The sequence below is a fragment of the Sulfurimonas lacustris genome (assembly GCF_059705355.1).
Map to the genome: position 1 here is coordinate 803,474 of NZ_AP046125.1, position 53,300 is coordinate 856,773.

Below are 53,300 nucleotides of genomic sequence, written 5' to 3' on the forward strand. Positions count from 1 at the left end.
ATAATCGCTCACTTGCGTTATAGCTTTAAGAAGTGCGTTGAGCATATCAGCACCGACCCTATCTCTTTGCTGTCTACCAAAGAGGCGTATATCTATTTGTCGCTCTTTTTTAAATCCGAGTATGGCGTTATTATGCTTTGCAATGTTGTTTTCATACTGCTCAGGCTGTCCACGGTTTGCTAGTATTTGTTTAATAGTTCCATCGAGTTGGTCACCATTGTAATACTCTCGCACTTTTTTACTAAAGAGTTTTGTCTTTTTAAAATGGCGTGAGGACTCTTTGAGCCATTCGGTAAAGAGATAAGTATCGTTATACATTATAAGGCTCAGGCAACTGCTGCTGTTTCTACAACATCCGTGCCATCAGGGTTTTTCTTTTTCTTTGTATTTAAAACGCTATCGCTAAACGCATCATCAAGGTTAGCCTGTGCTGTATCTATTTTTTTATTGTAAGCATCATCTTTTTGCTTCTCATAAGCAAGTTGATCTCTCTTTATCTTGTTTGCCTCTCTGCCTGTTTCGTACTGACCCCATGCACCAGCTAATGCGCCAAGTCCTTGTATTCCTAAACCGTAATCAAAATTTTGTGACATAGCTAAATCCTTTGATAATTTGATGTTATATTTTTTGCTCGTACTTTTTGTTCTACTTTTAGCTTTGCGACTTCTTGCTCATAAAGCTTAATGTAGTGAACGCTTAACACTCTCTCTTTTGTGTTGCGAGTAGGTTTCTCGTGTATCTCACTCATAAACAAAAGGCGTAATGCTTTGTGATAAATAAGAGGAATTTCTATCTCACAATTTTCATTCACCAACTCTTTGGAATACTTGTAAACAATAGTTGCAGCACCTTGCGTTTTTGGTACAAATCCAAGTATTAAAAGGTTCTCTTCAAAGGTGTAGCTGTTTTCATTTGGAGTTATATAAAAACTCTCAGTAGCACTAAACTCACGATTACGCCCATCGACTATAAGCCCGACATTTTTGAGTGGTGTGTACGTCAGATAATAATCTTGTTTACCCTCTACTATATCTATGTTCTCTCTAGCTATAAAACAAGGTAAGTCAAACTGCAAAGAGACATACGCTCTTTGGAGTTTTATAAGCAACTCTTCATCCTTCCAGTGTTCAGACTTCTCTTGTAAATCTGCACGAGTTTGGAGTATAAAGTCGCTTGCTTTCATCTATTTTGTCTCATCTTCATTTACGAGTAAAGTCTCAGGTGCAACTTCAGGAACAGTTCCAAAAGCTTCTTCAAGCTCTGCTTTAAGCTCTGCTTCAAGCTCTGTATCTTCACTAATAGTATTTTCTTCAGCCAATGAAGCCAAAGCAACTAAAAGTTCTGCGTTTAGTTTTGCATTTTCTTCTGTAAGTCTGAGTACTTCATCTTCAAGCTCTTTTAAAGCATCTGCATTTTCAATGTCAGCTTTTAAAAACTCAATCTCATCTACCATTAGTTTTGCATTTTCTTCTGTAAGTCTGAGTACTTCATCTTCAAGCTCTTTTAAAGCATCTGCATTTTCAATGTCAGCTTTTAAAAACTCAATCTCATCTACCATTAGTTTTGCATTTTCTTCTGTAAGTCTGATATTTTCGTCTTCAAGCTCTCTTAAAGCATCTGCATTTTCAATGTCAGCTTTTAAAAACTCAATCTCATCTACCATTACAAATTCGCCATATCCTTTAGATACAAGATTAAACGCATCTTTTTTTTCAACGATAACAATGTCGCCTTTTTTAAGAGTAGGCTTAGGGCGAGCTAAGGAGGTATTAAAATCCTTAGCCTTAGACCCAACATACTTGATAGCACTATATGGTGCAAAATGTACTTTAGCCATTGCCTACTCCTAGTACTCTTGCTTAGAAACTGGCAATTTCGCATATTCAACTGTAACAGTCGCACTGCCTGTTGCACTTGCAGTACCAACAACATCTACCACGATAGCCATAGACTGAGTAGCAGTTAATTGACGGTTATTAAACCCAATTCCCTTAACAGCGTTTACAACAGTAGCAGGAACAAAGCGAACTAAATCACCTTCAATTCCAACACTGATAGTATTGTTTGCATTTTCAAAAGCAATATCTACAGTTACGTTTACATTCGTTACACGAAAGCCCTCTGCAATACCCATAAAGTCAAGCGTCTTGCCAACATCTGAACCCTTAACGACAAAAGAAACTTTGCCGCTATCTCTAATCTCACGATTTTTTCTATTTACTGTAATAGCCATAATTTACCCCTATATCCCAGTTGATGCAACAACGGCAATAACGCCATAATCGTTACCATCAAAAATGCTATCCGCTAATATGCCATCGTTTGCACTAGCTTCATACTTTGTTTTTGCAAAACCGTACACACGGTCAATCCCTGCGTTCATTCTACGAGGGTCAGATTTATCTACCCAGTCATAATACGCTACACCTTGGTCAACTACAATATAACCAGCACCAGCACCAACAAGTAAGTTAATCTCAGTCTCTTGGTTTGCAACACCGCCTTTGTAAATAGACAAGTCAGCAGACTTCACATTTCCAAAACCAACAAATTTAGAGCTAGATGTAAGTACGCCCGATTGTCTTGCCGTGTCTGTTTTTACATCAAGTAAAAGAACGCCATCCCAAAAACCTAAAGCACCACTAAAAATAGGGTTTGATTTCCCACGCTCTAGCGCATCTTTTCTTGCAGCTTCCCAGTTCGGGTCTGTTTTGATGTTTCTAGCCGAGTTTGTTCCGACAAACATTACAAAGTACTCTACTTCATCATAGTAGCCCATGTTTTCATTCTGCGTTGTTTTTACAGGAATGAGTGGAGGAACATTTTTACCAAGCGCATTTAAACCAAGTAATGCTCTACGTTTTGCTTCTTCAACATCTGTAGTTGTAAGTACATTCGCTTTGATTAGGTTCACTGGTGTTGCATCTGCATGGTGTCCACAAACAACAACGTTTGTACAGTTTGCACTTAACGCACTAAAAGCGATTTTGTCAAACTTCATAGTTCCCCAGTTACTAAGTGAATCTTTAGAACGAGACTTAAATGAGTCTGCATTTCTTTGATTTACTATACTTTGAGTTGAAGGAACAGCATGTTGAAATCTGTCTATCTTGATAAACTGCTTAATGTTTTTAAGCTCTTCGCCACTTGCTGAAAAGTCCACATTTCCTACTGCTCCACTCTCAATGAGTGCATCTTCCATCTCAACACCAACAATACTTCCATGCTCTAAAGTTTTTAAAACACTGCGAATGATGCTTGTTGTATCGTTTTCGCTTGTTGCGATAAACGGTTTCATCTTACTTTTTTTAGTAACTTCTTTTGTTACCGCCTTGCTATACGCTACTCTTGTATCAGCATCAGATAAAAAATCTCCTGCCGACAATCCACCAAAAACTTCTGCCATAACTTTTTCCTTTATTTTTGTTGTAAATGTTTTAAAGACACTTCTAACTTTTGCCTACCCTAAAGTAAGTAGCAAAGCGACGCATAGGGTTGGCTCTTTGCTACTTATTTTAGGGTAGGTTTCTCTACCCTAAACTCACTTTAGCCCAAGAGCTTGCTGTAAGTCACCATCCGCTACAAAGTCTAAACTCTCTTGCGTTTTTTTATCTCGCTTTATCATCTCTTGCACATCTTTAAGACGAACTGCATCCTTAAAAATTACCATTGCACGCTTCACGGCTCTTAAATCTTCTTTTATTTCGTATTCATCTCTTTGTCCGATCATGCCTACTACCGCCTTATTCATTTCATCATACATATACTTTTACCTACCTTTTGTTTTATAGCCCCAAGGCTTGTCTTAGTTGTTCATCGTGGGATGTCAAACCGTTCTCAATGCTACCATTATTAACATTTTGCTTTCTAACATTATTTATATTTGGTATATTTGGTACTATTTCAGTGTGTATATTTGATGGATTTGTGATAATATATTTTTTATAAGCATTTTCATAAACATCAGCGTACGACTTAGAAGCCGATATAATTGCGTTTTGTTCGTTTGAACTTAACTCTTGCATATAAAATGCCAGTACTTTTTCGTGATTGTAATCAGGATATTTTGCAGTTACTTCTGTGATGGCACTTTGACGCTCGTACACACGCTCAAGTTCTTGCTTTTGTGAGTTAAGTGCAGCTATCTCGCTTTGTTTAGAGTGCGTAACTTCATACTCTTTTGCTTTTTTGCTAACAAGCTTCATGTAAGCGCTTTTGTCACTAAACTCTAAACTCTGCTCTTCTTCACTTAACTCAGTTTCTAGGTTTTCGTAAAATGCGTTTACATCTACAATAGAAGCTTCAAGAGCTTCTATCTGCATATCAAGCTTTGCAAGTTCTTTATTTATTGATATTTGTTCTTGCGTGACAAGAGTAGTAGATGGTGTTTGTGGTGTAGGAGTTTGTGTCTCAGGTGCAACAACTTCTTCAACAGTTTGTGTAACTGCTGGAGTGACTGCTTCATCCTTAAGCCCTAAAGCTGCTTCCATAAAATCAACTACCTCATCTTTTTTTTCATTTCCCATAAATGCGTCCTTTAATTTTTCATTATTAAGGGTATTGTATAGAGAAAAAAAAGCTTAAGTGGGTTGTTAAAACATCCTTTTTGATTTTTATATGATACTTTAGTGCTTAAAAGATATTAAAGTTATCTTCCCCTGCCAACTTTCCAAATATCTGTTGCAACTCAGGGTTTATGTGGGCAAGAACCATGTCTGCTGTTCTGTTGGTATCTGCGATACCTAAGAAGCGCACGGTGTTAAGGTTGCCCACTGCACTAAAAGCAACATCTCCAGCACGTGGAGCATCATATAAATCTCCGCCCGCCATCCATCTGTTCATCTCTTCTGTGGTGTTTAGTATCATAAAACTTTTTATATCTTGTCTTGCCGTAGAGGTATAGTCATACTCTTCCATCGGAGGCTCAGATATCCAATAAAAATCCCACTTCCAATCATCGACTTTTGGCGTAGTCATTTTACTAACAAAGTCTGTTTTTTCTTTATCGTACTCTGTAGTGAGCTGTTCCAGTGCTAGTTCATTTTCTGCGAGCTGTTCCTCTAATGCTTTTATTCTTGCAGTGTTATCTGTATCGTCTATTCTGTCATAGTTTTGAGATAACTCATCTTGGAGTTTTAATTGGGCAATTTCGTATTCTAGTGTTCCTATGGTGTTTGCTGTAGTATCTATAGCAACGGTGTCTCCAAATATATCTCTATCATAATATTTATCTAGAGTATTGGAAAAATCATCAATTTGAGTTTGCAACTCTCCAAGTTGTGAATTTGTAATTTGTGATGCTTCTGTTTGCTGTGCTGTAGTCGCTGCTGTTTCAAACTGTGCATAGGCTGGATTATTAGAGTAGATTTTTGTTGAGATCGTGCCAGTATAGATACGTCTCATATAACTTATATTTCCTCTGCTATCAAAAACAGGAACATGAATATAAACATCAGTATACTTTGTAGATGTATGTATTGTTTGCGTATATGGATTCTCAATGGTTGCAATATTGCCACCAAACTCTGTAACAAGCGTGTCGGCAGAAAATACATTTGTTTGTACAGTATTGCCCGTTGGAACATAAACAGAGCCGCCTGACTCTGCAGGGTCTCCAGCTACTCCAGTTCCGCCAGTTCCGCCAAGCATAATGTTAGCAAAATCAAGAAGGGTAGTGGCAGAGGTGCCTCCATCATAACCAATAGTCCCACTCATGCTTACAACTTAGTTATGGTTGTAGATGTCGGAATAGAGCCATGTTCGTTAAGCTCACTTATCATCTTAAAGAGTGTAGTCCACATATCAGTACTAATAACCAATCCTCCCGCTCCCATAGTTCCAATCATATCCGCATAGCTGTCAAGTGCTTTAATGTTATTGTTAAACTCAACAGAGCGTCCAAGCTCCAGTGTCTGTTTCTCAACAAATAGTGTGTCTGATATAAGCTTTAATACTTGCTTGTCAAGCAAAGCTCCCTGCTTTGTTTTATTGATGATGTCGGCATTCGAGTTGGCATTACGCACTGCTGTAGTAGAGGCAATATCAATTGCCTTGTTTTGCTCCGTTATAATTTGAGCATCAAGAAGCTGGTTTGTTTTTATAACTTGTAAGGAACGGATGCTGTTCTCCATTGCGGCAGCGATAACATTGGATACTGCGCCAGCAAAATGTTCATCTTCCATTTGCGTTGCAGTCTGTAGGTTTGCTAGTTTATCTGTACTTTTAGTTAAAAAAGTATCATAAATGAGCGATAAGTCTGTTATATCTATTGCCATTAGTTCACTCCTGTCGTGGTTTTAGTTGTGCTCGTCTCTACGCCTGTGCCATCTGCCGTATCTGCTATAGTTGCATCCTCGTAGCTATGTACATGTGTAGTATATGCCTCTGTTGTAAGTGCACCATTTACATCAAAGGCAAGTCCAAAAAGAGTAGAGAGTGCAGTTAGCTTTGCGTTTACAAGAGTAAGCGCGCCAGTGTTGGCGTTTATAGAATCGACAATGGATGTAATGTTATTGTTAATCGCAACAATAGCGTTGGCAGCTGCAGTAATATCTTCGCTTAGGCTTCCGATGGTAGTGCTGTTTAGAACATCTATCAGGCTTTGGAGTTCTCGTGCTTTCGTAAGCGCAACGGCTCCAAGGTTGTTGCTTTTCTTTTGCAGCATCTCCTACCCCCTCATCATTTTGCTTGTCAGCTCTTCTATATCCGCATAGCTATAAATCACACCGTCTCTCATAATAGCGCAGTTTCTTACGCCTCTATGACCTACTTGCTCGAACCATTTAGAAGCCTTAAGCGCTTTTGAGGCATTGTTGTAATCTCCCATTCTTATAAACCCGATAGTAACGCTAAACTTCTCAAAACCGCTTTTGCCGAGATTGTAAACCAAATCTATAACCAATGCTTTTCTATAGTCATTTAAACCATCAAAGTCCACCAGTTCCCTCGCTTCCTCTTCGTACTTAGGCAAATCATCAAAGAGCAGTATCATAGCAGCGTCTTTGCTTATGGAGCCATTAGGCTCTAGTAATTTTTTCTGATCCGTGGTTAATGGGTTAGCATCCAAATTATGCCCATAGCCTATTGTATTGAAACCAGCAGGGCATTTATATATTGTGTTACTAAAACCCTCTGCTTCAGCAATAAGACTTACTGCAAGTAGTTGATACGTTTTCATTTAGTTCTCCTTGCTCTACTTATAAAATAAAATCCGAATATGTTTAGTTTTTTTCTCATCTATTTCCCTCTATTGATTTTCTAAGCTCCATTATGCACTTGAGTGATTGGTTCTGCTTCTCTATCGGAGTACCTCTAAGCTCTCCGCACTTTACCTCTTCAATCTTGCAAGGAACAGGCACCGCATACGGAACAGGCTTATCTATATACACCTTTGTCTCTATCGGTTTACACTCTTGTTTATTACTGCAGGCTGTCAAGGCTAAAGCCATCAAGACTGTCAAAATAATTTTTAATATCTTCACAATTGCTCCTATATATGATTGTTTGAGACGGTAGATGTCTCTCTATGCTTTGGTATTTCTTCGCATCTGCGCGCCACTTTGTAAGCTCTTTTTGCGCTTGGCTGTGTCGCTCATTCTGTAATGCGGTCTCTCTGTTTTGCACCTCGACGGTAACCTTGTACCTCTCTTTTTCAAGTTCGGCTATTAATACTTCTTTTTGCGTATCTTCTAGTTTTCTCTCAAGCTGAGATATGCTTACATCTCGCAGACTTATCTCGTCTTTAAGAGCCTGTTGATGCGCGTAACACTTATAGCCGACTCCCAGCAGTGCAAGCAGCACAACAACCAGGGCGTATATCCTTATAGTTCCTATGGGCATATTATCCCTCCTCGCTGTATCTTATAAGTACGTTTCGTATTCGTTTTCCCAGCATTGCCACTACATCATACTCAGGCAGTTCATCTTTTGTTCGGATGGAGTAGATATTTCCTATGATGGAGTAAATCTCACTCAACACAAGTATGTTTATACCTACCATAAGCACCGTTTTAAAGTCTGCACCCACCGCTTTTGCACCGATAGCCAAAACAATAGGTATGAGAAGCAAAGAGAGCTTAGATAGCACACCGTACTTCATCCTATTGCTTGTTATGCGGTGTCCTAACCTGTACGCTTTTGCCACTCCAGTCATATAATCTATAATAAGCAACACACTAAAGAGGAAAAACGACTCTCCGTTAAGTCCGAGGTACGTCAACATTCCGCCAAGACACACCGTAAAAAAATTAAACACAACCTTTGAATATACACTTGCACTTAAGCTCTCTGCTACCATTTCACTCTCCTAAACTTTTTACACAATGCTCACTCTCTATCATCTTTAAAAAGCAACAAACCATATCATCGAACCATGTAGATCTACCGCTTGTCTGTCTGCGATGTATGTGAGAGCTTATAGTCTCGTCTTGGCTTCCGTTCCAAAACAGTACATTAAACATCTGGTCTAGTATTAAAGCAAACCGCATGAAGCGACTGCGTTTTCTTACATCATTGTCAAACTTGGTATATAGCTCCAACTTACCCATTTATAGCACCTACAATTCTTCCTTTTTCTACTAAACCAAGACGCAAAGCTTCTTTGATGTCAAGCACCGTTACAAGCTTTAACCCATCAGGAGTTTTCCACATAGTTGTATCAGTGTCTACATTTGAAAGGAGTAGTACATTGCTTAAGTCATTCCTACTAACATCATCAGCATAAAATCTAATACCGCTATTGACTGTTACTATGATGTTGCCCAGAAGTTCTATTTTACGAATAGCATTGTAAAATTCTGTTGCAGCTAAAACTACATCCGCATACATCTGAGCATCTTCTACAACTACACAGTCATATTCATACTGAACAGTAGTATCTCCATCTATTTGCTCTACATAAACATCTCTTTTGTTTACAAGCACATGTGTTTCAGTTGGGTATATGGATACCGCCTCTTGCTCTTGTGAACTTCTTACATTTTTAATTATTTTCATCTCTTTACTCCTAGTTTAGTATAATTGGAAACACAGCTGCTTTTTTGTCGGCTTAGCCAAAAGATAAACTTTTCTAAGCGGATTGCGTATGTGTATGTTTTTAGCCGCGCGTTCTACCATCTGCATAACCATAGGAAGATACACTCTTTGTAGATTGTAGCTGTTGGCATGCTTTACCCAGCCTAAATAACTCATCACTCTACTAATATCGCGGAGTGAATAAATTGCTCTCTTGAACGCTATTTTCATTTTCTTAACAATACTTTTGCGGACGAGCGTATATTTTCTAAAAAATCTATATCCTAAAAAGTCAAGTCCACGCTTTTGTAAAGGAAAAACCTGCCAGTTCTTTTTCATTTTCAACTCTAAAGTATTTTCCAAAAAAAGTGACATCTTCTTTCTCAAAGAATGCAAAAATGATTTTGATTTATGCAACACTACTATGTCGTCTGCATAGCGAATGTAGTATTTAGCACCAAAAGATTTTATATGATGGTCAAAAAAACTTAGAACAAAATTTCCTAAACACTGCGAGGAGTAGTAACCTATTGGCAAGCCATCCTCAGAGTCTACAAGTTTGTCTAAAAGTGTGAGTGTAGGCTTACACTTGATTTTTTTTCTGCATACATCTTTAATGATGTGCTGTTTAAGACTAGGATAAAACTTTTGTATGTCTATCTTGAGGCAATACTCGGTATTTTCTTCATCTTGCAGCCACTGCTTTACGCGCATAACGCCTTTGTGTAATCCTCTACCTTTGATACTCTGATAGGTATCTTTTATATAAACCGTTTGGAAAACAGGCTCTACAACTTGCATAATTGCATGGTGTATCACTCTATCAGGAAAATATTTTATATTGGTTATCTCTCGTTCTTTACCATTTTCAACTCTCTTAAACTTGCTGCTAATGGCAGGTATCCAGCTTCCGTCTATAAGCATCTCTCTTATTTTATTAGCGTAGTAATAAGGGTCTTTATCGAACATTTGCACTTCGTCATAGTGCGCTTTACCCTGTTTTGCGTTGTAATGTGCTTTTACAATATTGTCGATATTGACAATCTTTTCAAATAAATCGCCAACTCTCTTCATAGCTTTTGTCCTCTCTGAAGTTTCGCCACTTGGCTACTAATCCATCGTGAGAGATAGTAGTGTGTTTTAGCAAGAGCTAAGGAAATAAGGAGGAGTATAATAGTACGTTGACAAAAAATCGCACGAGACACAATATTCCAATTCAAGCTCGAAGAAGCATTGTTGCCATTCCAGCAAGAAAGCCCCGAAATCCCAGCGTTATTCAAATTCCCACCGAATTGCAGCACTCGTTCCTCCTTATTCCCTATGTTGTTCATTTTAAGTTTACTTTAAGTTTATCTACAGAAATTTTCGAAAGCTCGCACGAGACACAAGACCCCAAAGCAAGCCCGAAGAAGCAGCGACGCCAGTCCAGCAAGAAAGCCCCGAAAGCCCAGCGTTACTCAAATACCCACCGAATCGCAGCACTCGCCATCCAGTTGTTCCATACATTTGGTCACTCACTTTTGTTGTTGTCGTTCCTCCTGCTGTGGCATGTGGAATGAAAGTTCCTGCTTGCCATTTGTTTATACTTTGCCATGCGGCGGTTATAGTAGCCGTATATCCGCTTGCAAAGTATGGAGCAGTTGCGATGTCCGATACCATTGCGGAACCTGCTTTTGCAAGATAACAAATACCACCGTTGATATTTATGCCGTCTATCCACATCCATAGTGCAGAGTGGTAGTTTTCTATACCTCTGTAGGAGTTGGCGATTACTTTGCCTATGTCGGTAACTAAACCTATGATAGTTCCTGTTCTGTTTTGTAAGGCTAATGTTTTTCCATTATCTTGGTCATAAGAAGTTTGACTGCCATCATATGAACTACTGTTTCCATCCCACTTAGTTCCACTTTGCTCTAAGTAGTTTGAACCTCTTTCAATATAAGCTAAAAGCTGTATAAGAGAGTTATTCCAAAAGTCGTGTTGTGCGAAATTTGAACCAAAAGCAGTATGTTGTGTTCTTGCAGTTGGAAGCGTAATGCTTGCTGTAGGTTTGATGCCCGTTCCAAAAGTAGAGCGACCTGCAACCGAGTGGAAGGAGCCGACATAAGTAAAGTCTGCCTCTGCTCCCGTAGTCCAAACAAAAGCAGGGTGCAAAGCACTTGTTACGACATTACCTAAAACTGTACCGCTTGATATTCCGCTAGTAGGGTTAAAACATGTAATGCTAGTTACAGAAGCAAATCCTAAGTCGGTAAGTACATTGACGCTAAAAGGTGTTAAAGATGTGAGCTTAATGTCATACTCTTTAGCATCTGAAACAATAAGAGCATCTATGTAGTAGCACTTAGGTATTTCACTCATAATCTGTTGTGTAATAGTAGGAGCGGTTATGTGGTCAAATTCTGTGACAACACCTGCATTTGATACAACTTTTCTTTTTATGTAGCTAAAAGGCAAATTTGTATTGGTATCTAGCTCCGCCGTCAAATCACTTGCAATAGAGACATCATTATCATTGACTCTCGCGGCAGTAGGACTGAGCCATGTCGTAAACTCGTTTTGCGTAGCAGGACTAAATTTATCATTTCTTAGTCCTACACGCTTATACGTATCATCAGTAATATTCCAAATTCTTCCAAATAAATTGGTTACAACAAGAGCAGGGACAACCGTACCGTGTGTTCCTACCCACTTGTTTGCATTTGCAGTTATGTCGGTACAAATAAAAACTTCTCCGCTTAAAGCATTTACAAAAACTGCTCCTAAAGTATCTGGGTTTACAGTAACCGTAGGGTCAAAAAGTTCGGTAAAATCTACACCGCCACCGCTTATAGCACCCCATTCTAAATTGTTAAAAATCTCCATAGCCTCAAGCTCTGAATTAAAACGCAACCAACCATCTTGAGGAGTGAGAGGTCTTTGTGCCGTTGTTCCTATAGGAATACTTGCCGCACCAGTGCTTGAGTCTTTTTCTACAGCTATAGTTTTGTCAATTTTTAGATTAAGTGCAGTCTGTTGCAAATCACTAACAGGCTTATTAACATCACTCGTATTATCCACATTTCCAAGCCCGACCTGTGTTTTTGTTACGGCATGTGGATTTGCTACATTGCCCGTATGCGTTGTTAAATCAACCATAAAAACATCACTATCAAGCCCGTTATGAATAGTAAAATTGCTCGTTGTGGAATCTGTGAAGTTTATGCGATATGTATCTGTTGCACCACTTTGTGCAGGAAGTCCACTTCCGTCTGTTGTGCTTAAAAAGTTTACGCTTGCAATGCCGTTGCCTACCGCTCCAGTATCGCCCGTTTCACCTTTTCCGAATGGAGACCCAAGCGACCAGTCACCGCTTGTTGCACTTAGTTTAAAATAAATAAGTGCTTCGTCTATTGCTAAAAAGCTAAAGCCTAAGCCTTGTAAATCATAAAGAGATTTTTGAGAAAGCAAGCCTACGCTGTTTACCGTAAAATTGTCACCCTTATCACCCTTATTTCCTTGAGGTATTCCAAAGGTAAGTTTGCCATCGGTAGGATTATACGAAGCCGTAGCCGTGCTTCCTGCCGAAAGAGTTTGTGCCTGAGCCGTTACCGCTTTTATTTCGTTTGATTTTGTCGTTGCAAGAGTTGCCGAAGCCGCCGCCGCTGCCGCAGACACACTAGACGCAGTTGCTTTTTCTGTTGCAAGAGTAGCAGCAGCAGTTGCAATATCTGCCTGATTGGATGCATCGAGAATATCTGTCAAGTCTGCATAAATAGCATTTAACTCAACTATTTTAAGAGCCAAAGTATTTATATTTGCTATGCTTGATGCAGTCGTATTGACACTTATTATGTTTGCACCCGTAGCTACAACGTTTGTAAGATTTGCATGCACACTTAAAATACTCGCTATTTCAGATTGTAAAGATATTAACTCATCTATACGCTGTGAAAGCGTAACGATAGAGTCAATATCGTTTCCTAACTGAATAATATCGCCGACACGATTTGCAAGTGTCTCTAGCGAAGATGTAGTTTTAGCCCAGAAATAAACTGGCTTTGTATCCGCAACTGTTCCAGTGTAAACATGAAGCTCTACACGCTCAATGTTTGAAGCCTTGCCATCTGCATCACGAACACGCATCATTGCAGGGGTGTCACCAAACGCTTCACTCACAACCATCTCTGTATCCACCACTTGTGCATAAAGCGGATGATTTACGATGTAGTTTTTTATGTCTGCATGTGACGTAAGTTCGAGTATCCCACCACTGCCATTATCAAATGGCATTTCTAGTTTTACACCGCTTACGAGGATAATATCTGCTTGCTTGTATGTCACAAGCTCTGTAACACTTAAGTTGTTGAGTGCCAAATCTATGTCAACTTTGCGATTTCCTAGGTAGTTGCCTTTTGCAAAATCCTCTATGATAAGTGTCAAGTCCGTACCCGACAAAGCTGCTAACTTATCAACGACCTCTTGACTGAAGAGAGCACCTGTTTCAAGAACTGCATCAAGATTGTCTCTAATTTTATTTACTGATTCTATAAACGATGTTGTTTTCATTTTTTTTATTCTCCTATGATTGTTGCTAAATATTCATCCATCATTTGCATGATGTCAATTGTTGATGTTGTGCCGTACACGTCGTTTGCGTAGTATTCATAAAGTCGTACGATGTCAAGTTCTACTTTTGTGAAGTGAGGATTTTCCCCCGTGAAATAAAGGTCTAGCTTCACAACAAAGTCCTTAGTAAGAGTGCCGTTTATTTGGTCGATTATCCCCTTATAGCATCCAAGTTGCAAGAGAGAGAGCATGTCATGCGGTACACCCTCAAAATTAAAAGGAACACTAAACTTAAATTTAAGTCCATTAGGAAGTGTGATTCTGTAAAAAGAGAGCATACTGATATAGCTATTTTCTAGTAGCTCTGTGTTAAGTGTTGGTGTTGAGAGAGTGATAGTTTCATCTAGCTTATACCCAGTGTTTGCCATGCAAACATTGCCTACACTGTCAATAAGCTGTAGTTTTATCACATCGCCAACATTTAAACCAAGCTTTGCAATAGTAAGTGTAACTTCTCTCATAACCGACCTTTTAAATTATGAGAAATATTAGCTATTATTTTTTGCTTAAGTGGGTTGTTAAAACGGCTCTTTTATATTCGCCATGAGGAATGTTGTCTATTTCTTTGAAGTGCATTATTGCCAAGAGTGATAGTTGTATTTTTTGGAGGACTCTTAGCCACCACAAAACCATTCACAACAACATTGGCAATACTTTCCATACAGTCGTCTTGCTTTGAGTCTTTTTCAGGATGAAAACCACGGTACTCTATCTTCACTTGCTCTTGCCCAGCACCACCAACCACGAAACGGATTTGATGATTTTTAAGACAAGTGATACTTTGGTCTATTTTTTGATTTTTAGATATTTTTGTCTTAGGATTAAACAACACAACTCTATTTGTAAGTATCGCTTTTCCCTCTAGTTTAAGCTGATAGTTCACTCTTTGTATCTCTTTTTTAAGATATTGCTCTGTAATGATACCGCCGCCAGAACTCTCCATAAAAACAGGAACGCTAGGATTATTTATCATCACTTCTATAATCTGCTTAATAAACTCTTCATTACTCCACTTCCCAAACCAAGTGCCGTAAACATTAAAAAGTTCCATCTTCTCAATATTGAGACAAACTCCAACTAAACTAATTGCCCGATTGTCTGAAGTCTCTTTAGTGCTCTGTGCAGGGTCAATGCTGATACACTTGTTATCTTCGCTGAGTTCCCAAGTTGCTATACTTACAAAGTCCTCATCACTTACATACCCAGTCTCAACCGTTCGAGGGTCTTGCATATACTGAGAGTACCAATCTTCTTTCATGACTTTTTTTTGTCGCTCTAACTGTTCTATACCCTCAAAATGAACATTAAGCGGTTCATGTGCTCCTCTCTCATAGTGATAGTCAAAGAAGTCATATACTTTAGGTTCATCTTCAATCCCTGTAAGATTTATATGTGTCCAAATATCTTCTTCTTCTTCAAGTAAATAGCCCACCAAATCATCTTCATGTAACCGCTGCATAATAACTATAATGGCACTATTAGGATCATCTTTACGGAGTCGTGAAGTGATACTCCCTTTATAAAAGTTTTTTACCAAATCCCTCGTAGCCTTAGAGTTTTTCTCAATAGCTTTCATAGGGTCATCTATGATGACAATATTTCCGTGAAACCCTGTAATACCACCGCCAACAGTTGTACTAAACATACCGCCATTACTCTCTAAATACCACTCTTTGTCTGATGTTTTTCTACCAAGTGACATATTTGAAAATACTTTATTGTAGGCTTTTGAGACAATCAAACCCTTAACTTCTGCTGGTGTTTTTGTTGCTAAATCATCGGAGTAAGAAGTATAGATAACTCTTTTTTTTGGAGCATTTCCAAGAAACCAAGAGACAAAGAGCCGCACCGCAAACTCTGTTTTTCCATACGCAGGTGGAATGTTTATAATAAGCCGTGTAACTTCACCGCTTGCTACACGCATAAGTGCGTTGCAAAGCAGCTCATGATACCAAGCTTCAAGCAAAGGAGTTTCGTACTCCTCTTCAAAGATATATCTTGCATACGAGAGTAAATCTTTTCTGCACAAAGCCAAACGAATTGGCTCTGCTTTTTTCTTAGCTAAAATATCTTCAATATCTTTTTTCATAGTCTAAAATGGTATCTCATCATTTTCGTCTATGTCGATAGGCGCAGGAAGTGGCGCATTGTAAATAGGCACTTGTGTACCATCTTCTCTTGCATAAGTAGCGGATGGCTGCTCATAACTAGGTTGTGCTGCTTGATTGTTGTTAGAACTATTATCATGACTCATATTTCTAAAAGGTTGTGCTACAACATTGTAAAGATGATTTTCATCCACTCTCTTTTCAGGTTCTACACTAAAGAGCGTAAAGTATATATTTTCTTTAGAGACAAAAGGGTCAAATAAAACAGCTCTTTTATAAGCTAAACCTTGGTCGCTTACAGCATTGCGCACATTCCCTACAATCTCACTCCAGCCACTCTCACCACGCTTTGCCAAATTCGCCCAAATATGATAATCTGGATGTTCTTCTTTCCCTGCAACAACATTGCCATTAATCACACCATCAGGATATTTAAGTCTGTTCACACTAATACTAAGTGTATGTTTCACACTCAAAGTACGAATATCAAGCATAATCGTATTCACGACAACCTTATCTTTATTTACATAACTACTCTTATAAACTCGTCCAATATTTGCCATCTATTTATCTCCCTTATTTTCTCTAGCCTTACGCTTCTCTCTTAACTTCTTTCTCTCACTTGCAGTCACTCTCTATTCTCCTTGTTTAATTTAAAAATGGCATACTCATGCCAAAGTTATCGTCTTGCATAGGTGTGCTTTGTATGGTTTCGTAAGCTGTCTCTATCATCTTTGCGGGTGGTTTTCTAAACTTATCAAGCGCCTTTCCTGCGTTTCCATGCTCGTCTATCTCAACTCTGTAGAAGTCGCTTGTTTGCGGTACAAACATTAAGTGTTGTACAGGGTGCTTATGTGTATCTTTATTTTTAACCCAAATTACATGGCGAAGCTCACTCTCTTCATCTTTTGATTTTACTTTTGTAATGTGAAACCAAACATATCCCTCATGGTCTGCATCCATAGAACCCTTAACACTAACCATAGAAGATTTTAAATCCTCTTTTGAACTTTGCACAATTATAATAATTGGAATCTGTAACTCTTTACTTAAAATTCCAAGCTTTACGAATTTTTCAGATATACGTCTCTCGTCTGTTTTTAGCAAAGGATTATTATTTGATACACGCATAGCACTATCTATACAAACAAGCTGTATGCCATAGAGTTTATGTTGTAAGCGTATCTCTGCACATATTGCGTTTATGTCGTAAATGTTGTCAAAGGTATGGATATTGTCTATGTTTCCGCTAAATGTTCCGTCCTCTTGTTGCGACTCTACATTTTCATCGTACATATCCTCACCAAACTCTAAACTTCCAAACATTACAGGATGAGTTTTTGAAACATTTTCTATAATGCGTGTCAATATGTATGTTTTTCCACTCTGTTTTAAACCGCTGATATAAAATAATCCCTCATTTCTAATGCCGCTATTTCCGTGTTTATCTGTCAAGACGGTATCAATAAACGGAACACCTGTTTCTATCCTTACAGCAGGAGGCTTTAACTTTCTAAGCTTGCGAACTTCACTCAATCTTTTTGTAGATGAGCCTTTATTAAGACTTGCATATCCGTCAATTTGGTTCTGCATCATTTGACTGATTGCCGCACTTGATATATTTTCATCTGCCAAAGCTTTTGTGATGTCTGCGTTTAACTTATGCAACATCTGTTTGTGGTAGTTCTCTTTTAAAGATGCTATATGCTCTATGAGAATGTTTTGAGGAACTTGTTTATTTGCCATAATTTCAAGCAACAACTCCTCAGCATGAGTGACATTCATTTTTTTCATATAAGGTAATATTACCCCATCATCAAATGCGCGCCCACCCTCATAACATACACTCATAACCTCAAAAATTGCACGATGTGAATCACTCACAAACCAATCTTTGCTTATGCCTGTGCTCATAACTACTGATAAATCTACTCCGCCAAACTCATTGGCACTTAGCATTGTGCTAAGTATCAAACCTCTTATATTGTCTAAGTCATTCATTTTTTGCCCCTAAGCGTCAATTGTATTCATTGTATGTTGTGAGAGCCAAGCATCTATCTTGACACGACTGTAGTATATAAAGCCGCCTATTTTTGAGTAAGGTATCTTTTTTTTCGAGCGATAAGTAGCTTGTGTACTCAAAGACATTCCAAACTCTTTTTCAAAATTTTTTGGATTTAACCACTCTTTATTTTGCATCAATAAAACCCTATTTTGAGGTCGCCAAGAAGTTTGCAATGGACTAAGTTATCGGCATCTGCATAATTTGCCAAAAATGGCTGAAAGTTTTGAAAGAGATGTTTCAACTCTGCATCTAGCTTTACAAAGTAAACATTTGAAACTAAAAGGTATTCAAATAAAGCCACCTTTGTTTGCTTCATAAATCGTATGCGGTCTTTTATAAGTGATTTGTTTGCAGACAAAGCCTCTATCAACTCTCCTGCTTGAATATAATCATCAAGTGTTGTAGCGTTACTTCTTGCAATATCACATAAAACATCTTTATAGATGTAAGAGGTGTGACGGATAACAACAATTTTTTCAGGATACATTTTTTTAAGTTGGTCGGAACTGTATTGCGTTCCTTCTATCTCATCTATCTCTTTGAGCAAAACTAAATCATCGAGTAATCGTATCATGACGTGTACAGCCCATTTTTATTTTCGCCGCCATTTGTATTCCATTTTTTATAATTTCGCACCCAGTTTCTAAAAGCACTCAACCAGTTTTTAAACTTTGTGCCTTTAGCGTTGTGGTGGTCTAGGAACTTTCCAAACTCATCTTTGTCCATCTTTTCTTCTTTGAGTACATCTGCTGCGTGTTGCATTAACAAACGCATATACTCATCACTCAATCCATTTGCATCCAAAGCTTTTGGCAAAGAAAAAAGAGGCTGTTTTTTAGGGGATTTTATTTGTGGCGTAATGCCATCGTTTGCAGGAGCAAAAGAGCTAGTTATATATTTATCAGCTTTTTGAGTAAAACAGTAGGCTGGTTCACTACCCTTATCTATACTCTCTAAAAGCCCAGATTTTTCAAGCTCTCCAATAGCTGTAGAAAGAGTACGAGACTTTATGCTAAAAAGTGGAATGTGCTGAAGTATGTAGCTTTTGTAAGTTACAAAATAGTTTTTTCCATTAACAATTTTAATATTAGCATAGGATAGGCGAGAGAGTTGATAAATTGTCTCAAACACAATAGCAGCATTGATAGATATTTTTTCATCTTGTGCCATCTTTTGATTTATTCTCAAAGCAAATAACATTTATTTATTCGCCGCCATTTGCAATTTTTCTAAGTTTAATAACAGACTTCAAACGGTCGCTGCTAACATCTCCATCATCTAAATAAAACCAATCAAGAGAAAACCCATATTTATAAGCAAGTTCAATAGCTTTCTTAATTGGAAAAACTCTTTTACCATTTGCATAATTTTTATACCCATAAATAGACATTCCTATTTCTTGGCAAAACTCTCCTTTGTTTAATCCTAAAGCATTTCTTAGTAGTTCTATATTAACAGCCATAAAAGCGCCTTTTTTTAATTTTTGGAGTATAATATTTATATATGTGGCGGTATTTTAGTACAAATCGAAACTTATGTCAATAGAAAAGGATGCAAAATGAATAATTATAAAGAAATTATGGAAAGATTGAAACTTTACTATGGTGTGAGTACATACTCTGATGTTGCTCACAAGCTCAATATAAGCTACGATACTGTCAAGAGCTGGAGCAGTAGAAAAAAGGTTGTCACAGATACGCTCTTGCACTGTATGCGAGATGAACCGATAAATGTAAACTGGTTATTGTATGGTGATGGCAAGATGAAAATAAGTGAGCTGGAGCAGTTAGAATATGACATCGAAAAAATAGAGCAAGCCTTCAATAACTCTTTAGATCCAAAGATACTAAAGAGTATTTCAGAGAGTGAACATTTGCAAAAGCTTATTAGTCTATTTGCTTATGCTCCTGAAGAGTTTGTTTTGCAGATAATCAAGAGACTGGAGCAATTCAAAGAGATGTCAAAAGTGTAGAAGAAAAAAGAGTATATATATTATCTTTAGAATAAAGATAATAGGTATAGTATATTAGTGCGCAAAATTTGCACCACCCCCCATCTTTAGGTCGTGCAAAATTTGCACCACCTCTTAAGGGTAAAATTCGTTCTAAAAAAGTCGCCGCCATTTGAATTTTTTTAGCACTTTTTCACTCTATTTCAAATATTCATAGGGCAATTCTCTCATAGGTAGATATGAGAGCAAGGGGTCTGGGGAATTGGGCTCCCCCCTAAAAACTGAGAAACTAAAAGCCAAAAAGCTACAGATACAATCCTGCTGCACACCATAAACTGATGCAGTACCACGAGAGCAACACATCATCATGAGCAGAAGACATGAGAGCATCAGACACGGACGCAACACATCATCATCGGGAACAGCATAACATCACTGCAAGAACCACACAAAACTTAAGCCGTTTTAGCACAAAAACACGCTCTAACCTTAAACGACACACTAATCTTAAGAAAATAGGCTATAACCTTAAAAAAAATGTATTAAAATAAATAAAAAAATATCTTTTACTACAATTTCCCCAATTATCTAACCGTTGCACTCACTGTCCACTTCTTGCTCAAATCTATGCAAAACGCAACACAAATCCGATGCAGTTCCAAAGAAACTCATAAATTTCCCCCGAGAAATTCCAAAAGCTTACCAAAAACCCCAAGAGCTAATCACTAAACCAACAACCGAAAACCACCGTAATTTCCGAAAAATTCCCCACAACCAAACTCATCCCCCAATTCCCTCCGTAAATATTGCTAAATTCAGGAGAGTTCCTGCTCCAAAACAACTCTTTTAGCTTTTTAATTAAGAGCACATCTCTTTAAATTTCTTTGAGTCTCAAAAAAATTGGAAACTCTGAAAAAACAGAAAAAAAAATCGCAAATGGCGGCGAATTTTTGTGGAGGTTGAGCGGAGCGGATTTTGTGAAGATTTTGGCAAAGTTGGCGAAAAGTTGCGATTTTAGGTGTTTTGTGTAGAAAAAAGAGGCTCATATCTGCTCTGTGAGGCACGATAATAGTTTTGCGCGTACATTTACACGGCTAAAGAGTTTTTGAGAATTTGTAACAATACTTTTATCAATAAGGCTTACAAATAGGAAGTAGTGCTTTGAGTTTTTGTATCTCTTGCTCTTCAGCTTGGATTGATTGTTGAGAGTCTCTTATATTTCCAAAATATGCCGTCAATGCTACGAGCGCTAGTGCTACCTTTTCTGCTGCCTCATAGTTGCCCTCTGCTTTTGCAGTCTTTATTTTTTCTAGCGCTTTAATACTATCCAACAGTTCCATACATGACATGTCTTTTGGTTCTTTAGGAGGAAGAGCAAAGCAAGCAGTAGAAAATAACAATGCTAATGATGCAATAACAAATGTTTTGCGCATAAACTAGCCTTGACTTATTAGAGCATCAAAAAACCCAGGGAAAACCCACTGCGTAAAGCTTATGTGAACTTCGGGAGAAAGTAGAGTGAGAACTGATGGAAGCCATAGTATTGTGCGCAGAATAGGAGCTATTATAAGATTCATAAATACAGAAAAAACTAAACCTATAAATCCTGATATTGAGAACCAAACATCAAACTCTGTAAACAATGTTACAAGTAAGCTCCAGCTCCAAGAAAGTTCCAACAGCGCACCAAAAACTAAACCGATTCCTAAATATACATACAGTATATTTTTGAAAAACATTTTCATAAGCCACCCTAAGCGTTAATTTAAAACATTATATCTTGTTTAATAAAGATTGCTCAAGACTTGTCCTTTATCATCTCTTGCAGTTCTGTTAGCTTATTTATTTTTTCTATATCCAAATTGTTATGTTTGCAAAATGCACCAATCTTTACAAGCTCAAGCAGCACTGGGAACTTTTGTCTCCAGCCCTTGATTGTATTTTCACTTTTACCTAAATAATCGCCAATTTCTTTATATGATAGTTGTTTTTTCATCCGATTATTATACCAAAAAGTATCGCATAAGTCAAAAAGTAACAAAAAAGTATCTTATTCGATAATAAATTAATATGTTTTTAAGAAATCGTATGCCATACTCTCGTTTGAAGTTGGTATCTCATTCGATACTTACAACAAGAAAACCACTGTTAAAAATCGGAAGTCCTCACTGCAGGTCTCTGGAGCTAACTCCTCCGTCATAAACGAGTTAAAGCTTAAATACTTCATTAAGCAGTTGCAAAACTGTTTATAAATTATTTATAGGAAATAAGATGACAGCAAATGCAACATACATAAATCAAGAGTTTAAAAACAACTTCAAAGGTTGGACGTTAGATTTTTTACAATTTATGCACAACGTGAAGCGTGAGTACATACCACAAGAGACACAAGAAGCTATAGACAAAAAGTTTCTTGCAAGCTGCGCAAACAAGCTAAGAAGAACAAAAGCCGTGCAGTTTGTGTATGGCAATTTGTTTTATGACATCTTTAAGTCATTTACTGAGATGGGATACATCATCAATGTTTACCCAAATGACAAAGAGAAAATCTTTGATGCATATGGCGAGCTTATAGATGATGAACAACTTGATGGCGGATGTTGCACTGGCAGTGCAAAAGATGCAGTTTACTTTATGATAGGAGGCTGACGATGAAATGCTACGCAATTGTTGAGACACTAAACGGCAACTTTATTTTAAAACCTACAGAGAAAGTGAGATGGCAAGACAAAATTGAGATTGAGATATACGCAGCAGATGACGCAGATGCAAGAGTGCAGCTTAAAGCACATAAAGAAGAGCTCAAAGCTCTATTTAACTAAAAGGAAATCCTATGACATATTCACAACACAAAGACAACAGACAAGAGCAAATGAGTGTTTTATTTGAGAAGCACGAAGTATTTTTTGCATTTAGCAGAGACCATATTATGAAAGCTAAAAAAGAAGATGTTAAATATTACTCCATGGATGGCGGAATGTTCATACCGCAGGCAAACTATGATGCTTTTAATGCAGAGTTTGAAGCGCAACAAAACATTTACGAGAGTGAAGTAAAAGAAAAGTTTAGCGCAACTGAGATTATAAGCTATGAACTGGCAAATCATGAATATTGCTACACATACGATTTAACAGACACAAAAGAGGCTCTTGAAGAGTTTGGTTTTAGTGATGAAGAGTACAGAGTGGCGATTAAAGATTATCTATCTAAAAGCGAGGAGTAAACAATGGCAAAGCTAATAAGAAAAGCTGACTCTCTATTCACAAGATTTGAAAATATGATAGAGAGAGCAGCGAACAAACTTTTCTAATAAAAAGAATTTTTCATCAAGGTACAAGCGACGAACTTGTATCTGATTGAGCAATTGTACTCAACAACACTTTAGCAAAAGCTTTAAAAAAACATATCAAAAGGAGAAACAATGTCCCGCGCAAAAGAACTCAAAAATCAAATAAGAGTTGAAAACGGAGATGCGCAAGTCGGCAGGCACATCGGAACAACCAGAGCCAAAAAACCCATCTTAAAAAAAGAGTTTGACCGCCTCATAAACGCAACAAACCGCAGTTTAGAGTTACAGTCACAAACGAAAATGAAATTAATCAGAGCATTTACTTTGCTCTATCTTACAGGATGTCGCATAAGCGAAATCTCACAAATGCGAGCTGGCGATATACAAGAGATGATCCACGCAAACGAGTACTCTCTCACGAACAACACAAAAACAAAAACGCCACGGCTCATAAGCTTTAGTGAAAACCAATCGCAGATAGAGTTTTTAAAAAAGATACTCCCAAAAGAGGGCGGTTACCTCTTTCCACGCAACAACGCAAACGCACCCATGAGCTTGTCAAATCTCAAACTTATGATGAACAAGTTTATACAAAAAATTCTTGGAACTCTCTATAGTACGCATAGTTTTAGAGCTGGCTATATCACAACAGCGCATCAACTTGGGCTAAGTCTTGAGCACATACGTCAAGACATCGGACACGCAAGTATCGCTACAACAGCACGTTACGCAACAGTCACGCACACAGAAATCGCACAAGCTAAAAACCAAAGAGTTTGGTAACACACTACAAAAACATAAGTGGGTTATTTTAACAACCCACTTAACACTTTCATTCATTCTACAATTTCATAACGCAAAAAGGGACGGCACAAAATGATATATACAGTCGCACACAGCAAAGGCGGAGTAGGCAAAAGTACTCTTGCTTGGAACTTAGCACACAGTTTTAAAGAGCTTGGCAAACAAGTCACTATAGTCGATTTAGACTTTCAGCAGACACTCTTTTTTATAAACTCTATGCACACATCGAGCATAGAAGTACACCAGCCGCAGAGTGTAGAAACTCTCATAAACTTTCTTTTAAAATCAACTCCAGAAGAAATTATTATCATAGATGTTGGCGGCTTTGACAGCGACATAAACAGAACAGCGATAGACTTCTCTAACACAGTTCTTATTCCTATAAGCGATAGCATCACAGAAGTTATCGGTTACAAAACGTTTGAAGCAATACTTGGCGAGATGATACTCGGAGAAACAAACGCAAGAGTAGTTCTCAACAACATTCATCCACTAACAAAAAACTTTGACATCATAAAACAAGCTATAGCAGGAAACGAATCTATAAAACTTCTTGACTCTATTGTACGCAGTAGAAAAATTTATAAAACAAGTTTAGGGCAAGGCTACAGCGTCTTTGGTACGCCAAATAAAATAGCACAAGACGAAATTAGGAGTGTGAGAGATGAACTTATCCGCACTTAATGCAACAACTGCAGGAAAAACACGCACAACAGGCATAAGCCCTTTTAGTGAATTAGAACTTAGCAAAGTCTACGCAAACCCAGAACAGCCACGCAAAAGTTTTGAAAACATAGAAGAGTTGGCGCAAAGCATACTAGAAAACGGACTCATCCAGCCAATCAGCGTAGTTAAAAAACAAGATGGCTACATGATAATCGGCGGTGAACGCAGATACAGAGCATCACTATACGCAGGACTTAAAACTATAAAAGCACACGTTTTGCAAGTGGACGATAAAAAAGTCCTCGAACTCTCTCTTATAGAGAATATACAAAGAGAAGATTTAACAGACTTTGAAAAAGCGCAGTTTATAAGCACTTTGTGGGAGAGCGGACATTACGCACAAAAACAAGACTTAGCAGCAGCCATCGGGAAAAGCCAGAGCTACATTAGTAAAGCTCTTGGTATGCACAAGCTAGATGAGACGATTATTGCAGATATGCAAGAACAAAAGCACGACATCGGCTTAAGTGTTTTAGAAGAGATAAGCCGTGTAAGCGACAAAGAAGTGCAAAAAAAAGTCTACGAGAAGATTGTCTCAAAAGAGATAAAACGAGAACACATCAAAGAGTTTAAAGAGCCAGAAGAGAGCACAACAATTTCCCCCGTGAAAAAGTTCACGTTTTCATCCATGACAATTCACGGTACAGACATCAACAGCGGCTTTGAAGTCAAAGAGTTTTTTATTGTCAACAAAGTAGAAGCCAAAGCGTTTACGAAATACAAAATCACAATCGAGGAGCTATGACATGGAATTAAAATATTATGCAATTTCGCTCATTGTCTACATTTTTGTAGTTGTTGCGTTTTATGCTTTTAAAAAACGAAAATGGGGAGAGAACCCGTAATGACCAGAAGCAATACAAGGTAAAAAAAGAGATTAAATTAATGATGGAGAATTTAAAATGAACATAGAAGAGCTAGAACTACACCCGCTCATAAATCCAGCCTCAAAGCACTATGAAAATGAAAAAGAGAGCGCTATTGAGCAACTAGAAGAGAAAATGAGTGTTTATAAAATGATAGGAGCGTGCGAGTTTAATATCTTTAAATACGAGTATAGAAAATTCGCAAAAGGTGTATTAGAAGAAGATGAGAAGAAAATTGCAACGTATAGAAACTATCGTCAACTACTTATAGATTTAGAGTGTTTAGAATTAGGTTTTTACACTGTAAAACAAGCTCTTCAAATAAGCGGTAGAGAGTTTAGATACAGATGAAGAGATTATCTCAATTGCGAGATTTAAAACAATATTTGGAAGATGCACTTAAAAATCTAAAAAAAGATACACCCTCGTACAATATCTGTAAAAGCATATTGTACAGAGTAAATAAAATCTTAAATGAGGAGCCAATCAATGAATGATGAGTCTAAAAAGCAAAAGAAGAGAGACTGCACAACATGTTCAATTTTTGATGCTGATGTTTGTCGCAGCTGTATAGCAAAAGCAGTGAGAGCTGAAGAATATCCGTTGTGGAAAGAAGATAATGCAAATGAGTGAGAAGTTGACGCATGGCGAGCAGTGGTTTAAGCAAAAACAAGAAATTGATTTAAAAGTAGGTGTTGAATATTGTGGAGGTGCAAGTAACAATCTCCCACCAAGAATGTCAAGAGATGAAGCTGCAAAATACTACAACACAAAGTTTTTTAATTATTGGCTAACGCAGCTAGACGAAGATATTGACACAAAGAGTCGTATATCTGTTTTAAAGTTTTTGATGTTTGGAAGAACTAAGAACATAAAACTCATAACAAAGGAATTAGTAAATGTTTAAAACAATAAATGATGGCAAGCTCCCGACAAGAGCTACGAAATATTCAGCGTGTGTGGATTTGTATGCACGAGAAGATGTGACAATTGGCGCAGGAGAAACCGTTTTAGTACCGCTTGGGGTTTGTATAGATGAGAGTATATTGCATGAACTGGCACAAGAAAAACTTGATTACGGAGAGAAAGAATATATGTTTGTTGACTTTTTTAAAAAGTCACATTATCTCCAACTAATGCTAAGAAGTTCACTTTCTAAAGAACTTATTATTGCAAATGGAGTTGGTTGTGTGGATTTGGATTATAAAGATGAAATTATGATTAGATTGCATAATCCAGTAAAGCTCCATAGGTTTGTTTATAACACAGAAAATAGAACTACACTTGCGGATGATTATGATACAGAAGTGGTTATCAAAAAAGGCGATAGAGTTGCACAAATAACCCTACTTGAACATAAGTCGTACCTGTTTGGCATAGAGAGCGGAGATGAGCGCAAAGGTGGATTTGGGAGTACTGGAGAGTGAAAAATTTGAAAGAAGAAGAGGAAGAAGTATGGAACAAGCTAGAAGATTATACAAAACAAGAAATATTAGTAGCGATAAAACAAGCTTGGAAGTGCGAAGAAAACCTTTTAAGAGACCTTCCGATAATAAAATAAAATAGGAGCTGAAAATGAATATCAAATGCAATAGTGATGATTGTCCAAGTAAAGAAACTTGTTCTCTTTATGAAAAAGTCAGTGCATCAACAAGTGGTAGTTTTGTAAAACATCACTTCAGAGAGCATGATGGAAAGTGTGAATTTTTTAAAATTAAAACACGATAATAGTCGTACAAAAAATAAGTAGATAGGAGCTAAAAATGCTAAATGACATTCAAGACAGAAAAAAAACTTATAAATTCTTAAAATCATATTACTATAGATTGTTGGAATATAATAAATGCACAACAAAAGTTATTATAGATTTTGGTGCAACAACTAGACAGTTTAAAAATCTTGTAGATAATAAATCTGAACATTACATTGGTGCAAAAGCATCAAATTTAAAACAGATTTTTACTAAAATTCTTGAAAGAAGTATTGACAGTATTCTTCTAGTGTCTGTTGAAAAGCATGATATAAAAACGGAAGATTTTTTAAAACTCTCAAGAAAAATGATGATAGATGAAAATCTAATTATTAAAGCAGAAAAAAAACATAAAGAGTTTACTAAGCTAAGTGAGTTTGATAAATATAGACTACATGGTGTAAAAACACGATAATAATCGTAAAAAAACAAAATCAAGGGATAAGCAATGAAAAAATATACAATAGATTTCACAGTAAAAAAAGAGGGCAACTATAGCCTAATACCAATAGTTGAAAAAGTGGAAACAAATGATGGCATCGGAGATATTATCTGTATAGATGGAGTGATTGACTTTGAGACTTTGAAAAACATTAATTTAGCTAATTGCAGACTCTAAGGAATAAAGATGAGAACAATAGAATCGGAATGCGATAATTTTTTAGAGATGGTTGTGCCAGATACAGCTCCAGAAGTACAAATAAAATCTATGAGACAAGCTTTTTATGCTGGTGTTGTGGTTATGCACAATCTTTTTATGTCGGCAATAAACTCCAGAGAAGATGATGAAGTAAGCTTAGAAAATTTGGAAAGATTGTCAGATGAGATAAGCACATTAATAAGTAAAAGTTTTTTAAAAGGAACATGAGATGATAGCGACACACTCACTTGAGAGTTTAAAGTCTCAAATAGACATAGTAGATACAATCGGAAACTACATAGAACTTAAAAAAGCTGGTGCAAACTTTAAGGCTCGTTGTCCTTTCCATGATGAAAAAAGCAGTAGTTTTGTTGTAAGCCCATCAAAGCAGATTGCTCACTGTTTCGGATGCGGTCATAGTTCAGATGCTATCAAATTTGTGCAAGAGTATAAAAAACTCACATTTGTTGAAGCGGTGCAAGAAATTGCGAACGACATAAACTACGCGTTGGAGTATGACAACACTAATGCAAATGAAAAAGACTACTCACGGGTGATGGAACACACAAACAACTACTACATAAACAATCTTGATAGAGAAACAGGCGAGTATCTTCAAGGTAGAGGTTTGACATTAGAAAGTATTAAAACTTTTGAAATTGGTTTTACTACTTCGTCTAAAGAGCAAATTGAATCTCTCAGTTCACATCACTTTCAGACACAAGATGCTATTGAGTGTGGAGTGCTTGCGGTGGATGATAAAGGCAAAACTTATGCAAGACTAACCAATCGTATAAGTTTCCCCATCCGCAACCATACAAATAAACTCATAGGCTTTGGTGGGCGCATCACAAAAGGCGAGGGTGCGAAATATATCAACAGCCCTCAAACCAAACTCTTTGATAAGTCTCGTAACCTCTACGGATACAATCTTGCAAAAGAACATATCCACAAAAAAGGTACGTTTACTATTACAGAGGGCTACTTAGATGTAGTGATGTTTCATCAAGCAGGTATCAAAACAGCAGTTGCAACTATGGGAACAGCACTCACGGAGCAGCATTGCATACTCATAAAAAAGGTCGGTGCAAAAGTGCTACTTTGCTATGACGGTGACAAAGCAGGTATTGCAGCGGCTTTCAAAGCAAGCAAACTTTTAAGTGCTCATGGTATTTTCGGCGGTGTTGTATTATTTCCCGAGGGAAAAGACCCAGCGGATATGGTGGCATGTGGAAATGTGGAAGAGTTACACACTATTATGAAACATAGCATACCGCTCGTAAAGTTTGCAATCGAGCATGTAAGTGCATCGTATAATCTCAACATCCCACAACAAAAAGAGGAAGCACTTAAAGAGACACAGCTATTTTTACAAACTCTAAGCCCAATCATTCAAGATGAGTATAAGCCCTATGTTGCGAAAATTTTACAGATAAACCAAGCACACATTATGACAAAACAGACACAAAGCAGTCGTGAAGTTCCGCTAGAACGCATCAACATTGCAGAGATGAACATCATCAAAACAGCAAACGAGAGTGAAGCACTCTTTTTTCTTATGCTTGATTTTGTGGATGAAGAGGTATTTGAGTTTCACAAAAAAGAGTTTGGTATGCTCATGCGAAATGAGGAACAGCTCCAAGGCTTACTCCTACGAGAAGAGTTAAGTATCTACACAGAGGAAGAGTTCATAAGTGAACTCAAAAAAATGCTCATATCCTTCAACAACAAAAAGCTCCAAACCATAGCCCACTCACAAGACAGCTTCGAGAGAAAAAGTTTTGAGATAAAAAAGATAAAAGGGATAATTCATACACTTATGAAAACAACAAAGGTAAGTGCATAATGAGCGAACTAGAATATCTCTACGATACCAAAACAGCAGTATGGCGAGACATGCCATACTTAAAAGCTTTGGAGTTCAAAAACTCTTTAGCTGACAAAGTAGTCACAAAAATTCTAGCCCAGCACTACACGCAAAGAGACGAACCGAGGTTAAGAGCGGTTTTAAAAGCGATAAAATTTAATGAGAATAGGATGAGAGAATGATAGATATAAGTGGGTTTTGTTTTATACAAAAAGAAAGATGGGAAAAAATAAGAGAGGAAGTCGAAACCAACTTATCTTGTTTAAAATGTAAAAGTAAACTTAAAATGACTAATAAGTGGAAAGCACAATGCGTTGAGTGCAATACTAACCATACTATCAAAAAACCAAAAACTTTTCCAAAAAATAGCAGTGATACTAGAAATTGGAAAGCAACTTGCGAGGAGTGTAGTGGAACAATGGATTTCCACAAAGGCGGAAATTGTGGGGCGTACATTTGCAGAAAATGTGGGAACACTTTAGAAGTATAAAAAAACAACATGCGGAGTAAAAAAATGAGCAAACAAACCCTATGCGACAAATACGAAATTCCACTCTACTCAGAGTGGAAGCATAAAGACGGTGGCATCTACCATGTTATCCTTGTTTTGCATATCACGACAAGCAAAATTCCAACGGTAGTGTATATCAAAGAGCTAGACGAAGCGGAACGAAAATATTTTGCAGATAATGGTATAATGAACCATTTTGTAAGAACTGTTGACCACTTTAAGAGAAGCTTTACGCAAGTGAAGTTTTAAAAATAATGGAGAATAAAAAATGAGCGAAACAATACTTCCACAACAACTAAAAGAGCTATCAAAAACTATGCAGCACATCGCACAGCAAATGATTAACTTAGAAGACGAGGAAATAACACATCACGCTTATCAACTCATCGGTGCAGGAAGCATCGCTGATGAATGGAGTGAGGTTATAGCGAAACATTTAGCAGATAAAGAGTTTATAAAACAGACACATGGAGAGTAAGATGAACAACGACATAGCCAAAGGCATTATTGACGACCCCGAATTTCGAGAATATCAATATCTAAATCAAAAAATGGAAAGAAAAGACGGTAATAAGCTCGGTAAACGCAAGAGAAAACAAGTGCTTTTACTAAAGAGAATACAGCAGTTCATAAAACAAACACATGGAGAGTAAGATGAAAATTCCAAAATACATTGAGCAAATAAATGAGCTTTATGACGAAATTAAAGAAATTAAAAAAGCAGAATGCTTATTGGATTATGATACAAAAACTGAAATCATAGAACATAAAATTGCAAAAATAAAAGATTTAAAAAGTTTTGCTACTTTTGTACCTAGTATTTTTTTCGGAGTTATTGCATAAGAAGAGTTTACTTCCCCACAACCCCATCAATAACCCCTGAAGCCATCTCACTAGATTTTAAATAGTTCATAGTGAGATACTTCTTAATTGTGTTCGGGTCGTTATGCCCTAACGCACCGCTCAGATATATACTATCCAAACCTTGCTCCGCCATAGTAGAAACAATCACATTGCGTAAATAGTGAATTCCAAAAGCACTATTGCCGAGCCGAACTTTAAGCTTGTAAGTCGCTTTGCGAATATCTATAATGTGTCCACCTGTAATGCGAGAAGTAAATACCCACTCGCTAATTTTAGGTATTAGAATCAAATTATCTTTTATGGCTTGTGGTAAAAATATCTTCTGTTCCTCATTGTTCTTCGTATCTCTCAACACATAGTAACTTTTGTCAAAGTTTACATCTACCCACTTAAGCGGTAAAATCTCCCCACGCCTGCGCCCTTGTAAAGCAAAAAGATAAAATGCAAGATAAAAAGGATCATTCCCATACTCATCATATATTGCCTTGTGAATCTTTACAAGTTCCTCTGAAGCGTGAGAGACTATCTTCTTTGTTTTTGGAAGTTTTATTTTTATGCCATCAAGCGGATTAAACGCTATAAGCCTATTTGCAATGGCGTTTTTAAACGCAGGAGAAAGAACTTCTATTGTTTGTTTTATAGTTCTTGGAGCAAGTCCACTCTCTTCTTGAGATGCAATTGAATTTCTTATGTGCAGTTGTCTTAGTTCTATAACTTTTTTATTACCACAAATCGGACTCACATATCTCTCATAGTGGCTTTTTCTACTTTTTACATAGTTTGTATTTGGAAGATGAGCGAAATACTCTTGCATCAAATTATCAAGCGTGATGTTCTCGTTCATCACACTATCTTTTTTCTTGTTTTTTATGCTGCTGATTTCAGCCTTAGCGTTAGATATTTTATCTTTCTTACTCCATGAGCTCTTGTCGCTAAAATCAATCAATCCACTATATTCTTTTTTATCATAATTAAATCTATATAAAAACACTATAAATAAATCATCAGCCCATAAACCTACATCCACTTTATTCGGATAATCACTTCTAACAATTGCCATTTTTATAATCCCTACTTTATAAAATTGGGTACCGACTTAGGTACCGACTTTCAAAGCAATAGTATATATTACTTAGCATTAATTAACAATTACAAGCCCACAAAAAAGGCTTATACATAGGCATTTGCAAAGATTAGCAAAATGGTACGCTTGGCTCATAACGGGGCGGTCAAGTGTTCAAGTCACTTAGAACCCACCACTTACAAACTCCCTAAAATACGAACTTTCAAAGACTTTTAAAAAGAAAAATCAAAAGATACAAAAACACCTTACCCCACTTTTTACCCCACCTAAAAAATCTCTCTATTTACTAAGCCATTGACTTATATATTTAAAAAAGATATACTTTTTGCATGGAAATAGTAGAAACTTCAATATACACACAAGACATTACAAAGCTTTTGAGCGATGAAGAGTATCAAGAACTGCAAAGGTTTTTAACGGAACATCCAAAAGCTGGAGATGTCATACCTGCTTCAAAAGGTCTTAGAAAACTAAGATGGAAGTTAAAGAACGGAGGTAAAAGCGGTGGTATAAGAAACATCTACTATTATTACGAAGAGCAGCATACTCTGTATATGATATATGTGTATGAAAAAAGCAAAACAGAAAATCTGACTGATACGCAGATTAAAATGTTAAGAAAAGCATTTTTAGGAGATTAATTATGGATGCACAAAACTTTGAAAGATTGTTAGCAAGCGCAAAAGAAGCAAAAGAGATTATCAGCGGTAAAAAAGAACCAAGTAGAAAGTTCTTTATAGATGAGCCAAACCCAAAAGAGATAAGAGCTAAGATGTCTCTTACTCAAGACCAGTTCGCAGCACTTATGAATATCAGCGTATATACACTTAGAAACTGGGAGCAAGGCAGACGACACCCAGAAGGTCCTGCAAGAGTCCTTTTAAATGTCGCAAGCAACCATCCCGAAGTGCTTTTGGAAATGGTTTAAACCAACCGCCAAAAAAACTTATTCATAAAAGCAGCTTCAAATACTTTTTTGATTCATATATCAAAAAAATCAAGCTTTCAACTCCAAAAATAACAAGATAATTTCATCATTCCGCCATTAATCTTAAAAAAATCACTTTTGAATCTCTCTCATTTTAAAGAATTTGTTTGTTTAAAATATTCAGATGTATAGTTTGGTAACACTTTATAAAAAAAAATAAATTCTTTTTGATGGTTTTTTTGCAGTTTTTTAGCCATTTTTACATGTAAAATACTCTCAAATTAAGCTTTTTTAGTAGTTGATTTTTAAAGATTTTTTATTGAAATAGAATATTAAACAATAATAAATTTACAAATATTTTTTCTATATAAATATAATAAATATTTATAACTTAATAATTAAAAAAAAGCATAAAACACCTCTGAAATGTCGCAAATAAGGGGTTGACATGTTTTTAAAAAAAATAGTAAAATGTTTTCATAAAAAAAAATAAACAAAAAAAAGAGGATATACAAATGGAAAGGATAGATAGAAAAATCGACGGGAGGGAGCTCGCAGAAAAAGGATTGATAATTGACAATGTGGAAATCATTCCACCGGTCGCGGAAAAGACGATGTCGCAATTACGAACAAAAAGACAAATCCCGTATTTCAAAATGTTCGGTCGCATTTTTTACCAAACAAGCGACTTAATTGATTGGTCAAAAAAATCAAAAGTAAATAGTCTAGCATAGCCGCCTTAGCTCTTACCAGTCGCCAAACAAAGTAAAGAGCAAAAGGCTTATAAAACACACACTAATTAAGATAATTAGCGGTATCTGCAATTATATCATATACCCTCTTTACCCTTGATTAGTGCACGAAAAAAGGTACTAAAATGAGTGAAATACTACAAAAAGATACATGTTATTTTAGCCACGACGCAAATGCGAAAGACGATTACAAATGCATGCTTTTAATCGACCAAATGGGTCTCGAGGGATACGGTATTTTTTGGGTACTCGTCGAGACTTTGCGGGAGCAAAAAGACTACAAATATCCATTACAGCTTGTGCCGAGTTTGGCAAGAAAATACAACACTACACAAGCAAAAATGGAGACCGTAATCAATGCTTATGGTTTGTTTGAGATTGACACTCAAAGCTTCTTTTTTAGTGGCTCTCTTAATCGCCGTATGAGCTTTTTTGAGCAAAAAAAACAGCAGCAAATCGAGGCAGGCAAAAAAGGCGTGGCGGCTAAAAAAGCAAAGCAAGAGCAACTTCTTTTAGGATTGAGTGATTATGACTCAACTAACCGACCCTTAAACGACCCTCAAGCAATAAAAGAAAAAGAAAAGAAAGAAAAAGAAATTAAAGAAAACCCTAAACCTAATCAAGAGCAGGGCTCATTTGAAAAATCAAAAGTAAAACTTGACCTATCGACAGAAGCCGCGGATTTTAGGAATAAGCTAATCAAGAGTAGCTACGTTGGACATTGTGCCAATGTTTTGGTAGAGGGTATCAGGGAAGATGTTTTTATAAACGAAAAAGGGAGGCTTTACACAAAAACCAGAAGTGATAAACAGCTTTTAAGTAGCACACTTAACGAGATTTGGGAACAGTTGTGCGAAATTCACAAAATCAAGTATGCAAAATCTCCAAACAACGCTTTGGAAAATCTACAAATCAAAAAATTTGGAGCTTAACCGCTCCTCAAATCTTCAATAAAGCCCTATTTTAGGGTTTTATCGAGGTTTTTATAACTCGTGTTCATTTTACTTATCCGTTCCTCTCCCACGGCTAGGGGGAACGCAAACGCGCAGGATTGCGCCTTTGATGTCAATAATAATCAAAATGGTAAGGCAGGAGCGCACTTTCTCCTTTTGCCTTGGTCAGATATGGCTTGATGGGTTTTGATGAGTTTTAAGTGCCTTTATGTGATGATTTTTAACTATTATGAGTTTAATCGTTACTTTTTTAAAAAAGGAAAACAAAAAATGAAAACAACAATATTGTATCTTTTAGTGCTTGGAAACCTCGCGTTCTCGGTGGTTTTGATGTCGAAAATTGAGGAAAACAAACCTGTCATTGGTATCATCGGGGAAGTGGTCACAACAGAAATTAACACAACTTTAGGAGAAAACAAATGAGTAAACATATCGCAAAAGTAAACAGAGTGCCCTATTTACTATGGTTCAACCGCTCAATAATTGTCGAGGCGGATTGGAAAAAAGAGCATATTTGGAATGATTTTGGAACGAAATCCAAAATTCAAAAAGTCAACAAGTGGCTCATTTTCTTGATAAAGTATGTCCCGTTGCTGCTGCTTCTCATGGTAGGCGGTGTTGCCCCTGAAAACACACAAGATTATGGGTTTTTCACACTTGGCGGCATGATAGCTTTTGCAAGCATTTGGGTTTGGGTAAATTACCCGAATTGGATTAAATTATACATAATCGCACTTTGTGGCGCGGGCTTGTGGTTTTTGACAAGTTCGGGAATCAAAGAGATAGCTTATTTTATCGACCGCGTTTTTATGTTTGGAACTGAGGCATTGTTTTTAGGTTATATCGTCTATGAAATTTTAACAGGAAAATGGGATAAATATTACTTTTTGAAACATGTTTGGAGCGATGTTACTTTAAAAAGTGAGCGCAAATCAAAACCTCTTTTGAAAATTGGAAATCGTGAAATTTTGAACATCAAAACGGGTGTCGATTATGTCGCAACTGCCCGTGCGGGTGGGTTCTTTGCAATGATTGATAAAGATGAGGAGATACTCGAGGGGGAAGAAAATGAAGAGGGTAATCACTAGCTTTTTGCTGCTTGTTGCCTCTCTTTTTGGAGAGGTTGAAGCGACCCACGAAAATAAGTATTTGGCTCAAGAACAGCCAGAATTTACAGAAAAGTTCACATGCCCGAAAGTGAAAGATGGCTATTCCACCAAAATTTTCAGTGTTGATTTCTGGTCAGGAACGACCACTTGTCTCGTATTTGACCAAAGCGGCGCACTTGATAAAGTTCAACTCGCAAATCCCTTGCTTATGGGAAAAATGCAAGACAATCTCAAAAAAATCAAGGATGCTGCAATCGTTCCAAAATCCCAAAACAACGGGGTTGACCGTTATAAAAGTATTGAAAATATAAGAGAGAATTATATTTCAAATTATACAAACGGGAGCGGATATCTTAATCTTCCAAGCTTCCTAATCGCAGGCTTGACCCTTGACAACAAGGTCATCGACCTTGCTGCCACGGTTTCCACGAACACGATTAAGCTTCAAAATGGGCACAGCTTGTACCCAAACAGTTACATAAATTTTGATGTTGAAAACGATAGTCATAATTTGTTTATGAGCGTTGTTTATCGAATTGGCAACGACTTAGCTGGTCTAGTTGGGATTGACGCAAAATTTGGAGCAGCGACTTACGAAAAACTCGCCGAGGAAGAAGTTACGATTTTTTCAAGCACCAAGGAAATGTTGACAAACATTATCATCTTCATTATTCAATTTTTAGAACGTTACAATCCCACAATGTTGGAGATTAAGACCTTTCTATTATTTACCGTCGTGCCAATAACTACGCTCTTTCTGGTTACCTCAAAAGCTACTAAAAAGCTATCCAAAATCCAAGACCGCGATGACATCTTAGAGCGCGCGGTGGTCGCGGGAGTTGCGCTTTTTTGCTTCTATTTCACGACAAATACCGTCAAAATTGACGATGAGAGCGGTATCAATCAAGTGAATTACCAATCATGGTATCGCGGAATCTTGCGGAGCGGTTCAGGCTTTGCAGATGATATTGGAGAGGCGGCTCTCGATGCGTTCATCCTGTATAAAACGCGTGATGTCGGGGTCGTGGGCGAGGACACAAAACGTGACCTTGTGATTCAGAAAAAGATGATTGAGGCAGAAAATGAGTTTTTAGCTTCAAGCTTGAAAAATGGGTGTTTCGATGTGTACAACATGGATGAAGTACGAAATCAAACAAATTTGCACACTAACTTAAACTTGCCATTCCCGCCAAACGAATCAATAACGCGGGCTGATGGATTTTCTCAAAATTGGTATTCTGAAAATTTTGTAAAAAATGGCAACCCATCCATCGCAATTTCGGGATGCGCAGCGTTGTACAAAAAAGAAAAAGAGAATAAAGAACAACTTAAAGAGCTCGATAAGAAAATGTGGGAAGTCGCTGATGCGACGAATGACAAAGTCATCAACGAACAGATGGAGCATCTTGCAAAAATGCAATATCGCAACTTTGGAGAATTGGGTTGGATAGCGATGCCGATGGTTGCGACCACCGACGCAGTCATGCGACAGCTCGATAGCATCAATAACCAAGCGGAAAAGCTCAATAGAGAAGAAATAGCGCGAAACAGGGAACTTGCGGGGGCAACTCCAGAAAGCAACGCAAATCTTCCATCCTCAATTGATGATGACTTGCTTAAAAATGTTCCGTATGTCCTAATTCCAGGGTTTTCAAGTATCAAAAATGAGATATCAAGCTTTTTTCAAAAGATTCCATCTCTACCAGATAATGGATTGTTTAAAAATTTTGCGAAATTTCAAAGCTTAGGATTAGATATCGTCGCTTACTTTTGGACTTTGAGCATTGTGAAGTTTGGGGTTGCCATGCTCCCGTTTGTGATGCTTTTAACCGCCTCACTTCTAGTTATAGGGTTTTGGGCAATCAGTGTTCTTTTGTATTACATGGTTACGCCGTTTCTCGTTGCGTTCGCACTTGCAGCGAACCAAACAGAGCTTATCAAGAAGTTCTTAAAAACAGGCGTATTACTCGCATTTAAACCGCTTATGCTCGTTGTCTCAATCGTCATAGCAATCTTTGCGACGGAGTTCTTAGGAAACTTGAACAACCTCTTAATTGATTGGAACTTTGACAATCTCAAATTCCTTTTCACCAAAGTTGACACTGATTTTATGTATCTCATGATTTTGAAAGAGTTTCTGCACATCATTAACAGCATAGTAATCGCGTTTTTGGCGTTTTATCTTGTTTTTAATGGCTCTGACATGATACTAAATTTAATCGGATTAAAAGATGTGAGCGTGGATGTGCAGGGAAGTGTCGGCGACAAGATTGATTCAAAATCCGCGAAATATTCCACATGAAAGGAGTGATAGAAAAAAATGAGACAAGTATGTTACAAAATTAGGGATAAAGATTGCAAAAAGTTTGAGAGATTTTACAACTCTCTGGTCAAAAAATACGACAGTTTCGAGAACAAAGCGGTTCTAAACGGCAGCGATGCTGAAAAGATAGAGGAGCTAGAGAGCCTCATAAATAAGCTCTCTCGCTTTTTTTTTGATATTACTAAAAAGGAGAAAGCAGCATGATAGACAAAGATACGAAAAAAACGATAGAAGAGTTGACGATTGCGGTCGAAATGGTTGAGAAAGCGACCTTGATTTTTCAAGAAGTCAATCAAAAATTAGATTATCTCCCAAAAGCTCAACAAGAGCTCGCGGGATTTAGAAAAGAGCTTCAAAATCTCAAAAACGATACGGCGGCGGCAATTTCAAAGCAGATAAATACAGCGGAGCTTGAAAAAATTTCTTTGCAGGCAGTTAAGACGTTAGACTATATTGCGGACGAGACAATCCCCGCGCTTCAAAAAGCAGCAGAGGAGCAGAAAAAGGCAAGGAGAAGCGGAGGGTTCAAAAACCTCTTAATTGGCTTAGTGATAGGCGGCGCGGCAACTTACGGCTACATGATGGAGTTCCACTTCAAAATGGAAAGAAACCTCGTAGATTTTGAAGTTGCGTTTTATGAAAATGCGAACCAAAAGATGGTGGGGTTGCCAATTAAAAGTTATCACAATCAAGACAATAATTTTGTCTATTTTAAAATAGAAAAAAATCAAAATAAAAACACAAAGGGTTTAAAATGAAATTCAAAAATATAGTATTAATTAGCACTAAGGGCGGGGTAGGTAAAACGACAATAGGTTGGCACTTGATGCCTTATTTCTTAAAAGATAGGGAATTTGAGCTTATTGAAATCGACAACAACAACGAAACATCAAAAACATTCACTAATTCTAAGCTCTTGGAAAATAGAATGAGTAGCTTTAATATTTCAAAAGGTACTCAAAAACTCGAACAGGTAGTTATCGAAAACGCGCTCAATGCTGAAAAGATAAGCATCATAGATGCAGGGGGTGGGGATGATACAAGGGCGGTTATAGAGATGATAGTTAAAAATAAAATGCTTGACGATACGCTCTTCGTCATTCCTTTTATGCCAGATTACGCACAGCTTGGTAACTTGCTAAATACTTACCAATTAGTCAAAGACTATCAGCATATTGTTTTAATCAACAATATAAATCTTAAAGATGAAGACGACCTTTTATTTGTCGGTGGAGATAAAGACCTTGAAATACCAGATATGGGGAAACTTTTTAAAGGCAAGTTTTTTATAGTTCCAAAAACAAAATATTGTTCTTTTACATCTGCAAAATTTAAAGAGACACTTTATGATTTCGCGGAAATTGCTTTTAAACTAGAGCAAAAAGAAGCGATTGAAATCACAAAAAACCAGACCAATGGCGATAGGGATGCCATGCTTGTAACATTGCGAAAGTATAAAGAAGCGGACAACACAAAAGATTATCTTTTAAGTGAGCCTATACAAAAGTTAAAGGAGTATTTCGATGAAACTTGAAGATTTTATGAGAAAAAATAAGCCACTCAAAAAAGTATCAGCACTAGAACCTTATCAAGAAGAGATTAAAACTCTTCTTGATAATAACTATACTCAAGAGCAGATTTTAGAGTTTTTAAAAATCTCTAAAAAAGTACAAGTCACTAGACAATCTTTATCAAGTTTTTTAAAGAAGAATATAGCAAAGAATACAGTTCCAATTCAAAAAGCAAATGACATCTCTGCTGTTAAGGAACCTAAAAAGACTGAAAATACAAAAGAAGATGAAATTGCACAAGCTCTTAAAAAATGGGGCTAATGTAAACCACTTGTAAAGTACATGCAAACAGTTTCAACCACTTGTAAACTAGTTGTAAAGCAATGTAAACCACTTGTAAAGCAAATGTAAAGTATCCGCAACCAAGATGTAAAGACAATGTAAAGAATATAAGACACACACCCCACGCCCATTCGGTGGGTTGTCGATAAAACTATCAATAAAACTATCTTTTTTCTAAAAAAATCAACACAAAGGAGGAAATTAACATGATGTCAATTTCAAAATGGCAAAGCTCGTCTCAGGCAGAAAACTATTTTCAGCAAGACCTCGATTATTATCAAAAAAATCAAGAGCTTGGAGAATGGTTCATCAATGGAGAAATGGCAGAGAGATATTTAAATATTGAACATCAATCGGCTATAACCAAAGAGAGCTATCAAGATTTTTCAGACCTTATCAATCAAAATCTCAAGGGTAATGCAACAGGAGAACAAAGAGCAGGGTTTGATATTACATTTTCGCCTAGCAAGAGCGTAGATGTAATCTACACGGTTGCAGATGAGGATATGAAAAAGGCTATCCTCAAAGCTCAAGACAGAGCGGTTAATATTGCGCTTGAGAGAGCAAGCCAATATATAACCTACAGAATGAGAACCCAAAACGGCAGAGAGCATTTCCAAAACAACGGACTTGCAATCGCCAAGTTTCAACACTTAAGCAACCGCAACGAAGAGGTAAAGATACACACTCATTGCTTTATCGCAAATCAGACCGTCAACTCAAGAGGCGAACTGGTAAGCATTGATAATAAAAACCTCTATGATAACCAAAAGCTTATTACCCAAATTTACCACCAAGAGCTTTTTCAAGAGTTGCAAAAGCTAGGTTTTGAAAGTGAGGTATTAGATATTCAAAAAGACATAATCGAAGTCAAAGGAGTGAGCCAAGAAGCGAAAAACGCCATCTCAACCAGAACATTGCAAATCGAAGAGTGGCTTATCGAAAACAGGTCGGAGTTGTTAGAAAAATATCCAAACGCAAACGAAAGTCAACTTAGGCAAATCGCAACTTTGGAAACGAGGAATTATAAACAGTCGCACAGTTTTAGCGAGTTAAGTGAAATTGAACAGAGAAACAAAGAGCTTATCGAGGCGACGGGATTCACTCAAAAATCAATCCTATCTTTGCAAAACACAAAGACCGAAGAGCAAAAAGTTTTAACGATTGAAGAAATCACTCAAAAAGCCTCTGAAATCGTCACAGAGCAGGAGAGCACATTCACAAAAGAGGAGTTGTTAAGCAAGGCAATCAAGTTAAACGCCATCCAAGGCTACACATTTGATTTATCGCAGATAGAAGCGGCAATAGAGAGAGCAGATATTATCAAGCTTGATGAAAACACCTATTCTACAAAAGAGATGATTGATATTGAAAAGTCAATATTGGATTATTCAAAAGAGAACCAAAACACCAAAGCAGCCGAAACCAATAAGGAAGCGGCAGAGCAATTTTTAAATCAAAAATATTCAACTATGACCGCAGGACAAAAGGCGGCTTTTACTCATCTCTTGACCTCTCAAGATGGAGTAAGCGGCATCTTTGGAGACGCGGGAACAGGTAAAACCTACATGCTAAAAGCAGTTAAAGAGTTTCAAGATATCCAAGGCAAAGAGAATCTTATCGGACTAGCACCGACAAACAAAGCGGCGGGCGAAATCTCAAAAGAAAGCGGTATCAAAGGACAAACTATCGATAGTTTCATAGTTCAAAAAGAACACTTGCAAAACCAAATCATCATCGTTGATGAGGCATCGATGATTGATTCTCGAAAAATGCAAAAACTCATAACTATCGCCGCAGCTTCAAACTCAAAGCTCGTTTTGATGGGAGATACGAAGCAGTTCACATCGATAGGGGCAGGGGCAATATTTGAGCAGTTAAGCTCAAGAGGAGCAATCCAAACCGCCGTCATGGATGAGAGCATGCGTGCCAAAACCGACGAGATGAGAGAGCTCTATAAACTCACAAAAGAGCAAAAAACGGATAATGTTTTAGACATTTTAGAGAAAAAGGAGCAGTTCAAAACTATCAGCGAGAGCGGTTACAAAGAGGTTGTAAACGAGTACCTTGAAAACAAAGATGATACTTTGCTTTTAGTTATGAAAAACGAGACGCGAAAGGAGCTAAACGACCTTATCCGCGAAGAGCTCAAAGCATCAAATCAAATCTCCAATCATTCGTTGATTGATATCCAAGAAAAACAACAACTTGACAGCATTGCAGCGCATCATCATAGCAGCTATGTAGTTGGCGATAGTGTACAGCTTACAGAAAGCTACAAAGGAGGTTTTAAGAGCGGAACAGAGGCAACCATTACGGCAGTTGATGAAGAGCGAAACAGCATCACATTACTTGATAAAAACGGCAAGAGCAAAGAAGTAAGCTTATCGGAGCATGGCGACAAGATTTCTCTTTTTAAAACAGCAAACAAAGAATTCAGCCAAGGAGACAAGATTATCTTTACCAAAAAAGATAAATCTTTGGGACTAAACAACGGCGATATTGCCGTTGTCAAAGAGATAAAAGACGGCATTATGACCGTCGAGAGCAACAAACGAGAGATAAAAATCAACACAAAGGAGTACAGCTATATCGACCACGCCTACGCAATTACAAACCACAAGGCGCAGGGGCAGACAAGCGAAAGAGCTATATTTGTAGGAGATAGCAGGCTATCAAATCAAAATGCTTTTTATGTGGCACTCACAAGAGCAAAAACACATATAAGCATTTTTACGCAAGACAAAGAGCAGTTTAGGGATGCGGTAGCACACCGCCAAACAAAAAAATCAACTCTTGACTATAACACACAAGAGATATTAAATAGGAGAGCAAATGAGCTTAGAAAAATCAGTGAACTACATAAGTCCAGTCATAGAGAAATTGGAAGAGAACAAAAGACCGTCAACTTGCTGCACAAGTTGTCCAACATCAATCTGGTATCAAATATCAAGCGTATCAGTGACATGCTTCTGCAAAGCGATGCACTCACTAACCTATCAAACAGGTTCAGAAGAGACAGAGATACTACAGTGCGACCAGAGGTTGATAAGCCTAGCAGAACTCATGAACAATCAATAAAAGAGGAAGAAGACGACATGAAACAGAACCAAAACCAAAAACCAAACCAAAAGACAGAGCAAGAGGATATCGAAGAGGCAAAGAGCCAAGACAAAGAGCAAAAAGAGGAGCAAAAGGAACAAAGCGCACTCGATAAAACATTTGAATTTATTGAAAATGTTCAGGATGTCGTCGAGATGGCAGAGTTCGCGACAGAGGTCGCACAGGGAGAAGTCCCAGTCGATAAAGCGACCGAAATCGCTATGTCTATGATTGGCAAGAGAAAAGAGCACGATAAATCAATAGATATCGGGCAAGAGATGCAGTAAGGGAGAGCAGATGAATAAAAGCGATTCAAGTATCACATGGTTGATGATTATGAGTTTTGCAGGGTTTGGATTTTTCGCAAACAAAGCTTTGGAGTTGAGCGGCGGCGAAACATTCGCTCTTATGTTTTTCTTATTCGTAATAGGTTTGTATATTTATACTTCTTTTAAAAAAGTGACAAAAAACAATCGTGTATATTATGCAAACCCCGCAATGGCAGGTAGTTTTCCAAACTACGACGGCGTAACTGGCGGTACAAAGTGGACAAAAGCAAAGAGTATAAAGAGTGAAGAGGATGGTGTCTTGATAGATAAATTCAGGTTTGATAAAAGTATAACTCATGAATTTTCCCCCATGCACGAATGGAAAGAGAGCGGACTTGAAAAAGATATCCTCATCAATCCAAAAGCCTTAACGAGAGGCTCTTTGCTTATCGGTCAACCAGGTAGTGGCAAGACCGTTTTTTTAGAGCCGATACTAAAACAGCAATGGTGGACAAGAGCAATCGTTCACGACACAAAAGGAAGCCTTAGAGCGGCTTATTTTGACCCGCGCAAAGATATCATAAATAACCCCTTTGACGCGGAGGGCAGTATATGGGATTTATTTGAAGAGGCGCGGAAATATCCGCAAATCATCAAACCTTTCTTTATCAATTTGCTCAACGGCGTTCTTAGTGAAAAGGGCAAAGGCTTTTTCCCCGCTTCCGTTGCTAATCGATACATTGACATTTTTAACAAAGTGTTAATCCAAAACCTTGATTCAAAAGCTTCATGGGAACTCTTTGTGCAATCGTGCAAGAAATACTTTGAAATGGCGATGAGCGGCACTCAAAAGAGCGAAATGGATGTTGTTTCAACGATGAAGTTGATATTTGACTTCATTGAATATCAAAATTATCGTATCCAAGAAGATGCAAAAACATTTACCATCGGAGAGTTTATCAATCGCAAAAATGCAAAGCTCTTTTTGCTTAACAAGCAGAGCTATGCGACATTTTTAAATCCATACTTTGGGGGCTTCATAGCAGCATATACAAATATCTTTATGGATATGACAAAAGACGATACAGATAAATATACGCTTTTTTTGCTTGATGAGTACCTAACTTTCTTGCCTATGCTTGACGAAAGCACGGTAACTACATTGCATACTTTAATCAGGTCAAAAGGCGGTTGTTTGCTTCCCGCAGTTCAATATGTTCCCGCGCATTCCAAAGAGTTAATGCAAAAATTGGTTAATAGTGTTGACCACCTTTTCGTGTTCCAAACGGCGGATTCGGATACCATTAAGTTTATTAAAGAGACCATAGGAAAACAAGAGCACCAAGCAAAATCCATGACCAAAGACGGGTACACCAAGTCAGCGCAAACGAGCGACCTATTGAGCGATGATATCCTAAAAAGTTTGGGAAGTGATTATACACATGTGACTTACATTCCGTCGCGTAACATACTTTACAAAGGATACACGACCAAGATTGATATTAAGCCAAAATATCCAGAGTTCATAGATGCGGGATACAACGAGTACCTATCGCAAAAATATAGTTCTTAAATTAGCGAATTATACCGTTTGACTACCGAATTATACCGTTGAGAAGCAACGAGCAGCTTTTTGCTCTTTGAAAATTTTTAACGGTATTTTTCCATCAAACATTTGTCGCCGCCTAATCCCAAGAGTTCCACCCGTCGCCTTTTTTAAATCGTAAGTGTAGAAAATTCTTAAATGAAACTACGCTTAAAATCTTAAAAAGCGAGCATATACTCACTTCGCTCCGTTATCCCTCTCTTTTTAAATTTTAAGCTCCGTTCCAGTTAAAATTTTCTTTTGTACACTTACAAAAAGGGCGACGGGTGAAACTCAAGGGAAAAGGCAATAACCAAAAGCCAAAGAGTGAAAAATCCTAAATTTTCAAAGAGCAAAAAGAAAAAAAGGCTCAGAGAAAAATCTAAGTGAAAAGTTCTTTTTTTAAAACAAACAAAGTAAGGAGTTAGAATGAGACAAACTTTTGAAATTGATGGGATTCTAGTAAACCCAGAGTTAAATGAATATTTTGATAGTACGCCAAACGAAAAAAGAAGCCAAAAAGAGTTAGATAAGTTTTGGTGCAAGCCATATATCATTATAGAGGAGCTAGAACAAGAAACATGGGAAGAGTATTACCATAGATTAAAAGCCCCGCCCTGCTCATTTACTGATGAGAAAATCGGTACAAAAGAGAACTATTTGGAGAGGTTAAAAACGGAAAGATACAACTGGTTAAAAGAGTGGCACACAGGTTTTAGATATAACCTAAGATGCCTTGACGGTGGAGCGTGGGATAGAAGCACAAACCACGGATTTTACGCGACTTTGGAAGAAGTCGTAACAGCAGCAAAAGAAAAAGGATTAATATGAAAGAGACAAATACAAATACACAAAATGAAGTTGTAGCAAATGCTATTGATAAAGTTGAACAATTTAAGGTAGATGATTACTTTTGGGGAACGGTTACAAAACAGCTTTTTGATTTGCAAAAAGTGGCAAGAGAGGCTTCTGCAAAAGTTGGAGTATATGTTGAGAATGATGTAAGGTTAGCGGCTATTCGAGAGCTTGGCTTTGAAGTTGCGGCTTTTGAGGGCTATGTTATGTTCTACAAAGAACCATTTTCAAGCTTTTACGGTTGCGCATTTACACCGCAAGATGGTTTCGATTTTAACGGATGGACAAAACCAACGGACGAAGAGATTGAAAGATTGAAGTCAATCATCGCGCCAAAAGTAGTTTATTGCGACAATCTCAGTGATGAAGAGCTTGCTCTTGGTTTATCGAGACCCCTCTGAAAAAGGAGAAAAGATGTCAAAAGAGAAAAAAGAGAAAGTGCTTTTAGAAAAATGCGAGTGCGGCAACATGGTACACGATGACGCGCCCGCTTGTTTTAAATGCGGTAAAGTTAAGGATAAGAGCCTTTATGAAAGGATTTCGTTTTGGTTCAATTGGTATATTTTTACAGTTCCTTTGATTAATTATTTTGTGCTGACTGGAGTTTTTGATGTGAAAGATGATTTGGCAGAAAATATAAGTATTTTGCTATTCGTCGTTGGCATTATATTCGGCTTCATTATTGGACACAAATATAATAAAAAATTCAAAAAACACCCATACGCTCGTCGTGACCACTGGTAATATCCCTCACTTCTCTACACTCCCAATGTAGAGAATGACGGGTTGTTTGAAATTCTTAATACCCACATTAAGAAATTAAACATTAAAAAACAATAATCCTTAATACCCACATTAAGGATTTTGATAACTCTCTTCCTCAAATACTTAATAGCCACATTAAGTAAAAACATTCACTTGTTTACAATATTAGAAAATGTATCCCATGCTTGAGCTGCCATTTGCTCTTTTTGATTTGAGTATCTTTGTGTTACAGCTATGCTAGAGTGTCCTAAAAGCCTTTGAACTGATTCTATACTTGCATTGTTATTAATAAGCACATAGCCTAATAAATGCCGAAAATCATGTATATTCATATCAATACTAATCTTATTTTGTAAATTTTTCCAAAATTTCTTAGGAATTGCAGTAAATTTTTTCCCTGTTCTCGATGATATAAAAACAAGTCCTCGTTCACCAACTGATAAGGCTATTAATCCAAGATAACCTTTTATTGTTTTTGTACTATCCGCTATACCTGCAATTAGTGTATTACCTAAAGCGGCATCTGAAAATATCTGGGATAATATCGCTTTTTCTCTCTCACCCCTTATTGGATGAAATTCAAAAGAGTCAATAATTAAACGCTTTGATTTTTTACAAGTTGAAGAAGAAAATTGTTTAAAATAACAATTAGTCAAATATTAATCTTTGACAATATTAAGTTTGATTGACATCACATTTTTTAAAAAAGATTTTGGAGCCTTTGTATTTTCAACTTGCACAGCCTCACTACCTCTTAACTTAGGGATGGCTATTGATTTTAATTTTTTACTTTTTTCATTGTATGAATACACCATTTCACTAATCTCCTTTGTTTAAGTTTAATATTTTAGAAAAAATATAACATCTACAGCAACTATATTATTAATTACAAAAAGCATAATACCATATTTTAAATGATACTTAAATAATACAAAAATAAGTGCTTTTAGAGATGGTATAGAGCAGCTTTTATTTGTCTAGATAAATAGGCGTAGTCCATTTAACAAAAGCAGGCTCGGCAGTGGAAAATGGTTCACTCCCCCAGTTCACAAATAAATCATCATCCCAAGTGCCATTTTCTATTTTTTTAATTAAATTTTTTATGATTATAGAATATTCTCGCGTTGTATGTACATTGAAGATAGCTGATTCCATCTCATAAACAGGAATATTTGGTAATTTTCTATGCCCGATTACTCCGGGACCATCATTAAATATCTCTTCAAACAGTCCTTTTGTCTTTGATATTTTTATAAGTTCAAGATAATCCAATAACCAAGAGAGAACTTGATTGTCTTCTTTTTGAAGATACTGCCTTAGCGGAGCCCAATTTTCTTGGATGTTTAATTTAATATAAAAAAATAATTGATTTGAGATTGGAGAATTTTTAATTACATCTACGAACAACTCGTCGTCATAAAATTTGTTATCTTTAAAAAGTTTAGTATAAAACATCTCTATATTTTTTATTTTATTAATATCCTCGGGTGAAGATGAGATTATATCTGCAGCTAAAGAAAATATATAAAATTTCTCTTTTTCGAGATGATGGGTTTTATAAAATAAATAGATGAATTCAGACGCATTATCATCATAAAATTTATTAATAAAAGACAAATCATCAAATTTTTTTATTTTACCAGTTTGTAAAAACTCTTCAAGCTCATCTTTTGAAAAATATTGATTTAAAAGTTTAAATATTATCCTTTTTGGATCTTTTTTCCAGGTGTAAAAGGTTGTGTTTGACCCAAACCCAAAAAGGGAACTGTATATATCTTCTTCTCGCATTTTGATTTACCTATCCCCGTCAACTATAATATTAGTAGTATTATACAATAAAAATAAAAAAATATACAAATAATGAATAAAAGCTTGACATCACAAAGATAATATACTATAATTGTACCACTCGATAATAAAAATAAAAAAAAATACAATAAATGTATAAAATGGAGTAAAAATGGAAAATAAAAAAGAATACGAGTACAGGAGGATAAAGTATAAGGATCGAAAAATCTCGAATATTGAATTAGAGGAAAAAGGAGTATGGTTGGATGATATCGAAATTATACCACCGATACCAGAAAAGACTCAGGCGCAAAAACGAACAAAAAGAGAAATAACATACTCACTAATGTTTGGGAGAGTGTACTATCAGTTATCTGATTTAATTAAATTTGAGGAAAAATCGAAAAGAAACGCAGCAACATAGTCGCCTTAGTTCTCGCCTTGACCAAAATTAGAGAACTAAGACTTTAAGTTACAACAACACTTAAAAAGCATTGTGAGCTGCAATTATACCCTCACATACCTTATTAAGTGCATTAAAAAAGGCACTTACAAATGAAAATAAAACTTAAGAAAAAAGACAACCAATATGCACAAGTGGAATGCCAATCCCTCACTTTTTAACAATATTAGAAAATGTGTCCCATGCTTCAGCGGCCATTTTCTCTTTTTGATTAGAGTATCTTTGGGTTATTCCTATATTGGAATGTGTTAAAAGTCTTTGGACCGATTCCATCGCCACATTATTATTAATAAGTACATAGCCTAGTAAATGCCTAAAATCGTGTATTCTCATATTAATTTTAAGTTCATCTTGCAGATGCTGCCAAAACCTTTTAGGAATTGCAGTAAATCTTTCTCCGGTTTTTGGTGAGATAAAAACAAGTCCTTTTTCTTTTTTTATAAGATTTAAATGTTCTATTAACTCATCATCAAGTGGGCAGGTTTGATTTTTACGGATTTTATTATTGTAATCTCTAATAAAATATATCTTATTTTCAAAATCTATATCTTCCCAACACAACGACCTAACCTCATTACTTCGTCGCCCTCGCAATAAAAACATAAACATAACTCTATAATGATTGTCTGGAATATCCATAATTTTAAACATGAGTTCTTTTATTTTCTCGTCAGGTAAAGAAAAATATCTTGTATTGTCATACTTGGGAAATTTTAAAAAATCAGTTATATTTTTTTCTACTATTCCATACTCCATAGCTTTTTTAAAAAGCGGTGAAAAAAGCTCTTTTACTGTTACTATATAGCTTCCCTTTTTTCCGTCGCTAATAAGTTGATTTACTATTTTTTGTAAATCAGCACTTGTAATAGTAGATAATTTTTGATTTCTGAGCGTAGCAGGTATATATTTGTCGTAAAAATACTTAATCATAGTATGTCTCTTTTTAGATACAGTTTCTCTTCTAAGCTCTTGAAATTCTTTGAAAAATTCATCTAATGTAGGATTATCTGATTTTTTAGTTGATTTGCCTGCTTTGTGCGTGTTTATAAGCTCTACACGGCGATTAAATGCTAAAGAGGGGTTCGTCTTGTATTTATCGTTTGAATAGCCTACAATCTGCTCAATTTCTACACCGTTAACTTTTGCTCTTGCTAAATAAGTTTTGACTTTTGTTTTTGAATCTTCTTTTACATAAATACCCGTATATTTTGTTTTAGTATAGTCTTGTCTAGTTCCCATTTGATGCCTTTTGCATATATAGATAAAATGATTTTTTTGAGAAGATTGAGAAGATTTTTTTTGTTTGTGGTATAATTTGCATGCGAAAGAGGCTGTTAAACCTCTCTCTTTGTTTTAATTATTCTTGAGATATTTAACTATCTCACAAATAACTTGAAGGATTGCTATAACAATCTTTGACATGTAAATCAACACCTTTCACGGTTAAAGATTTACTAAAACTATATGCACAGTTACCGCTGTTGCATATAGCCACAGCAGAACCGCACTGAAATTATATCAAAACTACTCCGCTTTTATTTCAACACCTTCTCAATTTATCAAAAGCAGTATATCATACAACCCCACTTTTTACCCCACTTTTTTAGTAAAATATATATATATTTAGTAAATATTAATAAGATTGAATTTTTAAATTAACTGTCATTAAATACCTAAAACAAGGGTTTTAATTATGATTTGTAAAACATTATAAATTTTAGTAAAAGTGCAAAGACTAACGCTCATAACGGGGCGGTCGAGTGTTCGAGTCACTCAGAACCCACCACTTGTTTTGGGCACTTTCAAGCATTTTTCAAATCACTCATTTTTTTAAGTGTCACAGTATTGCAACAGCTATTTTTGAATAGCTCCACATTTGTGTCAATTTTTAAGTGATTATCTTTTATAAAACCAGCATAGTTTTTGACAATCATCTCAGGTGAAGTGTATCCAACAATGGCTGCAAAAAAATCAATGCACTGCTCAAGCAGATAGAGGCGTAAGTAGAGCGCCCTATCTTTTCTTAAGAGCGTTTTGTGCCGCTTTTACTATCGGGTAGTTTGTCGGTGCCGCGGTGAGTAGTGGTTGCGTTGCTATCTGGAGTGAGATAAGATGGTGTAGTGTAAGCTCTGCTTCTATCGCAAGACCGATAATGTTGATAATCTCTCCAGCCTCTTTTCCGCCGATAACTTGCCCGCCGATGATTTGGGCGCTGTTTTTCATCGCTATAAGTTTGACAGATTGTTTTGCTGCATCTAGAATCGTTGCAGGATGGCGGTTAAAACCCTCAAAAAACCCACTGATGTAGTCGATATTTTCTTCTTTGGCACGTGACTCTGTTACGCCAGCACTTGCAAAAGCACGTTCTCCTATCATAGTGGAGAAGATGGCGATAGTACCGTTAAAACCTTTGAGTGTTTTGAGGCTGTAGAGACTGCTTCCTGCCACCCTTGCTTCTGCTGCTGAGGTAGATGCGAGCATCACTTTGGATGGGTCACGTGTGATAAAGTCACGTCTGGCACTGCAATCACCGATAGCAAAAATGTCTTTATATTTGGTTCGCATATACTCATCCACCCAAATGCTGCCATAGCGTGCAAGTTTTAGCCCAGCATCAGCAGCTAGTTTTGTGTTTGGCTGATAACCTGTTGCAAGAAGAACGACCTCTGCATCAAGAATAGTTCCATCGCAAAGCTCTATAGCGTAAGCTTTGTTTTGCGATGATTTTATCCCTGTTGCATGTTGCCCAAGAGAGAGTTTGATCCCTTTTTCTTGCATGATTGCTTGCGCTTGCATCGCCATATCTGGATCAAACGAGCCTTCCAAGATACCGCCACCGCCAACAATTGTCACATCTTTGCCCATCATCGCAAGTTCTGTAGCGATTTCAACACCGATAAAACCCGTTCCGATGACTGTAATTTGCTTTTTATCTTCAATGCACTCTTTCATTTTTTTGACATTATCATAAGATTTACCTATTGAAAAGACGTTTTGGAGGTGCATCGCATCCTGAAAACTTGCATGCACAAAGGGAAGCGACCCAGTTGCAAAGATAAGTTTGTCAAAGGAATAGAGTGTAGTTGCAGATGCCGCCGTTTTGGCACTTATGTCAACTTTTATCACAGTATCAACAAAAACCTGCACATTTGGCACAGGCGTACCACATGACATCGCATTTTTTTCAACGCTCCCAAGTGTCGGTCCAAATACATAAGGGATGCCGCATGGAACCTGATTTTTCTCGAACTCTTTGAGGAGAATGATTTTTTTATCTGGGTAGTTTTCATTAGCTGTATTTGCCGCAACAAGCCCTGCTGGACCAGCTCCGATGATGAGAATATCTGCATATATAGGTGTCATAGTGTCGTTCCTTTTTGTTTTGTTGCAAAGCATAACGTAGATGCATTACTGCTCTATTACCATTTATTTAATAAGAAAACAGATATCTTTTTGCTAAAATCATGCTTTTAAGTAAGAGAAAGAGAGAGCATTTGAAAAAGAGCACTTCTATTGCGATTGGTGGATTTGATGGGATGCACATAGGGCATCAGCAGCTTTTTAGCGCACTTGACAAAGATGGCGCGATAGTCGTTATCGAGACAGGCTATGCAAATCTTACTCCAAAAAAAGAGCGTGAGCATTTTTCATACTTTCCACTCACCTATCTTGAACTAGAGAACATCCGTCATCTAAGCGGAGAAGAGTTTATAGCTTTTTTAAAAGAGAAGTTCCCAAAACTCCAAAAGATAGTCGTCGGGTATGATTTTCACTTTGGAAAAGATAGAAAGTATTCGCACAAAGAGCTAAAAGAGCTTTTTGATGGAGAAGTTGTGGTGGTGGAAGAGGTCTCTCTTCATGGCGACTCTGTTCATTCCCACAAGATTAGAGCCAAGCTTCAAATCGGAGATATCGTGGGAGCGAATGCTTTTTTAGGGCACAACTACACCATCAAAGGGGATGTTGTCTCAGGACAGGGCATAGGCAAAAAAGAGCTCGTTGCTACCATAAACATAGAAGCAGAAGAGTTTTTGATGCCAAAAGAGGGTGTTTATGCAACACTAACCCGCATTGATGATGAGGAGCATTTCCACCCATCGGTCTCTTTTGTAGGACACAGAGTAAGTACGGATGGAAGTTATGCCATTGAGAGCCATATCCTTGATGGTGAGGTATCGTGCAACAAGAGAGCAAGCATCAGTTTTGTAAACTTTATCAGAGAGAATAAAAAATTTGCATCGCTTGAAGAGTTAAAAAAAGCGATAAAAAAAGATATAACAATCGCTTCAAAGGAGCTAAAATTTCTACAATTATAAATGAGCTAGATAGAGAATATCTACAAAGCACACAGGACATCGACTTTAAATTTTATCAAAATGAGAAGGATTTCGTAGTCGATGAAATCCCGAT

At 36.9% G+C, this 53,300-nt stretch carries 77 protein-coding genes (2 of these 77 running past the window's edge); 42 read left to right on the forward strand and 35 right to left on the reverse strand.

Annotation, left to right across the window (positions count from 1 at the left end; all coding sequences use genetic code 11):
* The 26 genes from AC6H4V_RS04195 to AC6H4V_RS04320 form a co-directional block, all read right to left on the reverse strand.
* Positions 1–318, reverse strand: partial view of a portal protein gene (locus AC6H4V_RS04195; RefSeq protein ID WP_497607582.1) — the 5' portion only. Its footprint begins 1,554 nt before the window's first position; 318 of the gene's 1,872 nt are visible here — the first part of the coding sequence; it begins with the start codon at positions 316–318; its stop codon lies off the left edge, out of view.
* Between the two features lie 8 nt (positions 319–326).
* Positions 327–593: a hypothetical protein gene (locus AC6H4V_RS04200; protein ID WP_497607583.1), complete on the reverse strand. Its 267-nt coding sequence runs from the start codon at positions 591–593 to the stop codon at positions 327–329.
* A 2-nt stretch (positions 594–595) separates the two neighbouring features.
* Positions 596–1,183: a hypothetical protein gene (locus AC6H4V_RS04205; RefSeq protein WP_497607584.1), complete on the reverse strand. Its 588-nt coding sequence runs from the start codon at positions 1,181–1,183 to the stop codon at positions 596–598.
* On the reverse strand, positions 1,184–1,837 hold the full coding sequence (locus tag AC6H4V_RS04210; protein WP_497607585.1) for a hypothetical protein: 654 nt from the start codon (positions 1,835–1,837) through the stop codon (positions 1,184–1,186). It lies immediately after the preceding gene.
* Between the two features lie 9 nt (positions 1,838–1,846).
* Positions 1,847–2,233 (reverse strand): hypothetical protein, encoded by a 387-nt coding sequence (locus tag AC6H4V_RS04215; protein ID WP_497607586.1) that lies wholly within the window; start codon positions 2,231–2,233, stop codon positions 1,847–1,849.
* A 9-nt stretch (positions 2,234–2,242) separates the two neighbouring features.
* The gene (locus AC6H4V_RS04220; RefSeq protein ID WP_497607587.1) at positions 2,243–3,406 is read right to left on the reverse strand and encodes a phage capsid family protein; all 1,164 of its coding nucleotides are present in this window, start codon (positions 3,404–3,406) and stop codon (positions 2,243–2,245) included.
* Between the two features lie 135 nt (positions 3,407–3,541).
* Entirely contained in the window at positions 3,542–3,763 is a 222-nt protein-coding gene (locus AC6H4V_RS04225) for a hypothetical protein (RefSeq protein ID WP_497607588.1), read from the reverse strand.
* 22 nt (positions 3,764–3,785) lie between these two features.
* Entirely contained in the window at positions 3,786–4,526 is a 741-nt protein-coding gene (locus AC6H4V_RS04230) for a hypothetical protein (RefSeq protein ID WP_497607589.1), read from the reverse strand.
* 106 nt (positions 4,527–4,632) lie between these two features.
* Positions 4,633–5,715, reverse strand: coding sequence for a hypothetical protein (locus AC6H4V_RS04235; RefSeq protein ID WP_497607590.1), 1,083 nt, complete (start codon positions 5,713–5,715; stop codon positions 4,633–4,635).
* Positions 5,716–5,717: 2 nt separating this feature from the next.
* Positions 5,718–6,275 (reverse strand): hypothetical protein, encoded by a 558-nt coding sequence (locus AC6H4V_RS04240; RefSeq protein WP_497607591.1) that lies wholly within the window; start codon positions 6,273–6,275, stop codon positions 5,718–5,720.
* Entirely contained in the window at positions 6,275–6,664 is a 390-nt protein-coding gene (locus AC6H4V_RS04245; RefSeq protein ID WP_497607592.1) for a hypothetical protein, read from the reverse strand. The genes AC6H4V_RS04240 and AC6H4V_RS04245 overlap by 1 nt, the downstream gene beginning before the upstream one ends.
* Before the next feature lie 3 nt (positions 6,665–6,667).
* A complete protein-coding gene (locus AC6H4V_RS04250; RefSeq protein ID WP_497607593.1) occupies positions 6,668–7,177 on the reverse strand; it encodes a glycoside hydrolase family protein in 510 nt (169 codons plus the stop codon).
* A 55-nt stretch (positions 7,178–7,232) separates the two neighbouring features.
* Complete coding sequence (locus tag AC6H4V_RS04255) at positions 7,233–7,388, reverse strand: hypothetical protein (protein ID WP_497607594.1); 156 nt, start codon at positions 7,386–7,388, stop codon at positions 7,233–7,235.
* Positions 7,389–7,419: 31 nt separating this feature from the next.
* A complete protein-coding gene (locus AC6H4V_RS04260) occupies positions 7,420–7,839 on the reverse strand; it encodes a hypothetical protein (protein ID WP_497607595.1) in 420 nt (139 codons plus the stop codon).
* A gap of 1 nt (position 7,840) precedes the next feature.
* On the reverse strand, positions 7,841–8,296 hold the full coding sequence (locus tag AC6H4V_RS04265; RefSeq protein WP_497607596.1) for a phage holin family protein: 456 nt from the start codon (positions 8,294–8,296) through the stop codon (positions 7,841–7,843).
* Positions 8,297–8,538: 242 nt separating this feature from the next.
* Positions 8,539–8,994 (reverse strand): hypothetical protein, encoded by a 456-nt coding sequence (locus tag AC6H4V_RS04270; protein ID WP_497607597.1) that lies wholly within the window; start codon positions 8,992–8,994, stop codon positions 8,539–8,541.
* A 15-nt stretch (positions 8,995–9,009) separates the two neighbouring features.
* Complete coding sequence (locus AC6H4V_RS04275; protein WP_497607598.1) at positions 9,010–10,086, reverse strand: reverse transcriptase domain-containing protein; 1,077 nt, start codon at positions 10,084–10,086, stop codon at positions 9,010–9,012.
* A gap of 279 nt (positions 10,087–10,365) precedes the next feature.
* On the reverse strand, positions 10,366–13,560 hold the full coding sequence (locus AC6H4V_RS04280; protein WP_497607599.1) for a hypothetical protein: 3,195 nt from the start codon (positions 13,558–13,560) through the stop codon (positions 10,366–10,368).
* Between the two features lie 5 nt (positions 13,561–13,565).
* A complete protein-coding gene (locus tag AC6H4V_RS04285; RefSeq protein WP_497607600.1) occupies positions 13,566–14,081 on the reverse strand; it encodes a hypothetical protein in 516 nt (171 codons plus the stop codon).
* A 71-nt stretch (positions 14,082–14,152) separates the two neighbouring features.
* Positions 14,153–15,709: a hypothetical protein gene (locus AC6H4V_RS04290; protein WP_497607601.1), complete on the reverse strand. Its 1,557-nt coding sequence runs from the start codon at positions 15,707–15,709 to the stop codon at positions 14,153–14,155.
* Between the two features lie 3 nt (positions 15,710–15,712).
* Entirely contained in the window at positions 15,713–16,291 is a 579-nt protein-coding gene (locus AC6H4V_RS04295; protein ID WP_497607602.1) for a hypothetical protein, read from the reverse strand.
* Between the two features lie 85 nt (positions 16,292–16,376).
* Positions 16,377–17,729 (reverse strand): hypothetical protein, encoded by a 1,353-nt coding sequence (locus AC6H4V_RS04300; RefSeq protein WP_497607603.1) that lies wholly within the window; start codon positions 17,727–17,729, stop codon positions 16,377–16,379.
* Positions 17,730–17,738: 9 nt separating this feature from the next.
* On the reverse strand, positions 17,739–17,927 hold the full coding sequence (locus AC6H4V_RS04305) for a helix-turn-helix domain-containing protein (RefSeq protein ID WP_497607604.1): 189 nt from the start codon (positions 17,925–17,927) through the stop codon (positions 17,739–17,741).
* Positions 17,927–18,367, reverse strand: a complete 441-nt coding sequence (locus AC6H4V_RS04310) for a hypothetical protein (protein ID WP_497607605.1) — start codon at positions 18,365–18,367, stop codon at positions 17,927–17,929. Before AC6H4V_RS04310 ends, AC6H4V_RS04305 begins: the two co-directional genes overlap by 1 nt.
* Positions 18,364–18,963: a hypothetical protein gene (locus AC6H4V_RS04315; RefSeq protein WP_497607606.1), complete on the reverse strand. Its 600-nt coding sequence runs from the start codon at positions 18,961–18,963 to the stop codon at positions 18,364–18,366. The genes AC6H4V_RS04310 and AC6H4V_RS04315 overlap by 4 nt, the downstream gene beginning before the upstream one ends.
* Before the next feature lie 34 nt (positions 18,964–18,997).
* The gene (locus tag AC6H4V_RS04320; protein WP_497607607.1) at positions 18,998–19,255 is read right to left on the reverse strand and encodes a helix-turn-helix domain-containing protein; all 258 of its coding nucleotides are present in this window, start codon (positions 19,253–19,255) and stop codon (positions 18,998–19,000) included.
* 96 nt (positions 19,256–19,351) lie between these two features.
* Here AC6H4V_RS04320 and AC6H4V_RS04325 point away from each other — a divergent pair, with 96 nt between their 5' ends.
* Positions 19,352–19,765 (forward strand): helix-turn-helix domain-containing protein, encoded by a 414-nt coding sequence (locus tag AC6H4V_RS04325; RefSeq protein WP_497607608.1) that lies wholly within the window; start codon positions 19,352–19,354, stop codon positions 19,763–19,765.
* A gap of 359 nt (positions 19,766–20,124) precedes the next feature.
* Entirely contained in the window at positions 20,125–20,295 is a 171-nt protein-coding gene (locus tag AC6H4V_RS04330) for a hypothetical protein (protein ID WP_497607609.1), read from the forward strand.
* Positions 20,296–20,874: 579 nt separating this feature from the next.
* Here the strand turns inward: AC6H4V_RS04330 and AC6H4V_RS04335 are convergent.
* From AC6H4V_RS04335 to AC6H4V_RS04345, 3 genes are read right to left on the reverse strand one after another with little or no spacing between them, the layout of a single operon-like run.
* Entirely contained in the window at positions 20,875–21,177 is a 303-nt protein-coding gene (locus tag AC6H4V_RS04335; protein ID WP_497607610.1) for a hypothetical protein, read from the reverse strand.
* Between the two features lie 3 nt (positions 21,178–21,180).
* Entirely contained in the window at positions 21,181–21,489 is a 309-nt protein-coding gene (locus AC6H4V_RS04340; protein WP_497607611.1) for a hypothetical protein, read from the reverse strand.
* A 53-nt stretch (positions 21,490–21,542) separates the two neighbouring features.
* The gene (locus AC6H4V_RS04345) at positions 21,543–21,740 is read right to left on the reverse strand and encodes a helix-turn-helix domain-containing protein (protein ID WP_497607612.1); all 198 of its coding nucleotides are present in this window, start codon (positions 21,738–21,740) and stop codon (positions 21,543–21,545) included.
* Positions 21,741–22,015: 275 nt separating this feature from the next.
* Between AC6H4V_RS04345 and AC6H4V_RS04350 the strand changes: the two genes are divergently transcribed.
* The 21 genes from AC6H4V_RS04350 (at position 22,016) to AC6H4V_RS04450 (ending at position 31,040) form a co-directional block, all read left to right on the forward strand.
* Complete coding sequence (locus AC6H4V_RS04350; protein WP_497607613.1) at positions 22,016–22,393, forward strand: hypothetical protein; 378 nt, start codon at positions 22,016–22,018, stop codon at positions 22,391–22,393.
* Positions 22,394–22,395: 2 nt separating this feature from the next.
* Positions 22,396–22,566 (forward strand): hypothetical protein, encoded by a 171-nt coding sequence (locus AC6H4V_RS04355; RefSeq protein ID WP_497607614.1) that lies wholly within the window; start codon positions 22,396–22,398, stop codon positions 22,564–22,566.
* 11 nt (positions 22,567–22,577) lie between these two features.
* Complete coding sequence (locus tag AC6H4V_RS04360) at positions 22,578–22,967, forward strand: DUF7659 family protein (RefSeq protein WP_497607615.1); 390 nt, start codon at positions 22,578–22,580, stop codon at positions 22,965–22,967.
* A gap of 198 nt (positions 22,968–23,165) precedes the next feature.
* Positions 23,166–23,816, forward strand: coding sequence for a tyrosine-type recombinase/integrase (locus AC6H4V_RS04365; protein WP_497607616.1), 651 nt, complete (start codon positions 23,166–23,168; stop codon positions 23,814–23,816).
* Between the two features lie 93 nt (positions 23,817–23,909).
* The gene (locus AC6H4V_RS04370; protein WP_497607617.1) at positions 23,910–24,521 is read left to right on the forward strand and encodes an AAA family ATPase; all 612 of its coding nucleotides are present in this window, start codon (positions 23,910–23,912) and stop codon (positions 24,519–24,521) included.
* Positions 24,502–25,308 carry a ParB/RepB/Spo0J family partition protein gene (locus tag AC6H4V_RS04375; RefSeq protein WP_497607618.1) on the forward strand — a complete coding sequence of 269 codons (807 nt, stop codon included), beginning with the start codon at positions 24,502–24,504 and terminating at the stop codon, positions 25,306–25,308. Before AC6H4V_RS04370 ends, AC6H4V_RS04375 begins: the two co-directional genes overlap by 20 nt.
* 157 nt (positions 25,309–25,465) lie before the next feature.
* Positions 25,466–25,780, forward strand: coding sequence for a DUF3310 domain-containing protein (locus tag AC6H4V_RS04380; protein WP_497607619.1), 315 nt, complete (start codon positions 25,466–25,468; stop codon positions 25,778–25,780).
* Between the two features lie 138 nt (positions 25,781–25,918).
* Positions 25,919–26,062 carry a hypothetical protein gene (locus tag AC6H4V_RS04385; protein WP_497607620.1) on the forward strand — a complete coding sequence of 48 codons (144 nt, stop codon included), beginning with the start codon at positions 25,919–25,921 and terminating at the stop codon, positions 26,060–26,062.
* Positions 26,055–26,336: a hypothetical protein gene (locus AC6H4V_RS04390; protein ID WP_497607621.1), complete on the forward strand. Its 282-nt coding sequence runs from the start codon at positions 26,055–26,057 to the stop codon at positions 26,334–26,336. Before AC6H4V_RS04385 ends, AC6H4V_RS04390 begins: the two co-directional genes overlap by 8 nt.
* Positions 26,329–26,856, forward strand: a complete 528-nt coding sequence (locus AC6H4V_RS04395; protein WP_497607622.1) for a dCTP deaminase/dUTPase family protein — start codon at positions 26,329–26,331, stop codon at positions 26,854–26,856. The genes AC6H4V_RS04390 and AC6H4V_RS04395 overlap by 8 nt, the downstream gene beginning before the upstream one ends.
* A gap of 5 nt (positions 26,857–26,861) precedes the next feature.
* Positions 26,862–26,990 (forward strand): hypothetical protein, encoded by a 129-nt coding sequence (locus AC6H4V_RS04400; protein WP_497607623.1) that lies wholly within the window; start codon positions 26,862–26,864, stop codon positions 26,988–26,990.
* Positions 26,991–27,192: 202 nt separating this feature from the next.
* Positions 27,193–27,594, forward strand: a complete 402-nt coding sequence (locus AC6H4V_RS04405; protein WP_497607624.1) for a hypothetical protein — start codon at positions 27,193–27,195, stop codon at positions 27,592–27,594.
* A gap of 33 nt (positions 27,595–27,627) precedes the next feature.
* Positions 27,628–27,798 (forward strand): hypothetical protein, encoded by a 171-nt coding sequence (locus AC6H4V_RS04410; RefSeq protein ID WP_497607625.1) that lies wholly within the window; start codon positions 27,628–27,630, stop codon positions 27,796–27,798.
* A gap of 9 nt (positions 27,799–27,807) precedes the next feature.
* Entirely contained in the window at positions 27,808–28,047 is a 240-nt protein-coding gene (locus AC6H4V_RS04415) for a hypothetical protein (protein ID WP_497607626.1), read from the forward strand.
* Position 28,048: 1 nt separating this feature from the next.
* Positions 28,049–29,665 (forward strand): DNA primase, encoded by a 1,617-nt coding sequence (gene dnaG / locus AC6H4V_RS04420; protein ID WP_497607627.1) that lies wholly within the window; start codon positions 28,049–28,051, stop codon positions 29,663–29,665.
* A complete protein-coding gene (locus tag AC6H4V_RS04425) occupies positions 29,665–29,868 on the forward strand; it encodes a hypothetical protein (protein ID WP_497607628.1) in 204 nt (67 codons plus the stop codon). The genes dnaG and AC6H4V_RS04425 overlap by 1 nt, the downstream gene beginning before the upstream one ends.
* Positions 29,865–30,176: a hypothetical protein gene (locus AC6H4V_RS04430; protein ID WP_497607629.1), complete on the forward strand. Its 312-nt coding sequence runs from the start codon at positions 29,865–29,867 to the stop codon at positions 30,174–30,176. The genes AC6H4V_RS04425 and AC6H4V_RS04430 overlap by 4 nt, the downstream gene beginning before the upstream one ends.
* 24 nt (positions 30,177–30,200) lie before the next feature.
* Positions 30,201–30,446, forward strand: coding sequence for a hypothetical protein (locus AC6H4V_RS04435; protein ID WP_497607630.1), 246 nt, complete (start codon positions 30,201–30,203; stop codon positions 30,444–30,446).
* 19 nt (positions 30,447–30,465) lie between these two features.
* Positions 30,466–30,675 carry a hypothetical protein gene (locus tag AC6H4V_RS04440; RefSeq protein ID WP_497607631.1) on the forward strand — a complete coding sequence of 70 codons (210 nt, stop codon included), beginning with the start codon at positions 30,466–30,468 and terminating at the stop codon, positions 30,673–30,675.
* A 1-nt stretch (position 30,676) separates the two neighbouring features.
* Positions 30,677–30,850 (forward strand): hypothetical protein, encoded by a 174-nt coding sequence (locus AC6H4V_RS04445; RefSeq protein ID WP_497607632.1) that lies wholly within the window; start codon positions 30,677–30,679, stop codon positions 30,848–30,850.
* A gap of 1 nt (position 30,851) precedes the next feature.
* Positions 30,852–31,040, forward strand: a complete 189-nt coding sequence (locus tag AC6H4V_RS04450; protein ID WP_497607633.1) for a hypothetical protein — start codon at positions 30,852–30,854, stop codon at positions 31,038–31,040.
* Between the two features lie 7 nt (positions 31,041–31,047).
* Here the strand turns inward: AC6H4V_RS04450 and AC6H4V_RS04455 are convergent, their stop codons facing one another.
* On the reverse strand, positions 31,048–32,121 hold the full coding sequence (locus AC6H4V_RS04455) for a site-specific integrase (RefSeq protein WP_497607634.1): 1,074 nt from the start codon (positions 32,119–32,121) through the stop codon (positions 31,048–31,050).
* A 353-nt stretch (positions 32,122–32,474) separates the two neighbouring features.
* Here AC6H4V_RS04455 and AC6H4V_RS04460 point away from each other — a divergent pair, with 353 nt between their 5' ends.
* The 16 genes from AC6H4V_RS04460 to AC6H4V_RS04535 all read left to right on the forward strand — a co-directional run bounded on the left by AC6H4V_RS04460 (position 32,475) and on the right by AC6H4V_RS04535 (position 46,618).
* Entirely contained in the window at positions 32,475–32,786 is a 312-nt protein-coding gene (locus AC6H4V_RS04460) for a type II toxin-antitoxin system RelE/ParE family toxin (RefSeq protein ID WP_497607635.1), read from the forward strand.
* A gap of 2 nt (positions 32,787–32,788) precedes the next feature.
* Complete coding sequence (locus AC6H4V_RS04465) at positions 32,789–33,073, forward strand: helix-turn-helix domain-containing protein (RefSeq protein WP_497607636.1); 285 nt, start codon at positions 32,789–32,791, stop codon at positions 33,071–33,073.
* A 515-nt stretch (positions 33,074–33,588) separates the two neighbouring features.
* Positions 33,589–33,807: a hypothetical protein gene (locus AC6H4V_RS04470; RefSeq protein ID WP_497607637.1), complete on the forward strand. Its 219-nt coding sequence runs from the start codon at positions 33,589–33,591 to the stop codon at positions 33,805–33,807.
* Between the two features lie 143 nt (positions 33,808–33,950).
* On the forward strand, positions 33,951–34,757 hold the full coding sequence (locus AC6H4V_RS04475; RefSeq protein ID WP_497607638.1) for a DUF4373 domain-containing protein: 807 nt from the start codon (positions 33,951–33,953) through the stop codon (positions 34,755–34,757).
* Positions 34,758–35,048: 291 nt separating this feature from the next.
* Positions 35,049–35,201, forward strand: a complete 153-nt coding sequence (locus tag AC6H4V_RS04480; protein WP_497607639.1) for a hypothetical protein — start codon at positions 35,049–35,051, stop codon at positions 35,199–35,201.
* Positions 35,198–35,866 carry a hypothetical protein gene (locus AC6H4V_RS04485; RefSeq protein WP_497607640.1) on the forward strand — a complete coding sequence of 223 codons (669 nt, stop codon included), beginning with the start codon at positions 35,198–35,200 and terminating at the stop codon, positions 35,864–35,866. Before AC6H4V_RS04480 ends, AC6H4V_RS04485 begins: the two co-directional genes overlap by 4 nt.
* Positions 35,847–38,189, forward strand: coding sequence for a hypothetical protein (locus AC6H4V_RS04490; RefSeq protein ID WP_497607641.1), 2,343 nt, complete (start codon positions 35,847–35,849; stop codon positions 38,187–38,189). Before AC6H4V_RS04485 ends, AC6H4V_RS04490 begins: the two co-directional genes overlap by 20 nt.
* A gap of 18 nt (positions 38,190–38,207) precedes the next feature.
* Complete coding sequence (locus tag AC6H4V_RS04495) at positions 38,208–38,414, forward strand: hypothetical protein (RefSeq protein ID WP_497607642.1); 207 nt, start codon at positions 38,208–38,210, stop codon at positions 38,412–38,414.
* Complete coding sequence (locus AC6H4V_RS04500) at positions 38,411–38,968, forward strand: hypothetical protein (RefSeq protein ID WP_497607643.1); 558 nt, start codon at positions 38,411–38,413, stop codon at positions 38,966–38,968. Before AC6H4V_RS04495 ends, AC6H4V_RS04500 begins: the two co-directional genes overlap by 4 nt.
* Positions 38,965–39,744: a nucleotide-binding protein gene (locus AC6H4V_RS04505; RefSeq protein ID WP_497607644.1), complete on the forward strand. Its 780-nt coding sequence runs from the start codon at positions 38,965–38,967 to the stop codon at positions 39,742–39,744. Before AC6H4V_RS04500 ends, AC6H4V_RS04505 begins: the two co-directional genes overlap by 4 nt.
* Positions 39,734–40,042: a hypothetical protein gene (locus tag AC6H4V_RS04510; RefSeq protein ID WP_497607645.1), complete on the forward strand. Its 309-nt coding sequence runs from the start codon at positions 39,734–39,736 to the stop codon at positions 40,040–40,042. Before AC6H4V_RS04505 ends, AC6H4V_RS04510 begins: the two co-directional genes overlap by 11 nt.
* Positions 40,043–40,269: 227 nt before the next feature.
* Positions 40,270–43,452 (forward strand): MobF family relaxase, encoded by a 3,183-nt coding sequence (gene mobF, locus AC6H4V_RS04515; protein ID WP_497607646.1) that lies wholly within the window; start codon positions 40,270–40,272, stop codon positions 43,450–43,452.
* Between the two features lie 10 nt (positions 43,453–43,462).
* Positions 43,463–45,007, forward strand: a complete 1,545-nt coding sequence (locus AC6H4V_RS04520) for a type IV secretion system DNA-binding domain-containing protein (RefSeq protein WP_497607647.1) — start codon at positions 43,463–43,465, stop codon at positions 45,005–45,007.
* A 441-nt stretch (positions 45,008–45,448) separates the two neighbouring features.
* Positions 45,449–45,850, forward strand: a complete 402-nt coding sequence (locus AC6H4V_RS04525; RefSeq protein WP_497607648.1) for a hypothetical protein — start codon at positions 45,449–45,451, stop codon at positions 45,848–45,850.
* Entirely contained in the window at positions 45,847–46,275 is a 429-nt protein-coding gene (locus tag AC6H4V_RS04530; protein ID WP_497607649.1) for a hypothetical protein, read from the forward strand. The genes AC6H4V_RS04525 and AC6H4V_RS04530 overlap by 4 nt, the downstream gene beginning before the upstream one ends.
* A gap of 13 nt (positions 46,276–46,288) precedes the next feature.
* The gene (locus AC6H4V_RS04535; RefSeq protein WP_497607650.1) at positions 46,289–46,618 is read left to right on the forward strand and encodes a hypothetical protein; all 330 of its coding nucleotides are present in this window, start codon (positions 46,289–46,291) and stop codon (positions 46,616–46,618) included.
* Between the two features lie 170 nt (positions 46,619–46,788).
* Here AC6H4V_RS04535 and AC6H4V_RS04540 read toward each other — a convergent pair whose 3' ends face one another.
* From AC6H4V_RS04540 to AC6H4V_RS04550, 3 genes are all read right to left on the reverse strand, one after another.
* Complete coding sequence (locus tag AC6H4V_RS04540) at positions 46,789–47,295, reverse strand: tyrosine-type recombinase/integrase (protein ID WP_497607651.1); 507 nt, start codon at positions 47,293–47,295, stop codon at positions 46,789–46,791.
* Between the two features lie 3 nt (positions 47,296–47,298).
* Positions 47,299–47,454: a hypothetical protein gene (locus AC6H4V_RS04545; protein ID WP_497607652.1), complete on the reverse strand. Its 156-nt coding sequence runs from the start codon at positions 47,452–47,454 to the stop codon at positions 47,299–47,301.
* Positions 47,455–47,608: 154 nt separating this feature from the next.
* Positions 47,609–48,427: a hypothetical protein gene (locus tag AC6H4V_RS04550; RefSeq protein ID WP_497607653.1), complete on the reverse strand. Its 819-nt coding sequence runs from the start codon at positions 48,425–48,427 to the stop codon at positions 47,609–47,611.
* Between the two features lie 172 nt (positions 48,428–48,599).
* Here AC6H4V_RS04550 and AC6H4V_RS04555 point away from each other — a divergent pair, with 172 nt between their 5' ends.
* Positions 48,600–48,851: a hypothetical protein gene (locus tag AC6H4V_RS04555; protein WP_497607654.1), complete on the forward strand. Its 252-nt coding sequence runs from the start codon at positions 48,600–48,602 to the stop codon at positions 48,849–48,851.
* A gap of 189 nt (positions 48,852–49,040) precedes the next feature.
* On the opposite strand, the gene AC6H4V_RS04560 is transcribed toward AC6H4V_RS04555, so the two are convergent.
* Together AC6H4V_RS04560 and AC6H4V_RS04565 are read right to left on the reverse strand one after the other, a co-directional pair.
* Positions 49,041–50,129, reverse strand: coding sequence for a tyrosine-type recombinase/integrase (locus AC6H4V_RS04560; protein ID WP_497607655.1), 1,089 nt, complete (start codon positions 50,127–50,129; stop codon positions 49,041–49,043).
* A gap of 774 nt (positions 50,130–50,903) precedes the next feature.
* A complete protein-coding gene (locus tag AC6H4V_RS04565; RefSeq protein ID WP_497607656.1) occupies positions 50,904–52,253 on the reverse strand; it encodes an FAD-dependent oxidoreductase in 1,350 nt (449 codons plus the stop codon).
* A gap of 101 nt (positions 52,254–52,354) precedes the next feature.
* Here AC6H4V_RS04565 and AC6H4V_RS04570 point away from each other — a divergent pair, with 101 nt between their 5' ends.
* Together AC6H4V_RS04570 and AC6H4V_RS04575 are read left to right on the forward strand one after the other, a co-directional pair.
* Complete coding sequence (locus AC6H4V_RS04570) at positions 52,355–53,206, forward strand: bifunctional riboflavin kinase/FAD synthetase (RefSeq protein ID WP_497607657.1); 852 nt, start codon at positions 52,355–52,357, stop codon at positions 53,204–53,206.
* A protein-coding gene (locus tag AC6H4V_RS04575; protein ID WP_497607908.1) for a tRNA pseudouridine(13) synthase TruD crosses the window boundary here: on the forward strand, positions 53,203–53,300 show its start. It continues 943 nt past the right edge of the window; only the first 98 of its 1,041 coding nucleotides appear in the window; it begins with the start codon at positions 53,203–53,205; its stop codon lies off the right edge, out of view. Before AC6H4V_RS04570 ends, AC6H4V_RS04575 begins: the two co-directional genes overlap by 4 nt.

What these genes read in the sequence shown, in the direction of transcription:
- AC6H4V_RS04500 (WP_497607643.1), top strand. Translation starts at nt 38,411, where the DNA reads ATGATAGACAAAGATACGAAAAAAACGATAGAAGAGTTGACGATTGCG.
- AC6H4V_RS04370 (WP_497607617.1), top strand. Translation starts at nt 23,910, where the DNA reads ATGATATATACAGTCGCACACAGCAAAGGCGGAGTAGGCAAAAGTACT.
- AC6H4V_RS04460 (WP_497607635.1), top strand. Translation starts at nt 32,475, where the DNA reads ATGGAAATAGTAGAAACTTCAATATACACACAAGACATTACAAAGCTT.
- AC6H4V_RS04485 (WP_497607640.1), top strand. Translation starts at nt 35,198, where the DNA reads ATGAGTAAACATATCGCAAAAGTAAACAGAGTGCCCTATTTACTATGG.
- AC6H4V_RS04510 (WP_497607645.1), top strand. Translation starts at nt 39,734, where the DNA reads ATGAAACTTGAAGATTTTATGAGAAAAAATAAGCCACTCAAAAAAGTA.
- AC6H4V_RS04225 (WP_497607588.1), bottom strand. Translation starts at nt 3,763, where the DNA reads ATGTATGATGAAATGAATAAGGCGGTAGTAGGCATGATCGGACAAAGA.
- AC6H4V_RS04405 (WP_497607624.1), top strand. Translation starts at nt 27,193, where the DNA reads ATGCTAAATGACATTCAAGACAGAAAAAAAACTTATAAATTCTTAAAA.
- AC6H4V_RS04425 (WP_497607628.1), top strand. Translation starts at nt 29,665, where the DNA reads ATGAGCGAACTAGAATATCTCTACGATACCAAAACAGCAGTATGGCGA.
- AC6H4V_RS04390 (WP_497607621.1), top strand. Translation starts at nt 26,055, where the DNA reads ATGAGTGAGAAGTTGACGCATGGCGAGCAGTGGTTTAAGCAAAAACAA.
- AC6H4V_RS04240 (WP_497607591.1), bottom strand. Translation starts at nt 6,275, where the DNA reads ATGGCAATAGATATAACAGACTTATCGCTCATTTATGATACTTTTTTA.
- AC6H4V_RS04325 (WP_497607608.1), top strand. Translation starts at nt 19,352, where the DNA reads ATGAATAATTATAAAGAAATTATGGAAAGATTGAAACTTTACTATGGT.
- AC6H4V_RS04440 (WP_497607631.1), top strand. Translation starts at nt 30,466, where the DNA reads ATGAGCGAAACAATACTTCCACAACAACTAAAAGAGCTATCAAAAACT.
- AC6H4V_RS04360 (WP_497607615.1), top strand. Translation starts at nt 22,578, where the DNA reads ATGACATATTCACAACACAAAGACAACAGACAAGAGCAAATGAGTGTT.
- AC6H4V_RS04475 (WP_497607638.1), top strand. Translation starts at nt 33,951, where the DNA reads ATGAGTGAAATACTACAAAAAGATACATGTTATTTTAGCCACGACGCA.
- AC6H4V_RS04560 (WP_497607655.1), bottom strand. Translation starts at nt 50,129, where the DNA reads ATGGGAACTAGACAAGACTATACTAAAACAAAATATACGGGTATTTAT.
- AC6H4V_RS04480 (WP_497607639.1), top strand. Translation starts at nt 35,049, where the DNA reads ATGAAAACAACAATATTGTATCTTTTAGTGCTTGGAAACCTCGCGTTC.
- AC6H4V_RS04355 (WP_497607614.1), top strand. Translation starts at nt 22,396, where the DNA reads ATGAAATGCTACGCAATTGTTGAGACACTAAACGGCAACTTTATTTTA.
- AC6H4V_RS04260 (WP_497607595.1), bottom strand. Translation starts at nt 7,839, where the DNA reads ATGCCCATAGGAACTATAAGGATATACGCCCTGGTTGTTGTGCTGCTT.
- AC6H4V_RS04430 (WP_497607629.1), top strand. Translation starts at nt 29,865, where the DNA reads ATGATAGATATAAGTGGGTTTTGTTTTATACAAAAAGAAAGATGGGAA.
- AC6H4V_RS04385 (WP_497607620.1), top strand. Translation starts at nt 25,919, where the DNA reads ATGAATGATGAGTCTAAAAAGCAAAAGAAGAGAGACTGCACAACATGT.
- AC6H4V_RS04295 (WP_497607602.1), bottom strand. Translation starts at nt 16,291, where the DNA reads ATGGCAAATATTGGACGAGTTTATAAGAGTAGTTATGTAAATAAAGAT.
- AC6H4V_RS04545 (WP_497607652.1), bottom strand. Translation starts at nt 47,454, where the DNA reads ATGGTGTATTCATACAATGAAAAAAGTAAAAAATTAAAATCAATAGCC.
- mobF (WP_497607646.1), top strand. Translation starts at nt 40,270, where the DNA reads ATGATGTCAATTTCAAAATGGCAAAGCTCGTCTCAGGCAGAAAACTAT.
- AC6H4V_RS04530 (WP_497607649.1), top strand. Translation starts at nt 45,847, where the DNA reads ATGAAAGAGACAAATACAAATACACAAAATGAAGTTGTAGCAAATGCT.
- AC6H4V_RS04275 (WP_497607598.1), bottom strand. Translation starts at nt 10,086, where the DNA reads ATGAAGAGAGTTGGCGATTTATTTGAAAAGATTGTCAATATCGACAAT.
- AC6H4V_RS04505 (WP_497607644.1), top strand. Translation starts at nt 38,965, where the DNA reads ATGAAATTCAAAAATATAGTATTAATTAGCACTAAGGGCGGGGTAGGT.
- AC6H4V_RS04380 (WP_497607619.1), top strand. Translation starts at nt 25,466, where the DNA reads ATGAACATAGAAGAGCTAGAACTACACCCGCTCATAAATCCAGCCTCA.
- AC6H4V_RS04230 (WP_497607589.1), bottom strand. Translation starts at nt 4,526, where the DNA reads ATGGGAAATGAAAAAAAAGATGAGGTAGTTGATTTTATGGAAGCAGCT.
- AC6H4V_RS04270 (WP_497607597.1), bottom strand. Translation starts at nt 8,994, where the DNA reads ATGAAAATAATTAAAAATGTAAGAAGTTCACAAGAGCAAGAGGCGGTA.
- AC6H4V_RS04285 (WP_497607600.1), bottom strand. Translation starts at nt 14,081, where the DNA reads ATGAGAGAAGTTACACTTACTATTGCAAAGCTTGGTTTAAATGTTGGC.
- AC6H4V_RS04345 (WP_497607612.1), bottom strand. Translation starts at nt 21,740, where the DNA reads ATGAAAAAACAACTATCATATAAAGAAATTGGCGATTATTTAGGTAAA.
- AC6H4V_RS04235 (WP_497607590.1), bottom strand. Translation starts at nt 5,715, where the DNA reads ATGAGTGGGACTATTGGTTATGATGGAGGCACCTCTGCCACTACCCTT.
- AC6H4V_RS04245 (WP_497607592.1), bottom strand. Translation starts at nt 6,664, where the DNA reads ATGCTGCAAAAGAAAAGCAACAACCTTGGAGCCGTTGCGCTTACGAAA.
- AC6H4V_RS04465 (WP_497607636.1), top strand. Translation starts at nt 32,789, where the DNA reads ATGGATGCACAAAACTTTGAAAGATTGTTAGCAAGCGCAAAAGAAGCA.
- AC6H4V_RS04200 (WP_497607583.1), bottom strand. Translation starts at nt 593, where the DNA reads ATGTCACAAAATTTTGATTACGGTTTAGGAATACAAGGACTTGGCGCA.
- AC6H4V_RS04220 (WP_497607587.1), bottom strand. Translation starts at nt 3,406, where the DNA reads ATGGCAGAAGTTTTTGGTGGATTGTCGGCAGGAGATTTTTTATCTGAT.
- AC6H4V_RS04565 (WP_497607656.1), bottom strand. Translation starts at nt 52,253, where the DNA reads ATGACACCTATATATGCAGATATTCTCATCATCGGAGCTGGTCCAGCA.
- AC6H4V_RS04330 (WP_497607609.1), top strand. Translation starts at nt 20,125, where the DNA reads ATGAGAGCATCAGACACGGACGCAACACATCATCATCGGGAACAGCAT.
- AC6H4V_RS04375 (WP_497607618.1), top strand. Translation starts at nt 24,502, where the DNA reads ATGAACTTATCCGCACTTAATGCAACAACTGCAGGAAAAACACGCACA.
- AC6H4V_RS04490 (WP_497607641.1), top strand. Translation starts at nt 35,847, where the DNA reads ATGAAGAGGGTAATCACTAGCTTTTTGCTGCTTGTTGCCTCTCTTTTT.
- AC6H4V_RS04340 (WP_497607611.1), bottom strand. Translation starts at nt 21,489, where the DNA reads ATGAAAATGTTTTTCAAAAATATACTGTATGTATATTTAGGAATCGGT.
- AC6H4V_RS04320 (WP_497607607.1), bottom strand. Translation starts at nt 19,255, where the DNA reads ATGGCTGTTAATATAGAACTACTAAGAAATGCTTTAGGATTAAACAAA.
- AC6H4V_RS04415 (WP_497607626.1), top strand. Translation starts at nt 27,808, where the DNA reads ATGAGAACAATAGAATCGGAATGCGATAATTTTTTAGAGATGGTTGTG.
- AC6H4V_RS04455 (WP_497607634.1), bottom strand. Translation starts at nt 32,121, where the DNA reads ATGGCAATTGTTAGAAGTGATTATCCGAATAAAGTGGATGTAGGTTTA.
- AC6H4V_RS04550 (WP_497607653.1), bottom strand. Translation starts at nt 48,427, where the DNA reads ATGCGAGAAGAAGATATATACAGTTCCCTTTTTGGGTTTGGGTCAAAC.
- AC6H4V_RS04395 (WP_497607622.1), top strand. Translation starts at nt 26,329, where the DNA reads ATGTTTAAAACAATAAATGATGGCAAGCTCCCGACAAGAGCTACGAAA.
- AC6H4V_RS04315 (WP_497607606.1), bottom strand. Translation starts at nt 18,963, where the DNA reads ATGGCACAAGATGAAAAAATATCTATCAATGCTGCTATTGTGTTTGAG.
- AC6H4V_RS04335 (WP_497607610.1), bottom strand. Translation starts at nt 21,177, where the DNA reads ATGCGCAAAACATTTGTTATTGCATCATTAGCATTGTTATTTTCTACT.
- AC6H4V_RS04445 (WP_497607632.1), top strand. Translation starts at nt 30,677, where the DNA reads ATGAACAACGACATAGCCAAAGGCATTATTGACGACCCCGAATTTCGA.
- AC6H4V_RS04470 (WP_497607637.1), top strand. Translation starts at nt 33,589, where the DNA reads ATGGAAAGGATAGATAGAAAAATCGACGGGAGGGAGCTCGCAGAAAAA.
- AC6H4V_RS04450 (WP_497607633.1), top strand. Translation starts at nt 30,852, where the DNA reads ATGAAAATTCCAAAATACATTGAGCAAATAAATGAGCTTTATGACGAA.
- AC6H4V_RS04305 (WP_497607604.1), bottom strand. Translation starts at nt 17,927, where the DNA reads ATGCAAAATAAAGAGTGGTTAAATCCAAAAAATTTTGAAAAAGAGTTT.
- AC6H4V_RS04555 (WP_497607654.1), top strand. Translation starts at nt 48,600, where the DNA reads ATGGAAAATAAAAAAGAATACGAGTACAGGAGGATAAAGTATAAGGAT.
- AC6H4V_RS04210 (WP_497607585.1), bottom strand. Translation starts at nt 1,837, where the DNA reads ATGGCTAAAGTACATTTTGCACCATATAGTGCTATCAAGTATGTTGGG.
- AC6H4V_RS04215 (WP_497607586.1), bottom strand. Translation starts at nt 2,233, where the DNA reads ATGGCTATTACAGTAAATAGAAAAAATCGTGAGATTAGAGATAGCGGC.
- AC6H4V_RS04495 (WP_497607642.1), top strand. Translation starts at nt 38,208, where the DNA reads ATGAGACAAGTATGTTACAAAATTAGGGATAAAGATTGCAAAAAGTTT.
- AC6H4V_RS04535 (WP_497607650.1), top strand. Translation starts at nt 46,289, where the DNA reads ATGTCAAAAGAGAAAAAAGAGAAAGTGCTTTTAGAAAAATGCGAGTGC.
- AC6H4V_RS04290 (WP_497607601.1), bottom strand. Translation starts at nt 15,709, where the DNA reads ATGAAAAAAGATATTGAAGATATTTTAGCTAAGAAAAAAGCAGAGCCA.
- dnaG (WP_497607627.1), top strand. Translation starts at nt 28,049, where the DNA reads ATGATAGCGACACACTCACTTGAGAGTTTAAAGTCTCAAATAGACATA.
- AC6H4V_RS04265 (WP_497607596.1), bottom strand. Translation starts at nt 8,296, where the DNA reads ATGGTAGCAGAGAGCTTAAGTGCAAGTGTATATTCAAAGGTTGTGTTT.
- AC6H4V_RS04520 (WP_497607647.1), top strand. Translation starts at nt 43,463, where the DNA reads ATGAATAAAAGCGATTCAAGTATCACATGGTTGATGATTATGAGTTTT.
- AC6H4V_RS04365 (WP_497607616.1), top strand. Translation starts at nt 23,166, where the DNA reads ATGTCCCGCGCAAAAGAACTCAAAAATCAAATAAGAGTTGAAAACGGA.
- AC6H4V_RS04300 (WP_497607603.1), bottom strand. Translation starts at nt 17,729, where the DNA reads ATGAATGACTTAGACAATATAAGAGGTTTGATACTTAGCACAATGCTA.
- AC6H4V_RS04435 (WP_497607630.1), top strand. Translation starts at nt 30,201, where the DNA reads ATGAGCAAACAAACCCTATGCGACAAATACGAAATTCCACTCTACTCA.
- AC6H4V_RS04280 (WP_497607599.1), bottom strand. Translation starts at nt 13,560, where the DNA reads ATGAAAACAACATCGTTTATAGAATCAGTAAATAAAATTAGAGACAAT.
- AC6H4V_RS04205 (WP_497607584.1), bottom strand. Translation starts at nt 1,183, where the DNA reads ATGAAAGCAAGCGACTTTATACTCCAAACTCGTGCAGATTTACAAGAG.
- AC6H4V_RS04570 (WP_497607657.1), top strand. Translation starts at nt 52,355, where the DNA reads ATGCTTTTAAGTAAGAGAAAGAGAGAGCATTTGAAAAAGAGCACTTCT.
- AC6H4V_RS04410 (WP_497607625.1), top strand. Translation starts at nt 27,628, where the DNA reads ATGAAAAAATATACAATAGATTTCACAGTAAAAAAAGAGGGCAACTAT.
- AC6H4V_RS04310 (WP_497607605.1), bottom strand. Translation starts at nt 18,367, where the DNA reads ATGATACGATTACTCGATGATTTAGTTTTGCTCAAAGAGATAGATGAG.
- AC6H4V_RS04350 (WP_497607613.1), top strand. Translation starts at nt 22,016, where the DNA reads ATGACAGCAAATGCAACATACATAAATCAAGAGTTTAAAAACAACTTC.
- AC6H4V_RS04250 (WP_497607593.1), bottom strand. Translation starts at nt 7,177, where the DNA reads ATGAAAACGTATCAACTACTTGCAGTAAGTCTTATTGCTGAAGCAGAG.
- AC6H4V_RS04525 (WP_497607648.1), top strand. Translation starts at nt 45,449, where the DNA reads ATGAGACAAACTTTTGAAATTGATGGGATTCTAGTAAACCCAGAGTTA.